The sequence below is a fragment of the Promicromonospora sp. MEB111 genome, from assembly GCF_030209445.1.
In the GTDB taxonomy this organism is placed as follows: Bacteria; Actinomycetota; Actinomycetes; order Actinomycetales; family Cellulomonadaceae; genus Promicromonospora.
Map to the genome: position 1 here is coordinate 1 of NZ_JARVSD010000029.1, position 57382 is coordinate 57382.

A 57382-nucleotide genomic window follows, 5' to 3' on the forward strand; every position below is an offset into this window, starting at 1 on the left:
GCGCCCGCCGGCCGCGCTCGGGTGCGGGGACGACGATGGGCTCGGCGTGCGTCGCGGCGCGCACCACGGCGTCGATCAGCGCGGCGCCGTCGGCGACGGCGTGCGCGCAGGTGAGCGAGACGACCGACCCGACCACGGGCCCGGCGCCGCCGGCGCCCGGGCGGCCCGCGACGTCCGCGGCGGAGATCCGCCAGGAGAGGCCCCGAGCAGGGTCGAGCGGCACGTCGGCCTGGGCCTGCGCCCAGGCGCCGACGCCGCCCTCGGGCACGGGCGCCGTCTGCAGGTCCAGCACGGGCAGGGTGCCGGCGGGCGCCCAGCGGTGCCGCGCGCCGGGTACGCGGGCGCGTACCACGCGCCGGTGCAGCGCCCCGGCGGCGAGGCGTCCGGCCAGGTCACGCAGCCGATCGGCGTCGAAGGGGCCGTCGAGGCGCCACAGCACCTGGTTCACGGCGGGGCTCGTGCCGCCGTCGTGCCGGCGCAGGAACATGTCGTCGGCGAACTGCAGGCGCAGTGCGGGTGGCGGGTCCGTCACGCTCGTCTCCCCGGTCGGTTCCGGTCCCGGAGGGGACCGTGGGCTTCTGAAGCCCGACCATACCGGGCATTACGGGGGGACTAACTTTCACCCGGCGAATCCGGTATAAAGGTCGCCGCAAGGGGACCGCGGAACTCGTCCGACGTCGTGCTGGCCGTGCCCACAGACCGATCGAGGGACCGACCGCATGGAATACACCGAGCTTTCGGCCTACGACCTGCCCGCCGGGGTCGTGACGTCCTGGACGCCGCGGGCCGACGCCGGACGGTGGCAGCAGGACCCGCGCGACCTCTCCCCGGGGCACGAGGCGCACCTGCGCGACTCCGAGCCGGGCTCCTGGATCGGCTCGGTGCTGCGGGTCCCCGGGCCGTACGAGCCGGAGCCGCTGCGCCGCGCCATCCACGCCTGGGTGAGCCGGCACGAGGTGCTGCGCACCACCGTGACCCGCGACGCCGGCTCCGGCTGGCGGCGCGTGACCGCGCCGGCCGAGGCCGTCGCCGTCCGGGACCTCGTGGTGGGCGACCTGACCGCCGCGCAGGTCACGACCCTGCTGCCCAGCCTGCTCGCCGACGTCTCGCCAACCGCCTGGCCGCACTGCGTCCTGGCCAGCGTCGTGCCGGAGCCGGCGGGCGAGGGCTCCGGGAGCCAGCCCGGCGCCGACGGCTTCGTGCTCGCGTTCGGCGCCGACCACTCGGTCATGGACGCCTACTCCCAGCTCCTCTGGTTCGAGGAGATCGTCTCCCTGTACGACGCCGCCCGCCGGGGCGTGCCCGACGCCGAGCTGCGCGCGCTGGAGGTGGGCTCCCACGTGGACTTCTCCGCCGAGGACCGCAAGCTCGCCATGACGCTCGCCGCCGACGGCGAACCCGTGCACCGCTGGCTCGACTTCCTCGGGCCGGACGCCACCTTCCCGCGCTACGGCGCCGAGGGCGTCACGCACCCGGCCGCCGACGCCGCCGAGGCCGCCCGCCCGCAGGCCTCCCGGTCGGCGTGGCTCGCCACCGCCGACCAGACCGACGACCTGAGCGCCCGCAGCCGGGCGCGCGGCGCGTCCGCCCAGTCCGGCGTGCTGGCCACGTTCGCGCACGCCGCGCGGCGGGTGCACGGGATCGACCGGCTCCGGTTCGTGCTGCCGATGCACACCCGGTACGCGCCGCAGCACGCCGCCGCCGTCGGCTGGTACGTGGGCCTGTGCCCCGTGGACCTCGACCTCGCCGGCGTGGACCCGGTGCTGCGCGAGGTCGACGCGGGCGGGGCCGGCGGGGGCCGTGCCGGTGCGGGCGGGGCCGGTGCGGGCGGGGCCGGCGCGGGCCGGGTGGTCGACGGCAACGCGCTGACCGCCGCCGTCGAGCGTGCGCACGCCGCGGTCGCGGCGGGCAAGCCCCTGGTGCGGTATTCGTTCGCGCGCATCGCCGAGCTGGGCGGCATCACCGACGGCCCGCACCTCGCCGTCTCCTACGTGGACACGCGGTTCGTGCCCGGGGCCGAGCGGTGGAGCACCTGGGACGCCCGCACCCTGCGCAGCCCCGCGTACGGCACCGACGAGCTCTACCTCTGGTTCCTGCGCACGCACGACGGCCTCAACGTCTCCACCCGCTATCCCGACACCCCGGAGGCGCACGCCGCGACGGACGCCCTGATCGAGGAGCTGCGCTCCTGCTTCCGGGCCTTCGGCACCGCCGGCCTGAGCGAGGCGGTCGCATGATCCTCGGCGCCCTGGGCACCTGGTCCCCGCGCGCCGGGCAGGTGGTGCACGTGCGGCCCACTGCGGCGGCGCTCGACGCGGCCCGGCAGGCTCCGGTGGACCCCGGGCCGCCGTCGTTCCTCCAGGGCGACCACCTGCGCGCCTTCGCGGCGCGCCGGGCCTCCGGCGGCCGGCACCGCGCGTGGACCGGTACCGCGTCCCGCCTCGACGGGCCGTTCGACGGCGCCGCCCTGGCCCGGGCCCTGACCCGGTTCGTGCGGCGGCACGAGGGCCTGCGCACCTGGTTCGACGTCGATGCCTGCGCCGACGGCGGCGACGCGGTGCGCCACCTGGTCCCGGCGGACGGCGTCGCCTTCGCGCCCGTGGACGTCCCCGCGCTCTCGCCCGTGCCCGGCATCCCGTGGGACGAGTGGGTGACCGGACACGTCAACGCGACCTTCGACGCCGCGTGCCGCCCCGACTCCTGGGCCCCGTTCGCGCTCGGCGCCGTCGTGACCGACGACGGGTTCGGGCTGTTCTGGGGCTGCGACCACGCGTTCACGGACGGCGGGTCGCAGCTCATGGTGCTGAGCGAGATCGAGGAGCTGTACGGGCAGGAGCTGGCGGCAGGGGACGCCGGGTCGGGCGACACCGGGCCGGGCGACGCAGGGTCGGGCGACGGCGGTCCGGCCGCCGACGGCGCGCCCGGACCCGCGCGTCCCGAGCCCACGACCGCAGGGTCCTTCCTGGACCACGCCCGGGCCGAGCACGAGCTCGCCGCGGCGACCCCGGCGGACGCGCCCCAGATCCGCGCCTGGTCCGACGCCGTGACCGCGCAAGGCGGCCGCCTGCCGCAGTTCGCGCTGGACCTCGGCCTGCCGCCGGGAGAGACCGCCCCGGTGAAGATCCGCTCCGCGACCCTGCTCGACGCCGCCGGCCTCGCGCGCATCGACGAGCTGGCCGCCGCGCACGGCGCCCGGTTCACCGGCGCGGTGTTCGCCGGGATCGCGCTCACGGACGCCCGGCTGACCGGCGCGGCCGACTGGTTCGGCGTCACCGTGGTCGGCACGCGCGGTCCCGGCTTCGAGACCACGCAGGGCTGGCTGTGCAACTTCGCGCCGGTCACGTTCCCGGTGCCCGAAGGCGGCCCGGCGTCCTTCGCCGCCGTCCTGCCCGCCGCCGACACGGCGTTCCGCCAGGCCCGGAAGGTGGCCGAGGTGCCGGTGCACGCGGCGCTCGGCGTCATGCTGGCCGGCGGTGTGCTCGACCCCGCGTCCCTCGGCAGCCCGCAGCTCATCAGCTACCTCGACCTGCGGCGGTTCCCCGGCGTCGGGCGCCCGGCCTACGACAACGGCCTGCACTTCACGGGGGAGGGCCGCACCGCGAACGCGTCCCTGTGGGTCAACCGCGACCACGAGCGGCTGTACGTCGTCACGCAGACGCCGGACACCCCGGCGGCGCAGGCCGCCGTGGACCGCTACCTCGCGGAGCTGACGGCGACGTTCGCCGCTGCCGTCGCCGAGGCCGCCGCCGCGGGTGTCGCTGCGGGTCCTGATGCGGGTGCCGATGCGGGTGCCGCCGTGCGGGACGAGCACCTGGAGGCGACCGGTGCGGGTTCTCTCGGCTGACCTCTGGGAGCCGGCGCCCGGCCGGGTCCTCGCCTGGGACGTCACGCCCGGGGCGGGACGTCGTCCGGCCGCGGCGGCCCTGACCTGGAACCAGCGCAACCACCTCCTCGGCGCCGGCTCCGGCGAGCCGAGCGTGTGGATCACCGCCGCGTTCGACGTCGACGGGCCGATCGACCCCGGGGCGCTGGAGGCCGCCTTCCGTGACCTCGTGGCCGACCACCCCGGGCTGCGGGTCGAGGCGGTCCGGCGGCCCGCGCCCGAGCGGGTGGGCCTCGTGCGGCACGAGGTCGACGGCCTCGTCTGGCGGCGGCACGACGGACCCGTCACCCGCACGGTCGCGGAGACGCGCGAGCACCTGGCGGCCGAGCTCACCCGGCGCTGTGCGCCGTTCGGCTACCCGGCGTTCCTGCCCGCCGCGATCAGCCGTCCCGACCGCTCGACGATCGTGCTCGGGATGGACCACCTGCACACCGACGCCTGGTCCACCACCGTCGTGATCGACGAGCTGGCCGCCCGCTACGCCGAGCGCACGGGTGGCAGGTCCCCCGCGGAGGGGACCGGGCGCCTCGCCGGAGCGCCGTCCGGCGACACGGCCGGACCGCCGCCCGTCGGCGCCGACGACCCGCGCCTCGCGACCTGGCACGGGTTCCTGCGCGACCGCGGCTGGGCGCTGCCCACGTTCCCCCTGCCGCTCGGCGTGCCCGACGGCGAGCGGGTGCCGCAGCGCACCGTCGTGCGCCCGCTGGCCGACGCCGCGACCGCGGGCGACGTCGCGGAGCGCGCCCGGGCGGCCGGCGCGTCGACGTCGGCGGCCGTGCTGGTCACGCTGGCCCGAGCCGTCGCGGACCTCGGCGGCCCCGCCGTCCTGGAGACCCTGCTGCCGGTGCACACCCGCGACGACGTGGCGGCCCGCGGCGCCGTCGGCTGGCACACCACCACGGTGCCGCTGCGCATCGACTCCGGCGCCGGGGGCACTCCCGCGGGGGTTCGGCCCTGGGCCGTGCCCGCGGGCCCCGCCGTCCGGCACACCGTGCCCGACACCGCGCTGGCCGCGACCGGCAAGGCCCTGCGGGCCGCGCGCGAGCTGGCCGCGGTGCCGCTGGAGCAGGTGGTGACGTCGCTGCCCCAGCCGCTGCGGTTCCCGCGGACGGACATCTTCCAGGTGTCCTACCTGGACTACCGGCGCCTGCCGGGGCACGCCGCGGCCGCCGGACGGCGGGCCCACCACGTCTCGGCCGCCACCCGCGCCGACGACCTCCAGGTCTGGGTCTCCCGCTCGGACGACGGCATCGCCGTCCGCGCCCGCATGCCCCGCACCCCCACGGCGACGGAGACGATCGACGCCGTGCTGGACCGCTGGTCGGAGCTGCTGACGGAACACGCCCGAACGGAGGAGTAGTCGCTCTCCCAGGGCTGGGGAAGCGATTACTCCTCCGTTCGATGCTCCGGTGCGACCAGACCCGGCGCTCAGGCGCCCGCGGTGACCTTCTCGGCCGAGGTGAGCTGCGCGGCGTCGTAGTCCACGTCGCCGCCGAGGCTCGGCATCATCGAGGTGAGCTGCGGCTTCCACTCGGCGTACTTCGCGGGGAAGCAGCGCTCCAGCAGGCCGGTCATGGCGGCGACGGCGGTCGAGGCGCCCGGGGACGCGCCCAGCAGGCCGGCGATCGTGCCGTCCTGGGCCGCGACGACCTCGGTGCCGAACTCCAGCACGCCGCCCTTGCCCTTGACCCACTTGATGACCTGGACGCGCTGGCCGGCGGTGATCTTCTCCCAGTCGGCGGGCTGCGCCGTGGGCATGAACCGCTGCAGCTCGTGGAACTTGGTCTCCGGCGCGGCCGCGACCTGCCCGACGAGGTAGCCGGTGAGGTCGAGGTTCTTCACGCCGGCACCCAGCATCGAGAAGACGTTGTGCAGGCGCAGCGACGTGATCAGGCCGAGGTACTTGCCCTTCTTGAGGTACTTGGGGCTGAACCCGGCGTACGGGCCGAACATGAGGTAGCTCTGGCCGTCCACGATGCGCGTGTCCAGGTGGGGCACGGACATCGGCGGGGCGCCGACGTCGGCCTTGCCGTAGACCTTCGCGTGGTGCTGGGCCACGAGCTCGGGGTTCGCGGTGCGCAGGAACTCGCCCGAGATCGGGAAGCCGCCGTACCCGCGCGCCTCCTTGATGCCCGACGCCTGCAGCAGGGGCAGCGCGCCGCCGCCGGCGCCGACGAAGACGAACTTCGCGGTGACGGTGCGACGGCGGGTGCCGGCGTTCCAGGAGCGGTCGTTCAGGGTCAGGCGCCAGCGGCCGTCCCGGAGCTTCTTGAGCCCGCGCACCTCGTGGTTCACGTGCAGCTCGGTGTTGTGCGCGGTGGCGAAGCCGATCAGCTTCCTGGTGAGCGACCCGAAGTCGACGTCGGTGCCCGCGGCGGCGCGCGTGGCGGCGATGGGCTCGTCGGTGTCGCGGTCCAGCGTCATCAGCGGGGCCCACGAGCCGATCACGGCCGGGTCGGAGCTGAACTCCATGTCGCCGAACAGCGGGTGCGCGCTCAGCGCGTCGAAGCGGCGGCGCAGGAAGTCGACGTTCTCGGCGCCGCGCACGAACGTCATGTGCGGCGTGACGTTGATGAAGTCGGTGCCCTCCATCAGGCCCGCGGTGAGCAGGTGGTTCCAGAACTCGCGGGAGGTGTGGAACTGCTCGTTGATCTTCACCGCCTTGGAGATGTCGACGGAGCCGTCCTTGCGCTCCGGCGTGTAGTTCAGCTCGCAGAGGGCGGCGTGGCCGGTGCCCGCGTTGTTCCACGGGTTCGACGACTCGAGTGCCACCTCGTCGAGGCGCTCGTAGATCCCGACACGCCAGGTCGGCTCAAGGATCGTGAGCAGCGCGCCGAGGGTGGCGCTCATGATCCCTCCGCCGATCAGCGCGACGTCGACCTCTTCGGAGGGACGCGGGGCTGTCTGGAGGTAAGAAGTCACGCTCAGAAAGATAGCGCGCTTGTGAAAAGCGGAACGAGCGCTGTGGCATGAATCACGTGATGTGTACCGTGACCTCGCTCACGGTATGAGCGCTGACGGTGATGTCCGCTCTGCGCGCGTCAGCGCACCTCCTGCGGCCCGAGCACGGACAGCAGCCGCAGCTTCTCGTAGCTCTCGCTGCCGGGCAGGGCCGTGTACACGAGCAGCCGGTGCGACTGGTCCGGGCCGAGGAGGGACTGGCAGGTCAGCTCCAGCGCCCCGACCTCGGGGTGCACGAAGTGCTTCACCTCGTGCGGGCGGACGCCGATCTCGTGGGCCTCCCACACCTGACGGAACTCCTCGCTGCGCTCCAGGAGGATCTCGGCGTACCGCGCGGCGCGCGAGCCCGGCCCGCGGACGGTCGCGATCTCGCGCAGTCCCGAGGCGAACATGCGCGTCAGGAACGGGTGCTCCTCGGGCGCGTAGAGCGCACGCGTGGCCGGGTCGGTGAACCAGCGGAACCCGATGCTGCGCTCCGGCCCGGTGTAGCCGGTCGTCTCCCCGGTCAGGGCCACGCCCGTCGGCGTCTGCCGCAGGGTCTCGCCGAGCTCGGTGACGATCTCCGCGGGGGTGTCGTCGAGCCGGTCGAGGATGCGCAGCAGCCCGGGGCTGATGTGCTCGCTGGTGGTGCCGCGCACCGGCGGATGGTGCCCGGCCAGCCGGAACAGGTGGTCGCGCTCGTCCAGCGACAGGTGCAGGCCCTGCGCGATCGACGCGATCATCTGCTCGGACGGTTGGGGTCCGCGCTCCCGCTCCAGCCGGGAGTAGTAGTCGGTCGACATGTTGCACAGCACGGCGACCTCCTCCCGTCGCAGCCCGCTCGTGCGGCGGCGCTGCCCCCGCGGCATCCCGACGTCCTCCGGCTGCAGCAGCTCGCGGCGTCGGCGCAGGAACTCCGCCAGCCCGGTGCGATCGATCACGGTTCCCCCTGTCTCGCGTACGGCTTCTTTCTACCCCGCGCCGGACGACGGAGCCACGGCCCGCCGATCCCCCCGTACGGGGCGGACCCGTGACCCGGCGAGCCTGTGATCGCCAGGCCCTGGATAGGTCCCCGGCGTCCGCCCAGGATCGAGGTCGACGACGAACCGATCTCGACGAACTGATCTCGACCACACGAGGGAGAAGTGCCCATGTCACGCACACCGATCGACATCACCGTGCCGAGCCTGGCCGGGAAGCGCGCGCTGGTCACCGGAGCGAGCGACGGGATGGGGCTGGGCATGGCGACCCGGCTGGCCGCGGCCGGCGCCGAGGTGGTCATGCCCGTGCGCAACCCGCGCAAGGGCGAGGCGGCGGTCGCCGCCATCCGGCGCACGGTGCCCGACGCGCGGCTCTCGCTGCGCACGCTCGACCTGTCCTCCCTGGACTCTGTGGCGGCGCTGGGTGACACCCTGCGCGAGGAGGGCCGGCCGATCCACGTGATGATCAACAACGCCGGCGTCATGCGGCCGCCGACCCGCCAGACCACCGCCGACGGGTTCGAGCTGCAGACGGGTACCAACCACCTGGGCCACTTCGCGCTGGTCGGTCATCTGCTCCCGCTGCTGCGCGACGGCGGCGCGCGCGTCACCTCGCAGGTCAGCGTCGCGGCGCGGCGCGGCAGCATCAACTGGGACGACCTGAACTGGGAGCGCTCGTACGACGGCATGGACGCCTACGCGCAGTCCAAGATCGCGTTCGGCCTGTTCGGACTGGAGCTGGAGCGCCGCAGCCGGACCCACGGCTGGGGTCTCACCAGCAACCTCTCCCACCCCGGCGTCGCGCCCACCAGCCTCCTGGCCGCGCGTCCCGAGCTCGGCCGGAGCACCGACACGCCCGCGGTCCGGCTGATCCGTGCGCTCTCGGCCCGCGGCATCCTGGTCGGTACCGTCGAGACCGCGAAGCTGCCCGCCCTCATGGCCGCGACCGACCCCGCGGCCAGGCCCGGCGCCCTCTACGGGCCGAGCGGCCCCGGCAACCTCGGCGGCCGGCCCGCCGAGCAGGCGATGTACGGGCCGCTGCGCAGCGCCGAGGAGGCCGCGCGCGTCTGGGAGGCGTCGGAGCGGCTCACGGGGGTTCGGTTCGCGGCGGCGGTGGGCGACAACTCGTGAGCCCGGCCGTCCTGCCGTCGCCGTGCCCGGACCGGTCGGACGCTCAGCTCTCCCGGGTGGCCTGAGCGTCCGACACGGTGCTCAGCGGGCGGGCGTCGACGACGGCCACGGTCCCAGCTCGGGCAGGTCGCCCGGCAGCGGCGTCGCCGGGACCCGTCCGGCCAGCCAGGCGGTGACGTCGCGCGGGTCGCCGGCGACGTCGTCCACGGACACGCCGTCGGGCAGCCGGACGGCCAGGAACTCGCGGAGGTGGGCGCACAGCGCGTCGTCCCACGTCTCGTACCCGACCTCCTGCGTGGTGCCGGCCAGCGCGTCGACCGAGTGGATGCGCACCTCGCGCCACCAGGCGAGCAGGCAGCCGGACAGCGGCCCGCCGCGATACCCGCTCGGGGCCTCCCACAGCGGCGAGCCGGGCTGCGGCCAGGCCTCGGCCAGGCTGTCGCGGAGGTCGCCGAGGACGGTCAGGTGCTCGGCCACGGTGCGTCCGGCGCCCGCCTCGATCCCCGCGCTGCGGGCCTCCGGGCTGGCGTAGACCGGCACCACCTCGCCGCGCTCGGCGGCCCGCGCCTGCCCGAGCATCGCCGTGGCCAGGCCCGCGACGTGCGCGAGCACGTGCCCTCGGGTCCAGCCGTCCAGGGTCGACGGCCCGGCGAGGTCGTCGGCGTTCAGCCGCCCGACGGCGGACAGGAGCGCGTCCAGCCCCGCCGCCGCGTCGGCACGGGCGTGGGCGATCAGGCCGGTGCTCGGGCCGGTGCTCGCCGGGGTGGTGCGTGGGAGGGTCGTCACGGGGGTATCCCTTCGTCGGGGCCGATCTGTTCGGCGGCCTGTCAGGCGTGCGTGCGTGTGTCAGCCGCACAGGTCGCCCGGGTGACCTGTACGTCTGACACGTCGGCTGAGGCGGGCGAGCGGCCGGTCAGGGCCACAGCAGGCCGGTCGACCAGCCGTCGGCCGTCGCCCGGTACAGCAGCCGCGTGTGCGGGCCGTCGTCCGGCGCCTGCCAGAACTCGACCTCGGTCGGCGCGAGCACGTACGCGGTCCAGTCCGGGGCAGCCAGCCCGGGGTCGGCGGTGACCGTGCGCAGCGCCTCGGCGAACGCGTCCGCGTACTCCTCCTGCGACCCGAGCGGCTCGCTCTGGTGGTTCACCAACCCCGCGGCGCGCGACAGGTCCGGCCGTGCGAGGAAGTCCGCCCGGCTCGCCTCCGCCCCGGCCGACGCCGCCGTGCCCGTCACCTTGACCTGGCGGCCCAGCTCCGGCCAGAAGAACGTCAGCGCGGCGTTCGGGTTCGCCGCCAGGTCGCGCCCCTTGGGCCCCGTGGACTGCGACGCGAACCACCAGCCGTCCGCCGTCACGTCCTTGAGCACCAGCGTGCGGGCGTGGACCCGCCCGGCGGCGTCCGCCGTCGACAGCGTCGCGGCCTGCGGGGCCAGCAGCCCGCCGTCGATCGCCTGCTCGATCCACGTCACGAACAGGTCGTGCGGGGTGGACGGCGCGGCCGCGGTGTCGAGGACCGGCAGCCCCGGCCGGGCAAAGGTGGGCAGCGCGCGCAGGCGCTCGCGGAGTGTCACGAGTTCTCCTTCTGGTTCGGCGGGCTCTGGTTCAGCGTGCCCTGGTGCGGCGGGTCCTGGTTCAGCAGGCCGACGAAGCCGCGCACCGCGGCGTCGAGCGCGCCGGGATCCCGCGTGGCCCGGGCCAGGACGTACCCGCCCTGGATGATGGCGAGGGCGGCGTGCGCACGGTCGCGGGCGACGTCGTCGGGCAGCCCGGTCTCGCGGAAGATCTGCGTGACGGCGCCGAGCAGCCGCACGAAGTAGGCGGTCACCACGTCGTGCAGGCCGTCGTCGTCCATCACTGCCTGGTCGGCGGTGAGGCGGCCGATCTTGCAGCCGGCCAGCGCCTCGCGCGGCCGTTCGAGGTAGGCGACGAGGCGTTCGACGGCGGGGGAGTCGCCGCCGAGCGTGCGCATCGCGCGCGTCAGCGCGTCGTCCACGGTGGCGCCGACGGCGGTCACGGCGAGGTCGTGCTTGGTGGGGAAGTGGTGGTACAGGCTGCCCTGCCCGACGCCGGACGCCGCCAGCACGGCGCGCGGGCTCGTGGGCCCGACCCCCTGGGCGGCGAAGAGATCCTGCGCGGCGCCGACGAGCCGCTCACGTGCGGATGTGCTGCTGCTCATGCCCGCACCATACCTACCTCCAGGTATGGTGCCAACCTCGGACGGCCAGAGCATGCGTCGAGATCTGGTGGCGCACGGTCAGGTCCCGGTGCGGCCACCAGATCTCGACGACGTCAGAGGAGGGTGAGCACGCCCAGCACGCCCAGCACGCCGACCGCGAGGGCCAGGGCGAGCGAGACCCCGATGAGCACGCTGTGCACGGTGAGGAACGTCGTGGCCCGGCCGTCGGCGTCGCGCGAGCGGGGGTCGGCGACGATGCGCTGCCAGAACCGCGGCCAGATGAGCAGGTTCCACAGCGCGGTGACGATGAGTACGACGGACCAGCCGACAGGAATATCCACCCGCCGATTATCCGCCGCGCCAAACACGGCCCCGACGCGCCCCCGAGGGCGCTCGAGCACAGCGGTTGCTGCCAGGCGGACGCCGGTCGTGGCAGGAAGTGCTGTGGTCAACACCGTCCGGCTGGAGGCGGGCGCCGGCCGGCGTGGGTCAGAAGTAGTCGCGGACGTGGACCTGGCGGCCCGCGAACAGCGCGGTCAGGACGGCGTCGTGGTCCGCCGGGCCGGTGAGGTGGCCCGCGATCCGCAGGTTCGCCGCCGACTGCGCGCCCGGGTACAGCAGCGCCAGCCCGTTCGGGCTGAGCACAGGCCGCTCGTGGTGCGCGTCGTCGACGGCGACGTCGTCCCGCTCCAGATGCGTGACGCCGTCCGAGACCGTGAGCGTCCAGGCGCCCGCGAGATCCTCCGCGCCCCGGACGGCGAACGGCACGCGGGCGCCCTCCAGCGGCGTCGCGAGCCCGCCCAGCGCACCGGCCACGTCCAGGACACGCAGCATGTACGGGTGGGCGGAGTGCACGGTCGTGGTCAGGTCGGGCAGCACCAACCACGCGGGATCCAGGCCCGACGTCGCCACGCGCGCCGTGCCGACCACCGTCGAGAAGCTGCCGAGGGTGCGCCACAGGGCCCGGGCGGCGTCGGGCGTCAGCGCGACGAGGTCGTCGATCTCCATGACCGTCGTGGCCGGCGTGTACCCCTCGCCGCGGGTCCAGCTCGCGAAGCCGACCACCTCGCCCGCGGTGTCGAGGGCCAGCGTGACGCCCGTGTAGTCGGCGAAGAACTTCTCCGGCGGGGTCCAGAACGGCTTCTCCGCCCGCGAGACCGGCCCGTTCTGTGCCCCGGCCCAGCGGCGGTGCACGGCGACGACGGCGTCGAAGTCGGCCGTCGCGGCCCGGCGGGTCACCACGCCGTCGGGCGCCGCCACCCGGTTCAGGTTCTGCAGCGGCACGTCGACGTCGTCGAACGAGCCGACCACCTCGTAACCCATTCGGCGGTAGATGCCCGGCGCGGACGGGAAGAGCGTGGAGAGGACGTCGCCCTGCTCGCGGGCCTCGTCGAGCGCGGTGCGGAACAGGCGCGCGAGGTGCCCGGAGCCGCGCCGCTCGGGCTCGACGGCGACCCCCGCCACGCCCGCCGTCGGCACGCGGGCGCCGTGGAACCACGACGTGAACCCGTAGACGCGCAGACGGGCGGCCAGCCCGTCGCCGTCGAACGCACCCCACTCCCGAAAGCCCGAGGCGGCCCACTCCTCTGCCGTCGGGACCGCGCGGCCCCCGGCAGGCACGCCAAACGCCTCGCCGCCCAGCCGGGTGTAGTCGGGCTGGTCGGCGTACTCGATCCGGCGCACGGTGAGGGTCATGCAGGCGACCCTAGGCAACGGGTGAGGGAGCGGGCGAGCCCAAAAGAAGGACAGCTCAGGCTCTGCTTGTCTGGCGACTGAGCCTGCGGCTCCGCTGCGGGCGCGTGCCTCGTCCCTCGGCCCGCACCCTCCGCTGCGCCTCCGGCACAGTCTCTACGGATCGCGACTGAGCCTGCGGCTCCGCTGCGGGCGCGTGCCTCGTCCCTCGGCCCGCACCCTCCGCTGCGCCTCCGGCTCAGTCGCCGAAGTACGCGACCTGGTCCTCCGCCGGGTGCGGGCGCAGCAACGGGGTGCGCGTGACCTCCAGCGGTTCGGGCGTGAGCAGGCCTTGCAGCTCGGCGTCGGCGGTGCGGTTGCCGGGGGCGAGGCCGTCGTCGGCCACGAGGTCGCGCTGGAACAGGACGGCGTCGCGCCAGGCGCCCAGCTTCCAGCCGATCTTCTCGAACGAGCCCGCGCGCTGGAACCCGACCGCCTCGTGCAGCGCGATCGCGGGGTCGTTCGGCAGCACGATGCTCGCGACGACGCGGTGGTAGCCGCGGCGCGCGAGCCGCGCCAGGAGCGCCTCGTACAGGGCGCGGCCTCCGCCGACACGCTGGTGCTCCGTCGCGACGTAGACGTTGGTCTCGAGCGTCCACCGGAACGTCGGACGGTCCGCGAACGGCTTGGCGTAGGCGAAGCCCACGACCGTGCCGTGCGACTCCAGCACCAGCCACGTCTCGCGGCCGAAGAAGCGCTCGATGCGGCGCGTCATCTCGCGGGCGTCCGGCGGGCGGGTCTCGAACGTCGCCGCCGAGTCGGCGACGAAGGGGGCGTAGATGGCGGCGCAGGCTGCGGCGTCGTCGGGAGTCGCGACGCGGACGATGCTGTCCATGCACGGATCCTTTCGTGTTCCGTGCGGCCAGGATGATCGCAACACTGAATTGACGGCGACCGGCCGAGCGGGTAGATCAGCCGGGCTCGCCGGCTGGCGGCGCGTCCCCGAGCCCGGGCGCCAGGTCCTTCTGCAGCCGCATGACGTCGTGCCACCGGCCGTGCTTCCAGCCGATCTGGTGGAACGTGCCGACCACCTCGAACCCGAGGGCGGTGTGCAGGCCCAGGCTGGCCTCGTTCGGCAGGGCCAGGCCTGCCACCAGCCGGCGGAAGCCGCGCGCGGAGAGCCGGTCGAAGAGCTCCTCGTACAGTGCACGGCCCGCGCCCGTCCGGCGTCGGCCCTGCTGGAGGTAGACGCTGGTCTCGGCCGACCAGCGGTAGGCCTCGCGCGGCGAGTAGGGCGCGGCGTACGCGAAGCCGACGACGTCGGTCGTGCCCGCCTCCAGGGCGACGAGCCACGCGTGGCCGGCCGAGTAGCTCGCGATGCGCCGCGCCATCTCCTCGGCGTCCGGCGGCTCGGACTCGAAGCTGATGTGGGTCTCGCGCACGTAGTAGGAGTAGATGTCGGCGCACGCCGCGGCGTCGTCGAGGGTCGCGGGGCGGATCGTCAGGTCCATGGGGCGATCGTGCCGGATGTTCGGGCGTGGTCGGGACACGACGGGGTCGAGGCCGGCTGCCTCGGGCGAAATCCTGGCGGCGGGGCGGTTGTCGGTGGCCGGGCATAGCGTGAGGCCCGTGACCACACTCCAGAGACGAGTCCTCGTCGTCGCCGTCCTCGGCTCCTTCGTATCGTTCCTCGACGGCACGGTGGTGAGCGTCGCCCTGCCCGCGATCGCGGACGAGCTGGCGGGGCCCGGCATGGAGGCGCTGCCCCTGCAGCAGTGGGTCGTGGACGCGTACCTGATCACCCTCGGCGCGCTGATGCTCGTGGCCGGTTCGATCTCCGACGTCTACGGCCGGCGCCGCGTGCTGGCCGCCGGGCTCGTCGGGTTCGCCCTCGCCTCCATCCTGTGCGCCGTCGCGCCCACCGGTCCCTTCCTCGTGCTCGCGCGTGCCCTGCAGGGGGTGGCCGGTGCCCTGCTGGTGCCGAGCTCCCTGGCGCTGATCATCGCGACGTTCAGCGGCGAGGCGCAGTCCCGCGCGATCGGCCGGTGGACCGCGCTGACCACCAGCGCGATGATCGTGGGCCCGTTCGTGGGCGGCATGCTGGTGGACTTCGCATCGTGGCGCTGGGTGTTCTGGATCAACGTGCCCGTCATCGCCGTGACGCTCTGGCTCCTGCGCGGCGTCCCCGCCGCGGAGGGCGAGCCGGGCCGGCACATCGACGTGCCCGGCGCGATGCTGGCCGCGCTCGGCCTCGCGGGCGTGGTGTTCGGGCTGATCGAGGGGGAGCGGCTCGGCTGGACGTCGCCCGTCATCCTCGTCTCGATCATCGCCGGCGCCGTGATGCTGGTGGCGTTCGTGCTCTACCAGCGGCGGGCGGCGGACCCGATGCTGCCGCTGCGCCTGTTCCGGGCGCGCAACTTCGCCTGGGGCAACCTGGCCACCACGGCGATCTACGGCGCGCTGTCGCTGGGCGGCTTCGTGCTCACCCTGTTCCTGCAGCAGGTCGCGGGGTACTCCGCCACCGCGTCCGGGGTGGCGCAGCTGCCGACGACGATCGCGATGATCGCCCTGTCGGCATGGTTCGGCACGCTCGCCGGCCGGTACGGGCCGCGGCTCTTCATGACCGTGGGGCCGATCGTGGCCGGGGTCGGCTACCTGCTCATGCTCGCCATGGACGAGACCGCGTACTACCCCACGCAGGTGCTGCCCGGTCAGCTCGTCTTCGGGCTCGGCCTCGCGATCACCGTGGCGCCCCTGACGGCCGCGATCCTGGGCGCCGTCCCGACGCACGACGCCGGCATCGGCTCCGCCGTGAACAACGCCGTGGCGCGCGTGGCGGGCCTGGTGACCGTGGCGTTCGCGGGGATCATCACGGGCGGCGTGCTCGACGTCGCGTCGTTCCACCGGGCCCTCCTGGTGACGGCGGGCCTCCTGTTCCTCGGCGGGCTGCTGTCGCTGGTGGGGATCCGGAACGTGCGTGGAGTAGATCCCGACGCAAACCTGGTCAAAACCAGTTAGGTATGCCTAACCTCAGTGCATGGCATTCAAGGGGCGCAAGGCCGTCGACCCGCACGTCGTGATGGCCGAGGTCATCAGCACCAAGCAGGTCTCGCCGAACATGATGCGCGTGACCCTCGGCGGCGACGAGCTCGACCGGTTCACGCCCGCCGGCTACGACCAGTGGTTCCGCCTGTTCCTGCCGCGCGCCGAGCAGGACATGCTGCGCCTGCCCACGCGCACCTCCGGGCTCTGGTACGCCGAGTACCTCACCACGCCCAAGGCCCGCCGGCCGTGGGTGCGCAACTACACCGTCCGCGCCGCGCGCCCCGACCTGAACGAGCTCGACGTCGACTTCGTGCTGCACGCGGGGGACGACGAGGAGGCCGGGCACGACGGCGGACATGCCGTCGGACCGGGGGCCGGCTTCGCCCAGGCCGCCGAGCAGGGCCTGCGCGTCGGCCTGCTCGACCAGGGCGTCGCCTACAACCCGCGGCACGACCACGACTGGACGCTCCTGGTCGCCGACGAGTCCGGCCTGCCCGCCGTCGCGGGCATCTGCGAGTCCCTGCCCGACGACGCGCGCGGCCTCGCCGTCGTCGAGGTACCCACGGCCGCGGACAAGCAGGAGTTCCGCGCCCCGACCGGCGTCGAGGTGCGCTGGGTGGTGCGGTCCGACGCCGACCCGCACGCCGTCCCCGGGCAGGCGGCGCTCGCGGAGCTGTGCGCCCTGGACCTGGCGGGGCGCACCGGTGACGTGTACGCCTTCACGATCGGCGAGTCGGCGCTGGCCACGGGCGCGCGCCGGCACCTGGTGGGCGATCGCGGGGTGCCCAAGGCGCACGTCGACTTCGTCGGCTACTGGCGCCACGGCCGCTCGTCCCCGAGCTGAGCTCCGGCGCCGGGCCGGGCTGGTGCTCGCCTGCCGACCACCCAGCCGCGCGGTTAATGCGTTGGCGCGTGGGGGCGGCTGTGCCAGGGTCCCCGCATGACTTCATTCGTCTCGCACGTGACCGTGGACTCCTCCGACGCGTACACGCTGTCCGAGTGGTGGAAACCGGTGCTCGGCTACCAGGACGTGCCCGGCGACCCGAACCTGCCCGGTCATGAGGAGTGCATGATCGTCGACCCCGACGGCGAGGGGGTGGACGTGCTGTTCGTCGAGGTGCCGGAGGCCAAGACGGTCAAGAACCGGGTGCACCTCGACCTGCGTCCGCGCGCGGACCTGCGCGACGTCGAGGTCGAGCGGGTCAAGGCGCTCGGGGCCACCGTCGTCGACGACCACCGCGGGATCTACGGTCCCGGATCGGGCTGGGTGACCTTCGCCGACCCGGAGGGCAACGAGTTCTGCGTCCTGCGCTCGCGGGAAGAGGTCGGCGCCGCCGACCAAGCGGCCGACCAAGTAGCCGAGCAGGCCGCCGAGCAAGCGACCCAGCAGTCCGCCCCGGCCGAACCCGCCGACGCATGAGCGACTGGACGATCCGGCCCGAGGCGCCGGAGGACTTCCCCGCGATCCGCACGGTGCAGGTCGCGGCCTTCGACGAGGACCGGGTCGCCGACGGCGTCGACCGCATCCGCGAGTCCTGGATCTACCGCCCGGCGCTCTCGCTGGTGGCGGTGTCCGACGGCGCGGTGGTGGGCCACGTCATGATCACCGGCTGCACCGTCACGGGCGAGGCCGGAGAGCGCGAGGTCGCGATGCTCACCCCGCTCGGCGTCGTACCGGAGCACCAGCGGCGCGGCATCGGTTCGGCCCTGGTCCGGGCCGTGCTCGCGGGTGCCGAGCAGGCGGGCGAGCCCTTCGTCGTGCTGGAGGGCAGTCCGGCGTACTACGGGGCGCTCGGATTCGTCGCGGCCCGCGACCACGGGATCGAGATGCAGCTGCCGGACTGGGCCCCGCCCGAGGCGGGCCAGGTCCACCTCCTGCCGGCCTACGACCCGGCCGACGCGAGCCTGCGCGGCGCGATCAGCTACCCACCGGTCTACGGCTGATCCCCACGCGGGCCCGGGCCCGGCCTGATCCCAGGCCTGCCTCCCTGCGGTCGGCAGTACTCGGGTGGCCGGCCCCCCGAGCCACCCGGCCAGGGGGGAGGGTCAGACCCGGACCACGACCTTGCCGCGGGTGTGGCCGGACTCGTTGGCCCGGTGGGCGTCGGCCGCGTCGGCGAGGTCGAAGACCTGCGCCACCTCGACGGACAGCTTGCCGGCGTCGAACAGCGCGGTGAGCGCGTCGAGGTCGGCGGTCGACGGACGCACCCACACGTAGTGCCCGCCGTGCTCGGAGCGGGCGGTGGGGTCCGTGATCGAGGCGACCGTGCCGCCGTCGGCCAGGAGCTCGGTGCTGGCGGCGACCGTGCCGCCGCCCACGAAGTCCAGGACCACGTCGACGCCCTCCGGGGCGAGCGCGCGGACGCGGTCGGCCAGGCCGTCGCCGTAGGTGACGGGCTCGGCGCCGAGGCCGCGCAGGAACTCGTGGTTCCGCTCGCTCGCCGTGCCGATGACGCGGGCGCCCAGCGCCCTGGCGATCTGCACCGCGAACGCGCCGACGCCGCCGGCCGCGGCGTGCACCAGCACGGTCTGGCCGTCCCGCACACCGGCCCGCTGGATCGCCTGGTAGGCGGTGAGGCCCGCGAGCGGCACCGCCGCGGCCTCCTCGAAGCTCAGCGACGCCGGCTTGCGCGCCAGGGTGCGCACGGGCGCGGCGACGAGCTCGGCGAACGTGCCGCCGTGCACGGTGTCCTTGCGCACGTAGCCGTACACCTCGTCGCCGACCTGGTACTCGGGGGTGTCCAGGCCCACCTGCTCGATGACGCCCGCGACGTCCCAGCCCGGGATCGCCGGCAGCTCCGCGTCGATGAGGCCCTGCAGGTAGCCCTCGCGGATCTTCCAGTCGACCGGGTTCACCGACGCCGCCCGCACTCGCACCACGACGGTGTCGGGGCCGATGTGCGGGTCGGGCTGCTCGGTGAGCTCCAGGACGTCGGCGCTGCCGAACCGTGCATACGTGATCGCTCGCATGCAGGCGACAACCTGCCTGGCGGACGCCGGTATTCCGCGCACGCCGCACCAGCCGGGCACAGACCGCTGTTGCATCGGTAATAGTGTGCCAAGCGCCCCCGGGTCGCCCGACCTCGGTGCGCTTCTACCCAGCCATTGGGCCCGGAAACGACCTGATCACGGGCCCGATGACTGGGTAGAAACGCACTTCGCGGCACGTCGCCGCGCTCGTCCGGCCCACGGCGTCACCCGTGACCAGGGGTGTCCACGACGACCTCCGCCGGCGTCTTCTCCGGACGCCAGCCCCGCCACACCGAGTGCCGCATGCGCCGCTCGCCCGACGCGCCGTCCGGACCCTCGGCCCAGTCCGCGTACGTCACCTCGCCCACCAGGCTGGGCGTGACCCAGCGGGCGTCCGAGGCGTCCTCCGCGGGCACGCCGGACACGCCCGGCGTCTTGCGCTCCATGCCCCGCAGCCGCGTGGTGATCTCCCGGCGCTCGCGCTCGGAGAAGCCCGTGCCCACCCGGCCGACGTAGCGCAGGCCGGAGTCGTCGCCGCTCGCGTCCGGCACCGCCATGAGCAGCGAGCCCATCACGGAGGCGTCGGCGCGGCCCGGCCGCCAGCCCACGACCACCACCTCCTGCATGGCCTGGTGCTTGATCTTGAGCCACTCGTGCGAGCGCCGTCCGGCGTAGGTGGAGGTGCGGCGCTTGGCGACCACGCCCTCCAGCCGGAGGGTGCGCGACGTGCGGAGGGCGGCCTCCAGGTCACCGTCGAACGCGGGCGGGAGGTGCACGGGCGCGCTCGGCGTGACCAGGGACTCCAGGAGCTCCCGCCGCTCGGTGTAGGGGCGGGCGGTGACGTCGTCGCCGTCGGCGACCAGCACGTCGAACAGCATGAGGTCCACCTGGACCTGGGCCTTGGCGCGCGCGACGTCGCGCTCCTTGCGCAGGTTGGCGCGGTGCTGGAGGCGGCGGAAGTCGGGGCGGCCGGCGCGGTCGAGGGCGACGATCTCGCCGTCGAGCACGACGGGCAGGCGGGCGGCGTCGACCTGGCCCGCGAGCGCGGCGAGCTCGGGGAACGTGACGGTGAGGTCCTGCCCGGAGCGGCTGACCAGGCGCAGGGTCTCGGGGTCCTGGACGTGGGCGAGGGTGCGGAAGCCGTCCCACTTCATCTCGAAGGCCCAGTCGTCGGGCCGGGTGAGGTCCCCGGGTGCGGCGGCGGTGGCGAGCATGGGCCGACGCCGTTCGTCCCGCTGGGTACCGGTCGTCCGGCTGGTCGGTGCTGTCGTGCGCGACGCCGGCGCCGCGCCGTCCGGTCCTGTGCCGTCCGCTCCGGTGCCGTCCGCTCCGGTGTCGTCCGGGGAGGCGGTGCTCGTGTGGCCGGCGGGGCCCGGCGCGCCGGCGCCGTCCGGCTGGGCCTTGGTCAGGTGGATCAGCCAGTTGTTCTCGGCGTCGCCGTCGCGCCCGCCGGTGCGGATCAGGGCGAGCCGCCGGGCCCCGCGCTCGGCGGAGCGCAGCGTGACGATCACCTCGTCGTCGCGCCACTTCTCCAGCTCGTAGGTGCCGGAGTCCCAGATCGTGACGGCGCCCGCGCCGTACTCGCCGCCGGGGATGCTGCCCTCGAACGTGCCGTACTCGAGGGGGTGGTCCTCGGTCTGGACGGCCAGGTGGTTCTTCGCGGGGTCGGTGGGTTCGCCGCGGGGGAGGGCCCAGCTCACCAGGACGCCCTCGTGCTCCAGCCGGAAGTCCCAGTGCAGGCGGCGGGCGTGGTGCTCCTGGATGACGAAGGTGGGGGCGGCCTCTTGGTCCGCGTCGCCCGGGGAGGCCGCGGAGCCCGCGTCGCCCTGGCCGGCCTCGTCGTCCGTGCCGGACGGCGAGGCGCTGGTCGCGGGCCCGAACGGCTCCGGGGTCTTCGCCGGATCACGCTTGGCGCGGTAGGTCTCCAGCTTCTGGAAGGTGGCCAGGCGCTCCGACGTCGGTTCCAGGGCGGCGAGGTGCCCTTCCAGCAGAGGTGCGAGGAGGTCGCCGTCGGCCGCGATGCGCGCGACCACGTCCTCGGGCGTGAGCTGGGCGAGGTCCGGGTCCTCCAGCTCCGCCCAGGTGCGGGGCGCGGCGACCCAGGGCCGGTCGAGCCCGCGCAGGGAGTAGGGCGCGATGGTGGTCTTGCTGCCGTTGTTCTGCGACCAGTCGACCAGCACCTTGCCCGACCGCAGGGCCTTGCTCATGTCGCTGACGACCAGGTCGGGGTGCTCGGCCTCCAGGTACCGGGCGAGCTCGTGCGCCACGGCGGACACGGCGTCGGAGTCGAGCCGGGTGTCGGCCGCCTTGCCGAGGGCCGCGTACAGGTGGATGCCCTTGGACCCGGACGTGACGGGGTACGGCTCCAGGTCCATGCCGCGCAGGATCTCGCGGGCCCAGCGCGCCACCTCGGCGCACTCGGCGAGCCCGGCGCCGGGCCCGGGGTCGAGGTCCAGCACGAGGCGGTCCGGGTCGAGGCGCGCCCCCGTGCGGCCGAACTGCCACTGCGGGGTGTGCAGCTCCAACGTCGCGGTCTGGCCGAGCCAGGTCAGGGTCGCCAGGTCGTTGACCAGCACGTAGTCGTTGGCCGACTTCTTGTGCTGGATCGACCGGCGCTTGACCCAGTCGGGGGTGGAGGCGTCGAGGTTCTTCTGGAAGAACATCTGCCCGCTGGTGCCGTCGGGCCAGCGCTTGCGGGTCGCGGGGCGGTTGGCCGCGTGCGGCAGCAGCACGGGGGCCACCTCCGCCAGGTAGTGCAGCACCTCGCCCTTGGTGGTGCCCGACGCCGGGTACAGCACCTTGTCGAGGTTGCTCAGGCGCAGGCGGTGGCCGTCCACCGTGACCGTCTGCGTCGTCGCCATCCCACCATCGTGCCGCCGGTCGGCCTCGTGCGCTCGGAGTCGTGCCCGGAGTCGGCGAGATCACTCGAACGGTGTAGAGGCCGGGTGAAGAACTCCGCTAGGCTCCCGCGAGTGATTTCTGACATCTCGATCGACGTGTCCGTGGCGCCCCTCTCGGCTGCCGCCGCCGCTCCCTCGATCGGCCGGCCCGAGCGGCTCACCGTCTACGGCGCCGAGTGGTGCCGGGACTGCCGGCGCAGCAAGGCCGTGCTCGACGTCCGGCGCGTGGACTACGTCTACGTGGACCTCGCCGCGCACCCCACCCGGGCCGACGAGGCCGAGGCGCTGACCGGGCGAAAGACCATCCCGGTGCTGGTCTTCCCGGACGGCGAGCAGCTCGTGGAGCCCACCAACGCCGAGCTCTGCGCGAAGCTGGACCGCGCGGGCCTCTGACGCCGGCCCAGGACTAAACCTGGGCATGTCGTGCGCTTGGGGCGCACCATAGAAGGATGAGGGCGATCTGGAAGGGTGCCGTGACCTTCGGTCTCGTCAACGTCCCGGTCAAGCTGTACAGCGCGACCGAGGACCACGACGTGCCGTTGCACCAGGTGCATGACGCCGACGGCGGACGCATCAGGTACAAGCGCGTGTGCGAGATCGACGGCGAGGTGGTGCCGTACGAGCACATCGACCGGGCCTACGACGACGGTGAGCGCACCGTGGTGCTCACCAAGCAGGACCTCGCCGACCTGCCCGCCGAGCGGGACCGGGAGATCTCGGTGGTCGAGTTCGTGCCCAGCGAGCAGATCGACCCGATCATGTTCGACCGGACCTACTACCTGGAGCCGGACTCCAAGTCCACGAAGGCGTACGTGCTGCTGCGCCGCACGCTGGAGGAGACCGACCGCACGGCGGTCGTGAAGTTCGCGCTCCGGCAGCGCACCCGGCTCGCGGCGCTGCGGGTCCGGGAGGAGATCCTGGTGCTGCAGACCCTCCTGTGGGCCGACGAGATCCGCGAGGCCGCGTTCCCGTCCCTCGACGAGCCGGCGAAGGTGAGCGCCAAGGAGCTGACGATGTCGGCCCAGCTCGTCGGCAGCTTCGAGGCGGACTTCACGCCCGAGGACTACGAGGACGACTACCAGGTGCAGCTGCGCAAGCTCGTGGACGCGAAGCTGGAGGCGGGCGAGACCGTCGACACGGCGGCGACGTTCGGCGAGCAGGCCGAGGAGGAGGGCGAGGGCGCCGAGGTCGTGGACCTCATGGAGGCCCTGAAGCGCAGCGTCGCGGACGCCAAGAAGTCCCGCAAGACCGGCTGACCTCTCCCGCACGGCTGGGCTTGGCGCGGGGTCAGGCGGGGCGCGGCCGGGCACGCCGTCGGACGGCGGCGTCGTCCGCCCTCGCGGCGGGTGGGTGCGGCGGACGCATGAAAAGGTAGAGGAGATGAGTCGTCCCAACCCGCCCCGCTGGCTGCGCTGGACCCTTGCGGGAGTGGCAGCCGCCCTGTTCTGCCTGATGTTCGGGATCACGACGGCGAGAGCCGACCTCAGTCTCGGCCCGCACGAGGCCACCTACGCGGTCACCGCGGACGACCAGATCGTCGCCGACCTCGGCCCGCTCGGCACGGTCGTGACCGACTCCCCGCTGCCCCTGACCCTCGGGGTGCGGATCACGGTGCACGAGATCCCCACCGACCTCTCGGCGGTGGACGCGGCCAGCTTCGACGCGCTGGCGGGCGACCTCGACGGGTACCTGCAGTTCTTCGACACCCCGCAGCGCACGGTGCGCACCGTGGCGTGGGCGCTGGCCTGGGACGCGCTGCGCGGGGCGGCCGCCGCGGCGGTGGTGCTGGTCGGGGTCGCGTTCGGTCTGCGGGCCCTGCTCGGCGTCGCCCGACGGCGGGAGCTCGCCCGCACCTTCGCATCCCGCACCTGGGAGATCACCGCCGCCGGCCTCGTCGTCGTGCTGGTGGCCGCGACCGCCACGGCGAGCGCCGGGCCCGAGGAGCGGGCCGCGCTGCCGGCCTCGCCGGTGTTCGCGGGGACGGCTCTGGAGGGCGCCCGGATCACGGGCCGGCTGGCGGGCGTGATCGACACGTACAGCAGCCAGCTCGTGGAGACCTACCAGGCCAACGAGGTGTTCTACGCGGGTGCCCGGGAGAAGCTGCTGGCGGCGTGGGACGCCCGGGTCGCGGAGCAGGAGGCGGCGCAGGGCGAGGAGGGGCCGACGGCGTCGGGCAGCCCCGAGGAACCGGACTACGTGACGTTCCTGCTGGTCTCCGACCTGCACTGCAACACGGGGATGACGCCGCTGATCCGTGACCTCGCGGACCGGCTGGCGCCCGACGTGATGCTCAATGCCGGGGACACCACGATCAACGGGACGAGCGTGGAGTCGGTCTGCGTGGACTCGTTCGCCTCGGCGGTGCCGGACGGCGTCCCGTTCGTCGTGTCGGACGGCAACCACGACTCGCGCCTGACGACGGCCACGGAGCTGGCCAACCGGCAGATCGTGCTCGACGGGGAGATCGTCGAGGTGGAGGGCGTGCGGATCCTGGGGGACCGGGACCCGCTGGAGACGCGGATCGGCGGCGGCACGGTGGTCGCGCGCGAGGAGACGCCCGAGCAGGCCGGCGAGCGCCTGCGGGACGTGGCGTGCGAGGCGGCCGGGGAGGCCGGGCTGGGCGGGTTCACGGAGGAGGACCGGGTGGACCTGCTGATGATCCACCAGCCCGCGGTCGGCGACGCGGCCCTGGAGTCGGGCTGCGTGCCGTTCCAGATCTCGGGGCACATGCACACGCGGATCGGCCCCGACGTGGTGGGTTACGGCGTGCGGTACGTGAACGCGAGCACCGGTGGTGCCACCAAGGGGAACACCTCGGTGGGTCCGCTGCGCGACACCTCCGAGATGACGGTGCTGCGGTTCGACCCGGAGCGGCGGCAGTTCGTGGACTGGCAGCTCGTCGAGGTGACGCCCGAGGGCGAGGCGGCCGTGAGCGAGCGTCAGGTGATCCCGCCGGCCGTCCCGCTGCCGGACGAGGTGCCCGGCGACGTTCCGGGTGACGTACCGGATGCCGGGCCCTCGCCGTCGTCGTCGGCGTCGGGCAACTAGGCTCGGGGCGTGGAGATCACAACCGACCCGGCCGAGCTGACGCCCGTTGCCCAGGACTACCTGAAGGCGGTGTGGTCGGCCCAGGAGTGGTCGGACGAGAAGGTGACCACCAAGCATCTGGCCGACCGGCTGGGCGTGGGCGCCTCCACGGTGTCCGAGACGGTGCGCCGGCTGAGCGGCCAGGGGCTGCTGGAGCACGAGCGGTACGGCGCGATCCGGCTGACGGACGAGGGTCGCAGGCTCGCGCTGGTGATGGTGCGCCGCCACCGGCTCCTGGAGACGTTCCTCGTGGAACAGCTCGGGTACGGGTGGGACGAGGTGCACGACGAGGCCGAGGTGCTGGAGCACGCGGTCTCGGACGTCTTCGTGGAGCGGATGGCGGCGCGGCTGGGCAACCCGTCGCGCGATCCGCACGGCGACCCGATCCCGTCGGCCGACGGCACGGTGGTGCGGCCCGACGCGGTGCCGCTGTCGTCGATGCACGCGGGCGACGCGGGCACGGTGGTGCGGATCTCCGACGCCGACCCGGAGGCGCTGCGGTACCTCGCCGAGCTGGGCCTGGACCTGGACATCCGCGTGGAGGTCACCACGCGGCGCGAGTTCGCCGGGACGGTCGCCGTGGCCTGGACCTGCACGCCGGCCCCCGGGGCCGACGGCGCGGCGGGTGGTGCTGGTGGGTCCGACGCCGACGAGCGGGTGGCCGATCTCGGCCTGCTGGCGGCCTCCCGCGTCTGGGTAGCGCAGGAGTAGGCTGCTCCCCGTTCCCTCTTGCTCGTCGCCGGTGTCGTCGACGGTAGACCGAATCGATACGACACTTCCGGAGACCTCATGGCGAGCAGTGCACCCCAGAACGCCCCGGGCCAGGCTTCGGGCACCGGCTCGATGCGCCGCGCCGCACCCGCGCTCGTCGCGCTGGCGGTGGGCGGGTTCACCATCGGCACCACCGAGTTCGCCGCGATGGGCCTGCTGCCCGACGTCGGCCTCGACCTCGGCGCGACCGACCCGCAGGTGGGGCACACCATCACCGCGTACGCGCTCGGCGTGGTGGTCGGGGCGCCGCTGCTGACCGTGGCCGCGGCGCGGATGTCGCGCAAGCGCCTGCTGCTGGCGCTGATGGGGTTCTACACGGTGGCGAACGTGCTGTCCGCCGCGGCGCCCGACATCGGCTGGCTCGTGGTCGGGCGCTTCTTCGCGGGGCTGCCGCACGGCGCGTTCTTCGGCGTCGGCGCCGCGGTCGGTGCCGCCGTGGCCGGCCCCGCCCAGCGCGGGCGGGCCGTCGCGACGATGATGACCGGCCTGACCATCGCGAACGTCGTCGGCGTGCCCCTGTCCACGTGGGTGGGCCAGGCGTTCGGCTGGCGCGTCTCCTACGTGCTGATCGGCGTGCTGGGCATCGCCACGCTCCTGGGGCTCTGGCGGCTGATCCCGGCCGGCGCGGGCGGTGAGGGCCGCTCGGTGCGCACCGAGCTGGCGACCCTGCGCAACGGGCCGCTGTGGTTCGCGTTCGTGGCCGGCGCGATCGGGTTCGGCGGCATGTTCGCCGTCTACACGTACGTGGCCCCCACCGTGACGGGCGTGACCGGCCTGCCCGGTGGCGCCGTGCCGTGGGTGCTCGCCCTGTTCGGCGTCGGCATGACGGTCGGCACGCAGATCGGCGGGCGGCTGGCCGACCGGGGCGTGCTGCGCGCGGTCCTGATCGGCTTCGTGGCCACCGCGGCCTCCCTCGTGCTGTTCGCGCTGACCGGCGCCTCGGTGGTGCCAGCGCTCGTCTCCCTGTTCCTGCTGGGCGTCACCTCGCAGATGCTGGGGCTCGCGTTCCAGACCCGGCTCATGGACCTGGCGCCCGGCGCGCCGTCGCTGGGCGCCGCGCTGTGCCACGCCGGGCTCAACGTGGCCAACGGCGCCGGAGCGTTCCTGGGCGGCGTGGTCATCGACGCGGGCTGGGGCTACCTGGCGCCCGCGTGGGCCGGCGCCGTCGTCACCGTCCTGGGCCTCGGCCTGATCGTGGCGTTCGGGCGGCAGCGAGTGGTGCACCAGCCGACGGAGACCGCACTGTGACCCGGGTCTCAGCAATGTCCCAGACTGCGCCGGTAGCGTAGGGCGGGTGACTGAGACCGGGGCGACCACGACGTCGTCGGACAGCTCGATGGACAGCTCGCCGGACGGCGAGAACGAGGTCGCCACGTACGGACCCAAGCCGCTCGGCGGCCGGGCCGTGGCGCTGCTCCTGGTGGTGCTGGGCGCGGTCGGTTTCGCCGCGTCGTTCGCCCTGGCCTGGGAGAAGTACCTCAAGCTCCTCGACCCGGACCGGACGGCGTCCTGCAGCATCAACCTGTTCGTCGACTGCGGCGCCGCGATGTCGTCGTGGCAGGGTGCCCTGCTCGGCTTCCCCAACCCCTACCTGGGTGTCGCGGCGTTCCCCGTGGTGATCACCACGGGTGTGGTGCTGCTGGTCGGCGCCCGCCTGCCGCGCTGGTACTGGATGTCGCTCCTGGCCGGTACCGTGCTGGGCCAGGCGCTCGTGTTCTTCCTGATGTGGACCAGCTTCTACGCGATCGTGGCGCTGTGCCCCTACTGCATGGTCGTGTGGACCATCATGTGGCCGCTGCTCTGGTACCAGCTGGTGCGCGGCGTGCAGTCGGGCGACCTGCCCGCGAGCGCCGGCCTGCGGAACGCCATGGTGGGCAACCGGCACATCATCCTGGTCATCGGCTACGTCGCGGCCGTGGCCTGGCTGATGCTGGCGGTGGGCGGGCCCCTGATCGACTCGTTCTGACCGCTCCGCGTCGCGGGCCGCGGTCGACGCGGCTCCTTGTGCCCGCGGGGCACGTCCCTGGAGGTGTGTTGCGCTGCGTGGACAGTGTCTACGCGGCGCAACACACCTCTTTGCCGTCTTCCCGCGCGGCGGGCCCGTGCGGGATCAGCGGCGCGGGTTCAGCGGCGCAGGTTCAGCGGCGCAGCGCCTCGCGCAGCACCCGGCCCTCGCTGGCCGACGGCGGCGCGTAGCCCAGCAGCGCCGAGATCGTCGGCGCGACGTCGACGTGGCGCGGGTCGCGCGGATGCGCCCCCGGGCGGACGCCCGCCCCGGCGAGGACGAGCGGGATGCGCAGCTCGGTGGTCGCGCCGTGGCGGCCGGCCGGGTCCGCGGGCGTGGCCCCGAACGACCAGCCGGGCATCGGCTCCACGAGCAGGTCGCCGTGGTTCGGGCTCATGCGCATCCGGCGCTGGTCGGCCTTGTCGAAGACGTTCCGCACCTGGGGGAGCGCCGTCAGCGCTCGCTCCAGGCGGCGGACGGCGGCGCGGTCGCCGGCCCGCTCGCCGACGAGGCGCACGTCGGCGACCCCGCCCACGACGATCACGACGTCGGTCCCGGGCGCGGGGGACTGTCCGCTGGTCAGGACCTGCGGGGTGAAGCCGGCCGCCTCGATCGCCGCGAGCCCCTCGGTGGCGAACCCCTTGTCGAAGGTGGTCATGCCGTGGTCGCCCGTGATGACGAACGCCGTGCTGTCGTGGACGCCGGCCTCCTTCGTGGCGGCGACGATGCGCCCGATCTGCTGGTCGATGTCCTCCAGGGCGCCCGGGATGCGGGGGTCGGCGTCGCCGCCGTCGTGCCCGATCGCGTCGAGGGTGTCGCAGTAGACGGCCATGAGGTCGGGGATGCCGCTGGTCGTGACGAGCTGGCCGTTCGAGCTGACGGGCTCGCCGCGCAGCACGGACACGACGTCGTCGGTGCGGCGCGCGCAGTCGCCGCCGGGCTGCGTGTACAGGGCGTCGGGGTCGCCGAAGGTGACGCCGTGGTTCTGCAGGATGAACCACTGCGACGAGAAGACGGTGCCGCCCTGCTCCCGGATCGACTCCGCGACGGTCGGCACGGCGAGGTCGCGCTGCTGTCCCCGCGCGGTGTCGGTCGCGGGGTCGAACCAGTAGGCGGTGTTGTGGTGGGTCGCGGGCCAGGAACCGGTGGCGACGGACGACCACGACGGGTTGGTGATCGAGGTCATCACGCCGGTGGAGGTGGTCACGCTGCCGCGGCGCAGGAGGGCGCGCAGGTTCGGCATCTCGACGGTGCCGGGGGAGCCGGCGCCGTCGCGCACCAGGTCGAGGTACTCGACGTCGAACCCGTCCAGGGCGAGGAAGATCACGTGGTCGGCGTGGGCGGCGGTGCTGCTCCGGGCGTCGTCGTCGGGCAGCGGCGCGGCGGCGGCGGTCGAGGCCGTCCACAGGGTCGCGGCGGCGATGCTGGCGGCGAGGATCTTTCGCGACGAGGGCATCATGCGGACAATTCGAGCACCCGGGTGGAGAACTTCGGGGGAGGTGCGGGCGAATGTCGGATGAACGCCGGGGCCTGTGGACGAACGAGGGCCGCGCACCCGCACGGTCGGTAGACTCGGGCGGGTGACCATGCCCGACGCACCCGAGCGCACCACGTCTCCCGACGAGCCCCGTTTCCGCTACACCCCGACCCTCGCGCAGCAGATCGAGCTGCGCTGGCAGGACATCTGGGAGGAGCGCGGCACGTTCCACGCGGCGAACCCGCAGGGGCGACTTACGGGGCCGGGCGGGAGCCCGGCGGCGGGCGACCCGTACTTCATCATGGACATGTTCCCGTACCCCTCGGGTGCGGGCCTGCACGTGGGCCACCCGCTGGGCTACATCGCCACGGACGTGACCGGGCGCTTCCGCCGCATGCGCGGCGACAACGTGCTGCACGCGCTGGGCTACGACGCCTTCGGCCTGCCCGCCGAGCAGTACGCCGTCCAGACGGGCCAGCACCCGCGGACCACCACCGAGGCCAACATCGGCAACATGCGCAGGCAGCTGCGCCGCCTCGGCCTGGGCCACGACTCGCGCCGTACGTTCGCGACCATCGACCCCGAGTACGTCCGCTGGACGCAGTGGATCTTCCTGCAGATCTTCGAGTCCTGGTACGACGCCGACGCCGAGCGCCCCGGCCCCGTGACGGGGGCGGGCGACGGCCGCGGCCGGGCGCGCCCCATCGCCGAGCTGCGCGCCGAGCTGGCCGCGGGCACGCGGCCCGTCCCCGGGCACGACGGCGACAACGCCGGCGGCGCCGTCTGGGCTGCGCTGAGCGAGCCGGAGCAGCGCGACGTCATCGACGGGCAGCGGCTCGCCTACGTCGACTCCTCGCCGGTCAACTGGTGCCCGGGCCTGGGCACCGTGCTCGCGAACGAGGAGGTCACAGCCGACGGCCGGTCCGAGCGCGGCAACTTCCCCGTCTTCCAGCGCAACCTGCGCCAGTGGAAGATGCGCATCACCGCCTACGCGGACCGCCTCACGGACGACCTGGAGCTCATCGACTGGCCCGAGAAGGTCAAGTCGATGCAGCGCAACTGGATCGGCCGGTCCACGGGCGCCAACGTGCGGTTCGACGTCGTCGGCACCGCCGAGGGCGACCCGGCCGGCGCGGCGGGTTCGCTGGAGGTCTTCACCACCCGTCCGGACACGCTGTTCGGCGCCACGTTCATGGTGGTCGCCCCGGAGCACCCGCTGCTCGACGAGGTCCCCGCGGCCTGGCCCGACGGCACGCGCTCCGCGTGGACCGGCGGGTACGACACCCCGGTCGAGGCCGTCGCCGCCTACCGGCGCGAGGCGTCCGCGAAGACCGCCGTCGAGCGGCAGGCCGACGCCGGCAAGAAGACCGGCGTGTTCACCGGCCACCTGGCCGTCAACCCCGTCAGCGGCCTCCAGGTCCCGGTCTTCACCGCGGACTACGTGCTCATGGGCTACGGCACCGGCGCCATCATGGCCGTCCCGGGCGGCGACGAGCGCGACTTCGCGTTCGCCGAGGCCTACGACCTGCCGGTGATCTACACGGTCGAGCCGACCGGTGGCCTGCCGGAGGACCACACCGGTGCGTACGCGGGCGACGGCGTCGCCGTGCGGTCCGCGAACGACGAGATCTCGCTCGACGGCCTCGGCGTCGTCGAGGCCAAGGCGAAGATCATCGCCTGGCTGGAGAGCAAGAACATCGGCGAGGGCACCACCACCTACCGCCTCAACGACTGGCTGTTCAGCCGCCAGCGCTACTGGGGCGAGCCGTTCCCGGTGGTGTGGGACGAGGACGACCGCCCGGTGGCGATCCCCGACGCGATGCTGCCGGTGGACCTGCCGGACGTGCCCGACTACGCGCCGCGCACCTTCGACCCGGAGGACGCCAACTCCGAGCCCGAGGCGCCGCTGGGCCGCAACGACGACTGGGTGCACGTCACCCTCGACCTGGGCGACGGGCCCAAGAAGTACCGCCGCGACACCAACACGATGCCCAACTGGGCCGGGTCGTGCTGGTACTACCTGCGCTACCTCGACCCCGCCGAGACCTCGGCGGCGGCGCTGCCCGAGCTCGAGAAGTACTGGCTGGGGCCGCAGCACAACCCGACGTCCGGCCCGGCCGGCGGCGTCGACCTCTACGTGGGCGGCGTGGAGCACGCGGTGCTGCACCTGCTGTACGCGCGGTTCTGGCACAAGGTCCTCTTCGACCTGGGCCACGTCACGGGCGTCGAGCCGTTCGGCAAGCTCTTCAACCAGGGCTACATCCAGGCCTACGCCTACACCGACTCGCGCGGCCAGTACGTGCCGGCCGAGGAGGTCGAGGGCGACGAGCAGTCCGGGTTCACCTGGCAGGGCCAGCCCGTCAACCGTGAGTACGGGAAGATGGGCAAGTCGCTCAAGAACGTCGTGACGCCCGACGAGATGTACGAGCAGTACGGCGCCGACACGTTCCGCGTCTACGAGATGTCGATGGGCCCGCTGGACCTGTCGCGCCCGTGGGAGACCCGCGCCGTCGTCGGGTCGCAGCGGTTCCTGCAGCGGCTGTGGCGCAACGTCGTCTCGGAGGAGACGGGCGAGCTCACCGTGACGGACGACGAGCCCGACACCGCGACCCTGCGCGCCGTGCACCGCACCATCGCGGACGTCCGCGTCGAGATGGAGAACATGCGGCCCAACACCGCGATCGCCAAGCTCATCACGCTGAACAACCACCTCACGGGCCTGTCGGCCGTGCCGCGCACGGCCGTGGAGCCGCTCGTCCTGATGACGGCGCCCATCGCGCCGCACATCGCGGAGGAGCTGTGGTCCCGGCTCGGCCACGAGGAGTCCCTGGCCCACGCGCCGTTCCCGGCCGCCGACGACCAGTACCTCGTGCAGGACACCGTGACCTGCGTGGTCCAGGTGCAGGGCAAGGTGCGTGCCCGGTTCGAGGTCGCCCCGGACATCTCCGCGGAGGACCTGGAGGCGACGGCCCTGGCCGAGCCGAACGTGGTCAAGTTCCTCGACGGCCGCGGCGTCCGCAAGGTGATCGTCCGCGCCCCGAAGCTGGTCAACATCGTCCCGGCCTGACCCCCGTCCCGGCCCGACCGCCCGCCCGGCCGCCTCGTCTGCCGCTGAGTGCTGGATTTTCGCCCTTTTCTGTGTGCCAGAAGGGCGAAAATCCAGCACTCAACTTTTGCCCCTGTGGATAGGCGGCTGGCGAATGAGACACCGTTCAGCATGAAAAGGTGTCATCCAATATCTTCACGGTCGGCGAGGCGCAAGGCCTCGATCTCACGCCGAAACAGATCCGCGCGGCCCGGTTCTCGACGCCGACCACCGGGGTCCGAGTAGCCGATCCTGATCCGTCCCTCATCGATCGTTGCCGTGCCATCGCGCGCGTCGTCCATCCCAACGCCGCATTCGCCCGGACGACGGCGCTCCAGCTGCTCGGCATCGACCTTCCCTGGCAGCTCGCGGATGATCCGGCGATCCACGTCGTGACGCCACGCAGGGGCGAACGGCCGCAGCGGTACCGGATCGCCGCGCACTTCTGCGGGCAGAAGCAACTCGACACGGTCGACCGGTTCGGCCTGCGCATCACGTCCGCGCCGCAGACCTGGCTTCAGGTGTCGCACCGCCTGGACCGGGACAGCCTGGTGGTGCTGGGGGACGCCATGACCCGCCGCAAGAACCCGGCCACGACGGTGGACGCCATGAGTGTGCTTCTGCGCGGGACCTTCAAGATGAGAGGTCTCACCCTCTGCCGGGAGACGATCGAGCTGATCCGGCCGGGCACCGACTCGTCGATGGAGACCCGGCTGCGGCTGATCATCCTGGACGCCGGTCTTCCGGCGCCGGTGGTGAACCTCCCGGTGAGGGCCGACGACGGTCTGTTCCTCGCGCTGCCCGACCTGTCCTACCCGAGGCTCAAGATCGCCATCGAGTACGACGGCGACCACCACCGAACCGATCCCGCGACGTGGCGCCGCGACGTGGAGCGACGGCAGCTTCTCGAAGGCGCCGGCTGGCTGATCATCACGGCGACTGCGGACGACGTCATCCGCCACCCCGAGAGGCTGCTCCGCCGTATCCGCGCCGCCCTGGAACGCCGTCGCCTTCGTTGAGTGCGGGCTTTTCGCCCTTCTGGCACACAGAAAAGGGCGAGAATCCCGCACTCAACGAAGGGGTTAGCGCTTGCGCGTGCCGAAGAGGGAGCGGGTCAGCTCGCGGACCAGGACCGTCCCTGCCGTCTTGGCCAGCGAGGTCACCACGCGGTTGCGGTCGCGGGCGGCCTGCTCCTTGTGCCGGGCCTCCGTCCGCTCCCGGGTCGCGGCCTCCTTCTCGAGCCGGGCGCGCTCCTTGGCGAGCTCCCGCTCGTCCTCGGCCGCGGTGGCCGAACCCTCGGCGGCTGCCTGCCCCGCGGCCTGCTCCTGCGCCTTCGCCTGGAGCAGCTCGAACGCGGACTCCGCGTCGACCGGCGTGCCGTACCTCGCCTGACCGGGAGAGGCGGCGACGACCTGGTCGATCGCGGCGTCCCCGGCCGGGTCCATCGAGGCCTGCGGCGCCCGCACCCGGGTCCACGCGACGGGCGAGGGCGCACCCTTCTCGGTCAGCACGGTGACCACCGCCTCGCCGGTGCCCAGCTCCTGCAGCAGGCGCTCCAGGTCGTACGGCGACGTCGGGAAGGTACGGGCGGCGGCACGCAGCGCCGTGGCGTCGTCGGGCGTGAAGGCGCGCAGCGCGTGCTGCACCCGGTTGCCGAGCTGGGCCAGGACGTCGGACGGCACGTCCTTGGGCGACTGCGTCACGAAGAAGACGCCCACGCCCTTGGACCGGATCAGCCGCACCGTCTGGACCACCTGCTGGAGGAAGTCCTTCGAGGCACCGGTGAACAGCAGGTGCGCCTCGTCGAAGAAGAACACCAGCTTCGGCTTGTCGGCGTCGCCCACCTCGGGCAGGTCCTGGAAGAGGTCCGCGAGCAGCCACATGAGGAACGTCGAGAAGAGCTGCGGACGGTCCTGCACCGCGGGCAGCTCCAGCACGCTCAGCACGCCGAGGTCGCCCTTGGTCGTGATCAGGTCCGACGTCGCGAACGCGGGCTCGCCGAAGAACGCGTCGGCGCCCTGCCCCTCCAGCCCCACGATCTCGCGCAGGATGACGCCCGCCGTGGCCGCCGAGACACCGCCGATGCCCTTGAGCTCTCCCTTGCCCTCGTCCGAGGTCAGGTAGGCGATCACCGACTGCAGGTCCTTGAGGTCCAGCAGGGCCAGGCCCTTCTTGTCGGCCCAGTGGAAGATCAGCGTGAGGCTCGATTCCTGTGTCTCGTTCAGGCCCAGCACCTTGGACATCAGGAGCGGCCCGAAGTCGGTGACCGTCGTGCGGATCGGCACACCCTTGCCGATCCCGCCGAGCGAGTAGAACTCGACCGGGTACTGGGTCGGCCTCCACTCCTGCCCGATGCTGGCCGCGCGCTCCGCGACCTTCGGGTTGTCCGGACCGGGCAGGGCCAGACCGGACAGGTCGCCCTTGACGTCCGCCAGGAAGACGGGCACGCCGGCCAGCGACAGCCCCTCGGCCATGCCCTGCAGCGTCTTGGTCTTGCCGGTTCCCGTGGCGCCCGCCACGAGGCCGTGCCGGTTCAGCATCGAGAGCGCGAAACCGACCTGGACCTGCGGGTTCGGCGTGGCTTCACCGCCGGCCTCGCCCTCCAGGAGGGCGCCCAGCGGGAGCGTGGCCCCGGACGCGTAGCCCGCGGCGACCTCGGCCGCGTAGCCGTCGAGCGGGGAGTCGGGCGTTGCCGGTGCGGGTGCCGACGGCGGAGCCGCACCCTCGGGCCTGCCCGTCTCCGGGGCTGCGGGCGCGGCTGCCCGTTCTGCCTCCTCGAGGGCCTTCTGGGCCGCCGCGGCGGCCTCGCGCAGAGCGGCGAGATCTGGCGTCGATGCATCGGGCATGTCTCGGATGCTAGGTCGGGCCCTGGTGCCGCGCGCGGGGAGGCTCCAGGCGTTTCGCCGTCGGGTTCCCCGCACGGTTAGAGTGTCGCGGTCATGCGCAACCGTCGTCGTCCTTCCCGCCCGGCACCCCAGGAGGTGCGGGTCGTCACCGACTCCACCGCCTGCCTGCCCGCCGGGCTGCAGGGCGGCCCGGTCGTGGTGCCGCTGCGCGTCCTGGTGGGCGACGAGGCCTATGCGGAGGGCGAGGACATCACGCCCGACCGCCTGGCCCAGCTCGTCTCCGAGGGCGAGCAGGTGACCACGTCGCAGCCGTCGCCCGAGGCGTTCGCGGCCGTCTATCGCAACCTCGGTGAGCAGGGCGGTCGATCGGTCGTCTCGGTGCACCTCTCCGGTGCGCTGTCGGGCACCGTCGGCTCGGCGGGTACCGCCGCGGCACGGTCACCCCTGCAGGTGCGCGCGGTGGACTCGCGGACGGCGGCCGCGGGCCTCGGTTTCGCGGCCCGCGCCGCGGCCGAGTGCGCCGCCGCCGGGGCCGACGCCGCCCATGTCGCCGCGCGGGCCATCGAGGTCGCGGGGACGGCCCATGCCGTGTTCGTGGTCGACACGCTGGAGCACCTGCGACGCGGCGGGCGGCTGTCCGGCCCGGCGGCCGCGCTCGGCACCGTCCTGGGCGTCAAGCCGATCCTGCGGCTGTCCGACGGCGCGATCGAGCTGGCCCAGCGGGTGCGCACCCGCGCGGCCGGCGCCGAACGGCTGCTGGAGCAGGCCGCCGCGTTCGTCGCCGAGGCGGAGCGGCCCGTCGTCGCCGTCCACCACTTCGGCGCGCACGACCGGGCGCTCGCCCTGGCGGGCCGTCTCCACACCCGCACGCGCGCGGACGTCGAGGTCACGCCGCTGAGCGCGGTGCTCGGCGTGCACGTCGGCCCGGGCACGCTCGCCGTCGTCGTCGCGGACCTGGGCGACCACGTGCACTGACGCGCCCGGCGCCTGCCCGGCGCCACGCTGCGGTCGGAAGAACGTCAGGTGGTCGGCAGCTCGGCCTGCCGATCACCTGACGCTGAACCGATCACGACGTCGCTCAGCGCGCCAGGACCTCGCGCAGCTTTGCCGCGAACTCGACCGGCTTGTCGGCGGGCTGGCCGTACTCCCCGCCGCTGAACCCGCCGTGGCCCCCGGGGAAGACGATCGGTGCGGCGTCGAGCAGCGCCTCGGTCGCACGGGCGGAGCGGCCCGTCAGCTCGTCGCCCGTGTCCTCTCCGACGGCGACCATGACCTCGGGCGTGCCGGGCCGGAGGGTCGCCCAGTCCGGCTCGTACTGCGTCAGGAGACGCATGTTGACGCCCAGCAGCAGGTCGTCACGTGTGCCGTCGTCCTCGGTCGGCAGGCCGAACACGGCCGGGTCCGGGTCGGGCTGGGCGACGTAGTCCGCGGTGAGCTCGCCCGTGGCCATGACCAGGGCGATGAACTTCGCCATCCCCGCCCCGAACCCCTTCGCCTGGTAGGTGTCGTGGATGTCGGTCAGGGCCGCGTCCACGGCCTCCCGGTCCGGGAGCACGCTGGGTAGCGGCGGTTCGTGCGCGACGACGGTCCGCACGTCTCCCGGGTGCGTCGCCGCGAGCTCGAACGCCACCAGGGCGCCGCCGCTGGAGGCGAAGAGGTCCACCGGGCCGCCGCCGACGGCCTCGACGACGCGGTGCACGTCGTCGGCGTGGTCCGCGATCCCAGGCGCCCCGGTGCGCGTGCTGCGCTCGACGCCGCGCGGGTCGTAGGTCACCACGGTGCGGTCGGTGAAGTGGCCGGCCAGCGTGGTGAAGCCCTCGGCGCCCATCGGCAGGCCGATCAGCAGCAGCGGCGGCTCGTCGGTGGGGGTCGTGGCCTCGCGCACGTCATAGGTCAGGACGGCGCCCGGCACGTCGAGGGTGTGGGTCTTCTTGTCGGTCATGGTGCTCGCTCCTGGTCTGTTCCGTGCTGCCCGGGTCTGCGGGTGCCGTCCGGGTCCGCATGCGGTCGTCAGGTCCGACGACGGCGCCGGGGCGAACTCATCGGTGCGCCCGGACGAAACTCGTCGGCCGGGCACACAGACCCTCGGTACGGCGTCGTGCGGGTACGAGCTGGACCACAGGGGGCTCTTCTTGCTGTCTGTGCACAGGCAGGCGCCGGTGCCCGTCCGAGGGGTGCGCCGCGCGCCTAGCGTCCGGGACATGCAGCCAGAGACCGCGCAGCAGCGCCGCCCAGAACCCTGGCCGTTCGGCCCGGTGCGCGGGTCCGACGGCCCCAGACCCTTGCCCGTCGTGGAGTCGGCCGTGCCCGTCGTGGAGCTGGCCGTGCCGGCCATGACGTCGCCCGCGCCGCACCCGGACACCCCGTGGGCCACATCCGCGACAGCCCCGAAGGCCGGTGAGGACGATGCCCGTACCGAGACCGACGACCTGGTGGCCCGTCTGCGTGCCCGTCGGTCCACCTCGGGCGTGGCCGCCGCTTACGCGGCGGCGCACGGCCATCCCGCCGACCCGCGGGCCGAGCAGGGCGCCCGCCGGTGGGCTCTGACCGGCACGACGGCGGTCGTGGCAGTTGTGACCGTGCTGCTGCTGGGGCTCGGTGTGGCCGCACTCTCGCTGCGGGGCGGCGACGTCGAGGCCCTGGCCCCGGTTGCCGCCGACAAGGGGCCGGACAGCGGGCCGGCGCGCCCCGGGGCGGGCGGGGACGAGGTCGTGAGCGGGCCCGACCCGTCGTCGGAACCGGTCGGCCCGGGTGGCCCGGGTGGGTCGGGTGGCTCGGGTGGCTCGGGCGAGCCAGGTGGGTCCGGCGCTGCGAGCGGTACCCCGGGAGCGGCGGGCGGCGGCCTGCTCGTGCACGTGGTCGGCGAGGTGGCCCGGCCGGGCCTGGTCACCCTGCCCGACGGCGCCCGGGTGGCCGACGCCGTCGAGGCCGCCGGCGGCGTGACCCGCAAGGCCGACCTGGCCGCCGTGAACCTGGCCCGGGCGGTGGTCGACGGCGAGCAGCTGTACGTGCCGAGGCCGGGGGAGTCGGTGCCGGGAACTGCGGCAGCGGGAGCGGGCGGGCCTGCCGCCCCGGGCGGTGGTGGCGGTGCCGGGAGCGCAGGCGGCGTCGTCGACATCAACAGGGCTGACGCCGCCGGGCTGGAGGCGCTCCCCGGTGTGGGACCGTCGATCGCCCGGGCGATCGTCGAGTGGCGCGAGACGAACGGCGCGTTCGCGAGCGTGGACGAGCTGGACGACGTGCCGGGCATCGGCCCGGCCACCCTGGGCGAGCTCCGCGACAGCGCGCGGGTGGGGCCATGACCGACCTGCGGATGCTGCCCGCCGCCCTCGCGGTCTGGGTCGCGGCCTGGGCGCTGACGGGCCCTGGGGAGCGCTGGAGCGGTCTGGCGGCGGGGCTGGTCGCGGTCGTGCTCGTCGCCGCGGGCCTCGGGATCGTGTTCCTGGGCGGTCCAGGTCGTGATGGCCTCCCGGTATCCCGCTCCCGACGGGCGATGACCGCATGGCCGGCGGGGCACGGCCGGCGAACTTGGCTCGTCCTGCCGGACGGGCATCCGCAGCCGGGCCGAGACGCGCGGACAGCCGGGCCCGCCCGGACAGCCCGGCCCGCCCGACCCGCTGCAGCGACCGTCCTGGTCGCGCACATCGCCCTCGCCGCGGCCTGCGTCCTCGGGGTCACGGCCTCCGCGCACGTCCAGCTCACGGGCCGCGCGCCGCTCGCAGGGCTGGCCGAGCAGCGCGTGACGGCGACCCTCGTCGGCGCCGTGGTCTCCCAGCCCGAGCCGTTCGCCTTCGCTCCCGGTGCCGGGCAGCACCGCTGGGTGCTGGCCGCGCGCACGGTGGACGCCCGCGGCGTCGAGTCGGCGGTGCGGGCCCACGTCCAGGTGCTGTCCGACGCCGTGCCCCGGTACGGGGCGACCGTGACAGTCTCGGGCGGGCTGCGCCCCGCCGACCCCGGCGCTGCGGAGACCGCCCGGCTGAACGCCGACAGCACCGCCGAGATCCGGGCCCCGCCGTCCGTGCTCCGCGTGCTCGACACCCACCGCACGGCGCTCCTCGACGTGACCGACCCGCTGTCCCCGCAGGCCCGAGGGCTGGTGCCCGGTGCCGCGATCGGCGACACCACGCGGCTCCCGGACGACCTGTCCGAGGAGCTGCGCAGAACCGGGTTGTCCCACATCACGGCGGTGTCTGGGGGTCACTTCGCGGTGGTCGTCGCCGTCCTGACCCTGCTCTGCTCGGTGGCCCGGCTGCCGAGGCCGGTCCGGGTGCTCGTCATCGCGCTCGCGTCCTTTGCCTTCGTGCTGCTGGTCCGGCCCGAACCCGCCGTGCTGCGGGCAGCGGTCATGGCGGCGTTCGCCCTGACCGGAGTGGCGCTCGGCCGGCCTTCCCAGGCCGTCCCGGCGCTCGCGGCGTCGGTCGTGGGGCTGCTCGTGATCGACCCGTGGCTGGCCCGCTCCTTCGGGTTCGCGCTGTCGGCCGCGGCCACGGCGGGGCTCGTGCTGCTCGCGGCGCCGCTGGCCGCGCGGTTGGCGCCGTGGACAGGGGAGGCCCTGGCGTTCGCCCTGGCCGTGCCGCTGGCCGCGCAGGCCGCGTGCGGGCCGGTGCTGGTGCTGCTCGACCCGTCGGTGTCCACGGTCTCGGTGCTCGCGAACCTGTTGGCGGGGCCCTCCCTGGTCCCGGCCACCGTGCTCGGGCTGGTCGCCACGGTGCTCGCGCCCTGGCTCCCGGCCGTCGCCGGGCTCGTGGCCTGGGCGGCGAGCGGTGCCACCTGGTGGATCGCCGCGGTCGCGCACCGGTGCGCCGCACTTCCCGGCGCGACCGTTCCCTGGCTCGGTGGCCCGGCGGGTGCGCTGCTGCTGGCCGCACTCACCGGACTGGCGTTGTGGGCCGTGCTGCGGCGTGGCCCGCGCCGCGGTTGGCCCGAGTCGTGGCGCGCGACGGCTCGCTCCGGCCTGCGCCAGGTCGTGCGTGAGACGCTGCGTGGGACCCCGCCTGACGTCCTGCGCGAGCCCCGGTCCGGCGGCTCGCGCTCGGCCCGTGCGCCACGACCGCTCACCCGGGCGCGCTTCCTCCTGCTCCTCGCGGCGGCCTCCGCGGCGGCGCTGGTCGTCGCCCTCGCGGCACCTCGGCTCGCGGCTCGCTCGGGCATGCCCGAGGACTGGCAGGTGGCGGCCTGCGACGTCGGGCAGGGGGACGCGCTCGCCCTGCGGACGGGTCCGGCGTCGGCCGTGGTCGTGGACGTCGGACCGGACGGTCCTGCCGCCGACCGCTGTCTCGACCAGCTCGGGATCGCGCGGGTGGACCTGCTCGTGCTCAGCCACTTCCACGCCGACCACGTGGGCGGTCTTCGTCCGGTGCTCGCGGGGCGCGAGGTAGCCGCGGCGCTCGTGTCCCCGGTACCGGAGCCGGCCGCGAACGCTGCGGCCACCGAGACGGCGCTGACCGCTGCCGGCGTGCCGGTCCGGATCGCGGGGACCGGCGACCGAGGGGCCGCGGGGAGCCTCACCTGGCGGGTGGTGCAGGCGGGCGCCGGCACGGGTGCGAACGACTCGAGCGTGGTGCTCGCCGCCCGCGTAGGCGGCCTGGACGTGCTGCTGCTCGGCGACCTGGAGGACGCGGGCCAGGCGGCACTGGTCCCGCTGACAGGACGCTTCGACGTCGTGAAGGTCGCGCCCCACGGGTCGGCGGTCCAGTCCCGCGCGCTCGCGGAGCGGGTGCGTCCGGCGGTCGCCCTGGTCTCGTCCGGCCGGGACAACGAGTACGGGCATCCGACCGACGAGGCGCTCGACCTGTACACGGGTGTCGGCGCGGCGGTGGTGCGCACCGACGAGTGCGGAACCGTCGCGCTGGTCGTGCGCGGAGAGGAGGTGTCGCTGGCCGGTTGCTGAGCGGTCGGGGCACGGGGCGTTCGCCGAGCGCGCCGCGCCACGACCGCGCGGCGGCACGAGGCCCGCGGGCGAACGGCCGGCGGCCCAGGGCGCGCCAGGTCCCGCCGCAGGCCACACGGGCACTGGTACACCACGGCGCGACACTTCGCGAAACGTTGCGGATCCTGACCACGGCCCTAACGTGGGGGGAGGACGGGTGAAGTTCCGTCAGCACGTACCAGGGGGCAACGTGGTCGAATCAACCCGAACCGCCCGGCGGCACCGCCGGATCATCGCGGTCACAGCGGCAGTGGCTCTCCTCGTTCCGGCGGCGGCGCTCAGCGCCGCAGGAAGGGACCAGGCGAGCGCACAGCTCCAGCTCCGGGAGGAACTGCTGGAACAGTCGGTGGTCACCGACGTCTCCGAGACCGACCAGGTGGTCCGCGTGGACACGACGCGAGACCCGGGGGCTGCCGCGGAGTGGCTGGACGAGTCGGCCGAGGTGCTGGACGGCTGGACCGTCGTCGTGGCCGGGGCGGAGCCCAGGTCCGGCGAGGAGCGAGCGGCGCTGGACCAGGAGCAGTCGGCGGGCGACACGGCGCCGGATGCCTCGTGCCCGGAGGTCCCGGAGGGCCCGCGGTCCGAGGACGGCTCGACGACGCCGGTCCTGGGCTGCGGTACCGGGCAGGACGTCCAGCTCACCGCAGGGGCGGCGCGTGCGACGCAGGGCGGTCCGTCCCGGACGCTGGGGAGCGCCGTCGACGACGTCCTGGCCTCCTACCTGCCGGGCGCGGACCTGCCGGCCACGAAGGTGCGGCTCAGCAAGGGGCACGCCACGGTCGACGTCGGCGCCGGCTTCGAGCAGGCGCTGTCGGACGCCGGGGTCTACCCGGGCGACGTCTGGCAGGCGCTCCTGTTCACGGCGTACAGCAACGGGTCCGTCGACTCGGTGAAGTTCACGCTCGACGGGGACTGTCTCGCCTTCGCGTACGCGACGGGCGGCGACATGTGCGCGTCGACCGACCTGCCGATCGATCTCGGCTGAGGGGGTGACGATGCGAAAGGCTCTTCGACGGCTCGTGTCGGTTCTCACCGTCGTCCTCGTGGGTGCCGGCGGGTTCCTGGCCGTGGCCCCGACGGCGGCGGCCGACGTGACCTACGTGCCGGACAACTGGAACGGCAAGGTGGTCTACCTGTCGCAGGCGTGCCACGACCGCGGGGACACCGTGTGCCACGACAACACGGGCTGCGACGGCTTCAGCGAGAACATCAACTCCTACAAGGTGGCGATGTCGACGATCAACGGCGGCAGCACGGACCACCTCAGCCTCCTCGAACGGGGCTACAAGGTGGTCCGGGGCAACGGGCTCACGCGAAAGAACATCGCCAGCTCGAACCGCGTGGGGGCGGACCTGCACATCCCGTTGCACTCCAACGCCATCAGCGCGTCCTGCGAGTCCGACAAACCGGCTTCGCGGTACGGCACGCACGCGATGTACGTGTCGAGTGCCGGCAAGGAGTGCGCGGCGAAGATCGTGCAGCGCGTCGGCGCGAGCAGCCCCGGCACCAACGACACCCGGCAGTACCGGACGGACCTGGGCGAGCTGAACCAGACCAACGCCGTCGCGTGCTACCTGGAGCAGGACTTCCACGTCTGGCAACGAGGGGTGAACTGGATGCGCGACCGCGACTCCTGGAGCTGGCGCCTGGCCATGGCTGTCGACGTGTACATGGGGTACCCGTGATGCGCGCCCGACCGTTCGCCCCGGTGGCCGTCGTCGCCGCGGCCCTGCTCGTGCTGGCCGGCTGCACGGCGGCCCCGACGGGCTCGGACACGTCGGGGCCGTCGCGCGGGACGGGGGCGACGACCGGGGCGAGCCCGTCGGCGTCGGGCGAGGCGGACGGCTCGGCCGAACCAGAGATCACCGTGCGGGCCGCAGGCGGCGCCTGGCTCGTGCGGGGCACGGGCTTCGCGGGCGGCAACCAGTACCTGGTCCAGTGCGTCGGCGGTACGACGACGGGGGCGAGCGCGCTCGACGAGTGCGACATGTCGACCAGCGAGCAGGTGGTCGCCGACGAGAGCGGCCGGATCTCCGCGACACGTCAGGCACGGGCATTCGTCAACGTCGGCTCGGTCTCCGAGGTGGACTGCACGGGCGATCCCTGCGCGCTGGCCGTCGCCGATCTGTCGGACCGGGTGCTCGCCGCGGCCCCGGCGCCGCTGCCGGGCGGTGCGGAGCCGCCGGACGCGCCCACGCTCGCGCTGTCCGAGCGGGAGCTCGGCGCCGACGACGGCCGCGTCACGGTGACGGGCAAGGGGTACGCCGCGGGTGCGACCGTCCGGATCGTGCAGTGCGCCACCACGTCCGACGGCGATGTGGACGGGGACAACTGCCTGTACGACGACGGGAAGCGCGTGATCGCCGACCGTGCGGGCACGCTGGTGGCGCAGCTCCGCGTGGTGCGGGAGATCGAGCTCGTCGGTGGGGGATCCGCCGACTGCGCCGATGCCGGCGCCTGCGTGATCGCGAACGCCTGGACCGACGGCGGGCGGATCGCCCTGGCCGACCTGGCCTGGGACCAGGACCGGGAGTAGGCCGGGGGCAGCAGACCGGGCACCGGCAGCGGGCAGGCACGGGCGCAGCGGGCCGCACATCTCCGCGTGACCGCCCGCTGTCGGTGGCGCGTGGCAGGCTGTGTCCGTGCCTCCCGCAACCAGACGCAGTACCGCCACCGCTCCCGCCGGCCGGAGCTGGGACGAGCCCACCGTGGCACCCGTCGTGCTGGTCCGTGGTGCCGAGCCGCTCCTGACCGAGCGTGCGGTGGACGGCGTGGTGCGGCTCGTGCGCGAGCGCGACCCCGACGTCGAGAAGGTGGAGCTGGAGGGGGCCACGTACGGCACGGGCCAGCTCATGGTCGCGGCGAGCCCGTCCCTGTTCGGCGAGGCCAAGGTGGTGGTGGTCCGCTCGACGGAGTCGGGCACCGAGGACCTGATGGCCGACCTCATCGCCTACGTCGGCGCGCCCGACGCGGAGACCACGGTCATCGTGGTCCACGGTGGCGGGCAGCGCGGCAAGAAGATGCTCGACACGATCACGGGCTCCGGTGCGCCGGTCATGGTGTGCGAGCCCGTGACGAAGGACGCCGAGAAGGCGTCGTTCGTGGTGGGCGAGTTCAAGGCCGCTCGCCGGCGGGCGGACGCCGAGGGCGTGCGCGCCCTCGTCGACGCGCTGGGCAGCGACCTCCGCGAGCTCGCGGCGGCGTGCGCGCAGCTCGTCGCGGACACCACGGGCACCATCACCGCCGCCACGGTGGACCGGTACTACGGCGGCCGGGTCGAGGCCACGGGCTTCCGCGTGGCCGACGCCGCGGTGGCGGGCGATGCCGGCGGCGCCGTCGCCCTGCTGCGGCACGCGCTGGACACGGGCCTGGACCCCGTGCCGATCGTCGCGGCCCTGGCGCTGCGCCTGCGCAATCTGGCCAAGGTCGCCTCGATGCGTGGCGGTGGGTTGTCAGCGCGGGACCTAGGTATGGCCCCCTGGCAGGTCGACCGCGCCCGCAAGGACCTGCGCGCCTGGACACCGGAGGGGCTCGCGACGGCGATCTCCGCCGTCGCGCAGGCCGATGCCGACGTGAAGGGCGAGGCGCGGGACACGGTGTTCGCCGTCGAACGCGCGGTCATGACCATCGCCCGCTCCCGCCGCACCTGACGGTACAACGGGATTGGTTTGGCTGGCCACGAGCGCCTCAGTATTGAGAGACCTCGAACACCAGGAAATCAGCGGACTCCAGTTCCTCTAGATTCTCCTCCATAGCCAGGACAAAGAGGTCGAACGACTGAGACTGTCCGGGTTTGAGTGTGTTGGTACTCGCCCAGTCCTCTTCGATGCGATCCCCGGACGAGTTGACGGCCTCAACGGACACGTCATAGCTGTGGGCTTGGTCGGCCTTATTCGTGAGCTTTACCGGCAGGCTGGTCTCGACGATGCCAGAATCGTCGGTCTTGGCTTCGAACGATCCGATTGCCACGGTCAGGTCCTCCTTGAGGATCTCCTCTGTTGCTTCGCCAGCCATCCTGTCTAGGTCGTCGTCCATTTCGGTCGCGGCGTCGTCGACACTCTCGGAGACCGCGTCGATGGCGTTGCTGTAGAAGGCCTGCGACGCGAGTACACCACCCATCGCGACGACGGAGACGATGATCGACGAGATCGCCAGACCACGGTAGTGGCTTCGCCCTCGACGGGTTCGGAGCAGGCCGATTATCCCGAATATCAATGCCAGCACTGCAAGGCCGGCGGCGAAGTTGTTGATGATCGGGATCACGCAGAGGAGAGCGGCGGCGACTGCGAGGATAAATCCCGTAATTGCAGACGCATTTCCTTTTGGTTGCATTGGTGGGGGGATGGGCGGCTGGGGCTGTGGCCCTGGGGTGCCGTTCGGCACAGGAGGCTCAGACATTTGAGGGCTCCCTGACGATGGATCATGTGTCCGGGGCAATCTGTTGCGCCGGCGTGCCCGGACTTGAATCCGGAATATGAGGCGTTCGTCAACATTAGCGACCGTCTAGTCCAAGCACATCTGGGTCAATATGAAATTGCACCAACATAGGGGTGGATCTGCCTTGTTAATGTCTACCGGTGCAGGTCCGGCGGGTGCGGACTCGCGCGGCTGAACTTCTCGCGCCTGACCCGGCGGTGCCTGCAATGTGCGCTTCTACCCAGTCATCGGGACCGGAATCACACTCGATTCCGGTCCCGATGACTGGGTAGAACGGCGCACCTCGGTGCAGGACGCGGGCCGGCTGCGGCGCTTGATACCGCCGCAGCCGGAGCTCGCCGCAAGCGCGCCTCCGGGCACACGAAAGACGCCGCCCGCCCGAAGGCGAACGGCGTCCGACGAAGTGGCTCAGAGAGCGGCGACCGACTTCGCGATGGCCGACTTGCGGTTCGCGGCCTGGTTCGCGTGGATGACGCCCTTGGCGACAGCCTTGTCGAGCTTGCGCGACGCGGTGGCAAGGGCGACCGTCGCGGTCTCCTTGTCGCCGGCTGCGACGGCCTCGCGCACCTTGCGCACGTGGGTCTTCAGCTCCGACTTGACGGACTTGTTGCGCAGACGAGCCTTCTCGTTCGTCTTGATGCGCTTCATCTGGGACTTGATGTTTGCCACGAGTGGACTTCCTGGTGTGTTCGCCTTGCGGCGAGCGGATAGGTCGTAGAGGGCGGTCGCAGGTCCGGGACTGGGGTGGGGACCCGTGGAGAGGAACTGCGACTGTGCCCGCCGACCTGGGCGGACACGCGACCTCCAAGGTTACCAGAGGGTCCGGCCCCTCGTGGGGCGGCGCGGTGTGACACCGGCTACGGGCGGCCCGTCCCGCAAAGGGCTTCTGACGAGCCACCATAGAATCCGGCTATGAGTACCAGGACACTTCGGGGCCGTTTCCAATGGACCGTGGTGGTCCCCATCCTTGCCCTGGTGCTCCTCGTCGCGACGTGGAGCAACCACGAGCACCCGGTGACCCTCACGGCGATCGGTGCTGCGCTGGTCGGCGCCGTCCTCGCCGCGGTGCACCACGCGGAGGTCGTGGCCCACCGGGTCGGCGAGCCGTTCGGCTCCCTCATCCTCGCGGTCGCGGTGACCGTGATCGAGGTGGGGCTGATCCTCATGCTGATGAGCGGCGGCAGCGACTCGGCCAGCACGTACGCCCGGGACACCGTCTTCGCCGCCGTGATGATCACGTTCAACGGCATCGTCGGCCTGTCCCTGCTCGTGGGGGCGGGCAAGCACCACCTGGTGAGCTTCAACGCCTCGGGCACCGGGTCCGCGCTGGCCACCGTCGTGGCGCTGGCCACGGTCTCCCTGGTGCTGCCCAGCTTCACCACGTCGGCGGAGGGCGGGGCATACACCCCGTTCCAGCTCGGCTTCGCGGCCGTCGCGTCCCTAACGCTGTACGGGGCGTTCGTGTTCACGCAGACCGTGCGCCACCGCGACTTCTTCCTGCCCGTCGCCAGCGACAAGTACGGCCGGGTGACCGGCCTGCTCGACGAGGACGGCGACGACCACGCCGACCCGCCGCCCGTCAAGGAGGCGTGGTTCAGCGTCGCGCTGCTGATGGTCGCACTGGTCTCGGTGGTGTTCCTGGCCAAGATGCTCTCGCCCACGATCGAGCACGGCGTCGAGGCCGCGGGCCTGCCCTACACCGTCGTCGGCGTGGTGATCGCGCTGCTCGTGCTCGCGCCCGAGTCGATCGCCGCCGTCCGCAACGCCCTGCGCAACCGGGTGCAGATCAGCCTCAACCTCGCCTACGGCTCCGCGATGGCGTCGATCGGCCTGACCATCCCGACCATCGCCGTCGCGATGATCTGGATGGACGGGCCGCTCACGCTCGGCCTGGACCCGACCCAGATGGTGCTGCTCGCGGTCTCGGTGGTGGTGGCGATGCTGAGCATCGCCCCGGGCCGGGCCAAGACGCTCCAGGGTGTGGTGCACCTGGTGCTGCTCGCGGCGTTCCTCGTGGTGTCGGTCCAGCCCTAGGGTCAGAGCGCGGCGGCGACCTCGTCGAAGATCGCCCTGTCCAGGATCGCCCCCTCGCGGCGGACGGCGTCCGGGTGGATGCGGATCACGCGGTTGAGGCGCACCTCGGAGGGGCGGCCGGAGCTGTCCCAGGCGCCGGTGCCGATGTCCATCCAGCGGCGGCCGGCGCGGGCCTCCTGTTCGGCGTCCCGGTCGTGGTCCTGGCTGGTGAGCTGCAGCGCGAGGAGCCAGGGCCCGTCGTTGCCCACGATCAGCACCGGCCGATCCTTGCCCTGGCTGTGATCTTCCTCATACGGAACCCACGACCACACGACCTCGCCCGGGTCGGGCTCGCCGTCCAGCTCCGGGCGATAGACGGGCTTGACCTTGCCCTCGAAGTCGCCGGGGTAGCCGTCGGTCTCGGGGAGGCCGCGCCCCGACGGCCGGGGCGGCCGCGGCGTCGCCGCCGGGCGGTCGCCTGCGGACCGCTCGCCGGCGGGCCGGTCGCCGCCCGAGCGGCGTTCGTTCTGGTCGAGGGCGGTACGGGCCACGGCCTCGACGATGTCGCCGAGCAGCTTGAGCCACGGGTTCTGCTGGTTCACGCAGGGCAGGCTAGCCCGACGCCGGCCCGCGGGCAGGCGGGACGACGCCGGACGGCGCGCCGCACCAGCCGCGATCCGGGCGCCGTGGCGCCCGCGCACCCCGACCCGGGCGACAGATCAGGTCAGGTCGAGCGCCCGGTCCATGTACTTCACGACGTCGTTGAAGACGTCCTCGGCGAGCACGTCTCCCTCCCGGCGCACGTCGTCGGGGTCCACGCGGACGACGCGGTTGATCCGGACCTCCGACTCGCGCCCCGAGGCGTCCCAGCGGCCGGTGCCGACGTCCATCCAGATGCGGCCGGCGCGCGCCTCCTGCAGCGCGTCCCGGTCGTGGTCCTGGCTGGTGAGCTGGAGGCCGAGCAGCCACGGCCCGTCCTTGCCCACGAGCAGCACCGGTCGGTCCTTGCCCTGGCTGTGGTCCTCCTCGTAGGGCACCCAGGTCCAGACCACCTCGCCCGGGTCCGGCTCGCCGTCGAGCTGGGGGTGGTAGATCGGGTGCACCTCGCCCTCGTAGTCGCCGGGGTAGCTGTTCTCTGATGCGAAGGTCACGCCTGGAACCGTACCGGAACGGGTGAAGTGCGCATCCGAGACTTACCCGGCACACGCCCGCGCGAACTCCGCCAGCTCCGCCGCCATGGGTTCCGGCTCCCAGCTGTGCATGGCGCCCGGCATCTCCTTCTCGGTGCCCTTGGGCACCTGCGCCACGATGCTCGCCGCGGCCACGGGCATCTCCGGGAAGGTCTGCGTCCCGTACATCGCCAGCACCGGGACCGTGACGTCGAGCGTGCCGTCCTCCAGCGCGTGCTGCGCCCACGCCAGCGACTGGGCGTCGGCCCGGTAGGCGGCGACGGTGCTTGCCAGCACGGGCCAGTCCGGGGAGACCTCCATCCCCGCGAGCCACTCGGGCGGCATGTCCTTCATGTAGTGCCGCATCGCGTTCTCGGTGTCGCCCGCGTCGAGCAGACGCTCGATCTCGTCGGCCCACGCCTGCGTGGTCGCGGCGGGGTCGCCCAGGGGCGCCTCCCAGAGGGCGAGGCCGGTGACGGGCAGCCCTGCCGCGGCGGCCCGCAGGCTGACCGAGCAGCCGGACGAGTGCCCGACCAGCACCGCGGACCCGCCCGCGACCTCGATCATCGCGGCGACGGCCGACAGCTCGCGGTCCAGGTCGAGGCGGCCCTCGGCGGGGCTCTCCCCGCGGCCGAGGCGGTCGAAGGTGACGGTGGTGAGGCCGGCGTCGGCGGCCCGCCGGGCGGTCTCGGCGGTGATCGGGTCGTCGGCGCGGTCCGGTCCCGCACCCGTCACGAAGACGAGCGCCGGCCCGGTGCCGTGCAGGTCGTAGGCGACGCGGTCGCCCTGGCTGGTGGTCGCGTGGTCGGTCATGTCCGTCCGACGACGGCGGTGCGCGGAACTCATCGGTCGGGAGCCCGCGGCCCCGGCCGGCGCCGGTCCCGGCGTCCCCGGCCTGCGCCAGTCCCGGCGTCCCCGGCCGGCGCCGGCCCCGGACGCAGCCCCCGACGGCGCCCGTCAGTCCGCCAGCACCGCCGCGACCCGGTCCTGGCACGCCCGCGCGAACTCGGGCCAGCGGTCCCAGTAGTACGGCAGCCCGATCACCGCCTGGACCAGCACCCAGCCGCGCCCGCGCGCCCAGGCGTCGGAGGAGTCGGTGAGCCCGTCGGCGGCCACCGCGCGGAAGGCCGCGCGCTCCTCGCCCGCGAACTGGGTCCAGGCGGGGATCAGGTCGGCGGCCGGGTCCCCGACGCCCACGCCGCCCCAGTCGATGACGGCGGTCATGCTCCCGCCGCGGGCCAGCAGGTTGCCGGGGAGCAGGTCGCCGTGGATCCAGTAGTTCTCGGTCGCCGGGCGGGCGGCCAGCGCCTGGTCCCACATCTTCGTCGCGGCGCGGCTGTCGATGCGGGTGCCGGACTCGGTGATGGCGGCGCGCACGCCGTCGTCCAGCCGGGCGAGCGGGACGCCGCGGGACGTGCCGTCCTTGACGGGACCGCCGGCCGTGCTCACCGCCCGCAGGGCCGTGACGAACTCGCCGAGCTGCCGGGCGGCGTCGGCTCCGAGCGCGCCGACGGCGGGGGACGCGCCGTCGAGCCAGGGTGTCACCGACCAGCGGAACGGGAAGCCCCCTCCGGGTTCACCGACCGCTTCCGGCGTGGGCAGCCGGAGCGGCAGGTGCGGCGCGAGGAGCGGGAGCCAGCGGGCGTCGTTGCCCGCCTGGTCCTGGGCCCAGCCGATCTTGGCATGCGGACCAGCAGCTCGTCGCCGAGCCGGAACAGGTGGTGGTCGGTGCCGCCGGGCGGCCCGGGCGTCACGGGGAGGTGTGCCCAGCGGGGAAACTGGCTCGCGACCAGGCGACGGACGAGGTCCGGTGTGGAGACGACCTCGTCGTCGTGCAGGCTCATGGCCACACCGTGGCACCGGCGCGGTCCGGCGGGCCAGCGCATTTCGAGCGCACCGGACAGGGCAGCGCGCCGGACAGGATCGCTACGGCACGATCGGCTGCGCCAGCGCCGCCTCGAGGTCGCCGCGGTCACCGGTGACGGTGAGCCCCGCCTCGTCCGGCGTCAGCCGGCGCCACAGCGTCAGCGCGAGCCCCTCGGCGGGCCCGGCGACGACGACGTCGGGCGCCACCTCGTCCGCGCGCTCGCCCGGGGCGCCGAGTACCCAGGTGGGCGCCCCGGCGAGGTCCGTCGCGACCAGCACCACCGGGAAACGGAGCGGCGCCATGCGGTCCAGGCCCACCTGCCGGGGCTGGAGCACGCTCACCACCTCGTCGACCGTGTCGGCCCACACCTCCGGCGCCGCCCCGACGAGGCCCGCCCTGGCCGTGCCCGCGGAGGCGGCCAGCAGGTCGTGCAGGTGCACGAGCGTCTCGTGGGTCTGCCTGCGGTGCCAGAACCGCACCGGTCCGGGGCCCAGGGGCGCGGGGTGGGCCAGGACCCGGCAGTCGGCCTCGGGGTCGAGCTCGGACAGCGACCGGCGCAGCTCCGCCGCCTGCGCGGCGTAGTGCGGCGCCAGGTCGAACGGCCCGTCGCCCAGCGCCACGCCCTTGACCCCACGGGCGTTGCCCGCGGCCCAGTGGTGCACCTCCGCGATGTGCTCCACGAGCTCGCGCACGGTCCAGTCGCCGCAGGCGGGCACCCGCGCGCCGGCGTCGGCGGCGGGGATCGCGGCCAGGAAGTCGTCCTGGAACCGGGCCAGCAGGGCCAGGTGGTCGAGGGTCATGTGCGGAAAGGTACCGCGCGCCACCGACACGCCGTCCGCCGTCCCGCCGGTACGGACAAGCGCTCCGGATGACGACCTCCGCGCGCCGTGGAACCGTGGAACCAGCTCCGACGTTCTCCACGCGATGCGCGCCGCGCATCCGGCCCGAGACCCTCGGCCCGAGACACAACCGCACGATCACCAGTGAAGGATCATGGACCCCGACAGTCATAGTCCCGGCCCGAACGCACGTCTCCGCACCACCGAGAGGAGGTGGATGCGTTGACCTGGGTGATCTCCCTCCTGCTGGGGGTCGTGGTGATCCTGGTGATCACCGCCGTGACGGGGTACTTCGTCGCGCAGGAGTTCGCGTACATGGCGGTCGACCGCGCGCGGCTCGCCTCCCGCTCCGAGGCCGGCGACGCCGGGGCGCGGCGCGCGCTCGGCGTGACCCGGCGGACCAGCTTCATGCTGTCCGGCGCACAGCTCGGCATCACGGTCACCGGCCTGCTCGTCGGCTACGTCGCCGAACCGCTCGTCGGTGAGGCGCTGGGCGAGGCCCTCGGCGGCGTCGGCGTGCCGGTCGGCACGGGCGTCGCCGTCGGCACCGTCCTCGCGCTCCTGTTCTCGACGCTCGTCCAGATGCTGTTCGGCGAGCTCGTGCCCAAGAACCTGGCGATCGCACGGCCGGAGCCGGTCGCGCTGTGGCTGGCCCGGTCCACGACGATCTACCTCGCCGTCTTCGGCTGGCTCATCAGGGTGTTCGACGCCGCGTCCAACGCGCTCCTGCGCCTGCTGCGCATCGAGCCGGTGCACGACGTCGAGCACTCGGCGACGGCCCGCGACCTGGAGCACATCGTCGCGGACTCGCGCGCCAGCGGTGACCTGCCCGGCGACCTGTCGGTGCTGCTGGACCGCATCCTGGACTTCCCGCGCCAGGACGTGGAGCACGCCATGATCCCGCGCGCCCGCGTGGGCGTGGTGCACAGCAAGGACACGCTCGCGCAGGTGCGCGAGCTGATGGCGGCGGGCCACTCCCGCTACCCGGTGGTCGACGACGACGGCGAGGTCACCGGCGTCGTGCACCTGACGGACCTGCTGTCCGCGCCGCCGGAGGCGACGACCGTCGCCGACCTGCTGCGCCCCGCGCTGGTGCTGCCCACGTCCATGGCGCTGCCCGACGCCCTGCGGGAGCTGTCGGCCACGCGCAACCAGATGGCGTGCGTCGTCGACGAGTACGGCGGGTTCGCCGGCGTGCTCACCGTCGAGGACCTCGCCGAGGAGCTCGTCGGCGAGATCACCGACGAGCACGACGACGAGATCGACCCCGTGACCGCGGCGTCGGACGGCGTCTGGGTCATGGCCGGCGACGTCCACCTCGACGAGGTGGAGCGGGCCGTCGAGCGCGACCTGCCGGAGGGCGACCACGAGACCATCGCGGGGCTGGCCATCGCCGTGCACGGCGCGCTGCCCGCGGCGGGCGACGTCGTCGACGTCGCGCTGCCGGTGGACCCCGCCACCCTGGTGGCCACGGACCCGCCGCCGCCCGAGGTGCTCCGCATCGAGGTGCTGGACGTGGAGCGGCACGTGCCGTCCCACGTCCGGGTCACCGTGGTCGAGGCCGAGACACCCGAGGAGCCTGCGGAGACCTTCGCCGTCGACCAGGCCGGTGCCGAGAAGGAGGAGACCCGATGAGCAACCCCTGGGTCGTCCTGGCCGCGACCGTCGTGATCATCGCGCTGAGCGCGTTCTTCGTGGCCGTGGAGTTCGCGCTCCTGGCCGCCAAGCGGCACCGCCTGGAGGACGCCGCGCCCACCAGCCGCTCGGCGCGGGCGGCGCTGCGCAGCTCCAGCGAGCTCACGGTGCTCCTGGCCGGCTCGCAGCTCGGCATCACCGTCTGCACCCTGGCGCTCGGCGCCATCACCAAGCCGGCCGTGCACCACTGGCTGACGCCGGTGTTCGAGACGTGGGGCGCGCCCTACTGGGCCGCCGACGTCGCGGGCTTCGTGCTGGCCCTGGTCATCGTCACGTTCCTGCACCTGGTGGTGGGGGAGATGGCGCCCAAGTCGTGGGCCATCGCCCACCCCGAGGCCAGCGCGACGATGCTGGCGCTGCCGATGCGGGCGTTCATGGTCGTGACCCGGCCCGTGCTCCTGGCGCTCAACGGCGCCGCGAACTGGTGCCTGCGCCGCGTCGGCGTCGAGCCGGCGGACCAGGTCGCCTCCGGGCAGGGCCCGGACGACCTGCGGCACCTGGTGGAGCACTCCGCCAGCGTGGGCGCCCTCGACATGGCCTACTCGGCGCAGCTCTCGGGCGCGCTCGACCTGCGCCGCCTGACGGTCGAGGACCTGCTGGCCGACCACGCGGCGCCGTCCGCCGTGGGGCACCACGCCACGGCCGCGCAGGTGCAGGAGGCGTCCCGCGTCTCCGGCCACCTGCGGATCCTGGTGCAGGGTGACGGCGGGCGGCCGGAGGGCGTGGTCCATGTCCGGGACACGCTCCTGCTGGCCGACGACGCGCCCGTCACGGACGTCACCCGGCCCGTCTTCGAGCTGGCCGCGGACGTGCCGCTGCACACCGCGCTGACGAGCATGCGCGAGACGGGCAACCACCTCGCCGTCGTGCCCCGGTCGGACGCCGACGGGCCGGACGGACCCGCGGCGGACTTCGGCGTGGTGACCCTCGCCGACGTGCTGCGGCGCCTGCTGCCGCGCACCACGGCGGGCCAGCCCGTCTGACGAGGCGCGGGTGCGGTGCCGGGGGACAGCCCCGGCGCCGCACCCGGCTCGTACGGGACGTGGGAGAATGATGGTCGGCCCCCGCCCATCCCGGCCACGATCCTGACGACACCACCCTGACGACGGAGCGAGAACGCTTTGCCCATCCCCGGTCCTGCGCTCACGGCGCGCATCCAGCCGAATGCCACGGCGCCCGAGCTGATCCGCAACTTCTGCATCATCGCGCACATCGACCACGGCAAGTCGACCCTTGCCGACCGCATGCTCCAGCTGACGGGTGTCGTCGACGCGCGCGCGATGCGCGCCCAGTACCTGGACCGGATGGACATCGAGCGTGAGCGCGGCATCACCATCAAGTCGCAGGCGGTGCGCATGCCGTGGGAGCTCGACGGCACCCCGCACGCCCTGAACATGATCGACACGCCCGGCCACGTGGACTTCACCTACGAGGTCTCCCGGTCGCTGGCCGCGTGCGAGGGCGCCGTGCTGCTGGTCGACGCCGCGCAGGGCATCGAGGCGCAGACCCTGGCCAACCTGTACCTGGCCATGGAGAACGAGCTCGAGATCATCCCGGTCCTCAACAAGATCGACCTGCCGGCGGCGCAGCCCGAGAAGTACGCCGAGGAGCTGGCGAACCTCGTGGGCTCCGACCCGGCGGACGTGCTCAAGGTCAGCGGCAAGACGGGCGTGGGCGTCGAGGCCCTGCTCGACCGCATCGTGCAGCGCGTCCCGGCCCCGGTCGGCGACCCGGACGCCCCGGCGCGCGCCATGATCTTCGACTCGGTATACGACACCTACCGCGGCGTGGTCACCTACGTGCGCGTGGTCGACGGCGACCTGAACCCGCGCGAGAAGATCGCGATGATGTCCACGCGGGCGACGCACGAGCTGCTGGAGATCGGCGTCAGCGCGCCCGAGCCGCACCCGACCAAGGGGCTCGGCGTGGGCGAGGTGGGCTACCTGATCACCGGCGTGAAGGACGTGCGCCAGTCCAAGGTGGGCGACACCGTGACCAACGCGGCCAAGCCGGCCACCGAGGCGCTCGGCGGCTACAGCGACCCCAAGCCGATGGTCTTCTCGGGCCTGTACCCGATCGACGGATCCGACTACCCCGTGCTGCGTGACGCCCTGGACAAGCTCAAGCTCAACGACGCCGCGCTCAACTACGAGCCCGAGACGTCGGTGGCCCTCGGCTTCGGCTTCCGCGTGGGCTTCCTCGGCCTGCTGCACCTGGAGATCGTGCGCGAGCGCCTGGAGCGCGAGTTCAACCTGGACCTCATCTCCACCGCCCCGAACGTCATCTACGACGTGACGATGGAGGACAACACCACCATCGAGGTGACCAACCCGTCGGAGTTCCCCGGGGGCAAGATCAAGGAGGTGCGTGAGCCCGTCGTCAAGGCCACGATCCTCACCCCGAGCGAGTTCGTGGGCGCCGTCATGGAGCTCTCGCAGTCCAAGCGCGGCGACCTGCAGGGCATGGACTACCTGTCCGAGGACCGCGTCGAGATGCGCTACCACCTGCCGCTCGCCGAGATCGTCTTCGACTTCTTCGACCAGCTCAAGTCCAAGACCCGCGGCTACGCGTCGCTCGACTACGACACGTCGGGCGACCAGGCGGCCGACCTGGTGAAGGTCGACATCCTGCTGCAGGGCGAGCAGGTCGACGCGTTCAGCGCCATCGTGCACCGGGACAAGGCCTACTCCTACGGCGTGATGATGACCGCCAAGCTCAAGGAGCTCATCCCGCGCCAGCAGTTCGAGGTGCCCATCCAGGCGGCCATCGGCGCGCGCGTGATCGCCCGCGAGACCATCCGCGCCATGCGCAAGGACGTGCTCGCCAAGTGCTACGGCGGCGACATCAGCCGTAAGCGCAAGCTGCTGGAGAAGCAGAAGGAGGGCAAGAAGCGCATGAAGAACATCGGCTCCGTCGAGGTCCCGAAGGACGCGTTCATCGCAGCGCTCTCCTCCGACGCGGCGGCCCCCAAGGAGAAGAAGAAGTAGGTGCCCGCACTTCCCCCCGGCATCCCCGTGCCCGACGACGGCGGGCTGCCCGCCTGGGCGCGCCCGTCGGAACCGGTCGTCACCGCCCAGCCGTTCGGCGTGTACGTGCACGTCCCGTTCTGCACGGTGCGCTGCGGGTACTGCGACTTCAACACCTATACGGCGTCCGAGCTGGGCGGCGGCGCCAACCAGGCGGCGTACGCGACCACCGCCCTGCGTGAGGTCTCCCTCGCGCGGCAGGTCCTGTCCGACGCCGGACGGTCGCCCGCCGCGGTCTCGACCGTCTTCTTCGGCGGCGGCACCCCGACGATGCTGCCCGCCGAGGACCTGGCCCGGGTGCTGACGGGGATCCGGGGGGCCTGGGGCCTGGCGGACGGTGCCGAGGTCACCACCGAGGCCAACCCGGACTCCGTCACGCCCGAGTCCCTGCGTGTCCTGGCCGACGCCGGGTTCACGCGGGTCTCGTTCGGCATGCAGTCGGCGGTGCCGCACGTGCTGGCGACGCTGGAGCGCACCCACGACCCGCTGCGCATCCCCGACGTCGTGCGCTGGGCCCGGGACGCGGGCCTGGACGTCTCGCTGGACCTCATCTACGGCACGCCGGGCGAGTCCCTGGACGACTGGCGCACCAGCGTCGAGGCGGCGCTGGCCACCGGCGTCGACCACGTGTCCGCCTACGCGCTGGTGGTCGAGCCGGGCACCAAGATGGCGGCGCAGGTGCGCCGCGGCGAGGTGACCCTGCCCGACGAGGACGACCAGGCCGCCAAGTACGAGCTGGCCGACGACCTGCTCACCGCGGCCGGCCTGCGCTGGTACGAGGTGTCCAACTGGTCGCGCCCGGGCCGCGAGTGCCGGCACAACGTGGGCTACTGGCGCGGCGACGACTGGTGGGGCGTGGGTCCGGGCGCGCACAGCTACGTGTCGGCACCGACGGCGGGTGGGGCGCCCGTCCCGGCCCCGGGCCCCGACGAGACGCCCGCCGCCGAGACGCCCGCCGGCGTCCGCTGGTGGAACGTGAAGCACCCCCGCGCCTACGCGACGCGGCTGGAGGCCGGGCACAGCCCGGGCGCCGGGCGGGAGCTGCTCACGCGGGAGGAGGCGCACCTTGAGCGTGTCATGCTCGGTGTACGGCTGCGCGAGGGGCTCGACCTCGGCGTGCTCTCGGCGCAGGGCCGTACCGCGGTGGCGGGCCTCGTGGCCCGCGGCCTGCTGGACGGCCGCGCCGCCCTCGGGGTCGGCACGCCTGGCACCGGGACGCCTGGCACCGGGACGCCTGGTACGGCGACGCCCGGCACCGGCACGCCGGGTGCCGGTACCTCCGGCGCGGGGACCGCGCGCGCCGTCCTGACGCGCCGCGGGCGCCTGCTGGCCGACGCCGTCGTGCGCGACCTGACCGCCTGATTCGCGCCCCCTTTTCGTCACGCAAAAGGTGCTTTTCGTTTGTTTGCGTGGTAGGCGAAATCGTCGATATCTTGTGCTGTTC

50 protein-coding genes are annotated in these 57382 nt (G+C 73.5%); 28 read left to right on the forward strand and 22 right to left on the reverse strand.

All coding sequences use genetic code 11. The annotated features are described in order from the left end of the window. A partial coding sequence (locus tag QRN56_RS26800) for a hypothetical protein (RefSeq protein WP_285108452.1) occupies window positions 1-532 on the reverse strand: 532 nt, incomplete at its 3' end. Window positions 533-719: 187 nt separating this feature from the next. Between QRN56_RS26800 and QRN56_RS26805 the strand changes: the two genes are divergently transcribed. Genes QRN56_RS26805 through QRN56_RS26815 form a run of 3 tightly spaced genes read left to right on the forward strand, consistent with a single transcriptional unit; the run spans window position 720 to window position 5243 of the window. Continuing rightward, on the forward strand, window positions 720-2237 hold the full coding sequence (locus tag QRN56_RS26805; protein ID WP_285108454.1) for a condensation domain-containing protein: 1518 nt from the start codon (window positions 720-722) through the stop codon (window positions 2235-2237). Beyond that, window positions 2234-3844, forward strand: coding sequence for a condensation domain-containing protein (locus QRN56_RS26810; protein WP_285108456.1), 1611 nt, complete (start codon window positions 2234-2236; stop codon window positions 3842-3844). Before QRN56_RS26805 ends, QRN56_RS26810 begins: the two co-directional genes overlap by 4 nt. Beyond that, the gene (locus tag QRN56_RS26815) at window positions 3825-5243 is read left to right on the forward strand and encodes a condensation domain-containing protein (RefSeq protein WP_285108458.1); all 1419 of its coding nucleotides are present in this window, start codon (window positions 3825-3827) and stop codon (window positions 5241-5243) included. Before QRN56_RS26810 ends, QRN56_RS26815 begins: the two co-directional genes overlap by 20 nt. A gap of 68 nt (window positions 5244-5311) precedes the next feature. On the opposite strand, the gene mqo is transcribed toward QRN56_RS26815, so the two are convergent. Beyond that, window positions 5312-6805 carry a malate dehydrogenase (quinone) gene (gene mqo, locus QRN56_RS26820; protein WP_285108460.1) on the reverse strand — a complete coding sequence of 498 codons (1494 nt, stop codon included), beginning with the start codon at window positions 6803-6805 and terminating at the stop codon, window positions 5312-5314. Window positions 6806-6924: 119 nt separating this feature from the next. Beyond that, window positions 6925-7764 carry a helix-turn-helix transcriptional regulator gene (locus QRN56_RS26825; protein WP_285108462.1) on the reverse strand — a complete coding sequence of 280 codons (840 nt, stop codon included), beginning with the start codon at window positions 7762-7764 and terminating at the stop codon, window positions 6925-6927. A 210-nt stretch (window positions 7765-7974) separates the two neighbouring features. On the opposite strand from QRN56_RS26825, the gene QRN56_RS26830 reads away from it, so the two are divergent. Then, window positions 7975-8934 (forward strand): SDR family oxidoreductase, encoded by a 960-nt coding sequence (locus QRN56_RS26830; protein WP_285108464.1) that lies wholly within the window; start codon window positions 7975-7977, stop codon window positions 8932-8934. Window positions 8935-9015: 81 nt separating this feature from the next. Here QRN56_RS26830 and QRN56_RS26835 read toward each other — a convergent pair whose 3' ends face one another. The 7 genes from QRN56_RS26835 to QRN56_RS26865 all read right to left on the reverse strand — a co-directional run bounded on the left by QRN56_RS26835 (window position 9016) and on the right by QRN56_RS26865 (window position 14288). Next, window positions 9016-9720, reverse strand: coding sequence for a maleylpyruvate isomerase family mycothiol-dependent enzyme (locus QRN56_RS26835; RefSeq protein ID WP_285108466.1), 705 nt, complete (start codon window positions 9718-9720; stop codon window positions 9016-9018). A gap of 127 nt (window positions 9721-9847) precedes the next feature. Beyond that, a complete protein-coding gene (locus tag QRN56_RS26840; RefSeq protein WP_285108467.1) occupies window positions 9848-10501 on the reverse strand; it encodes a pyridoxine/pyridoxamine 5'-phosphate oxidase in 654 nt (217 codons plus the stop codon). Continuing rightward, window positions 10498-11106 (reverse strand): TetR/AcrR family transcriptional regulator, encoded by a 609-nt coding sequence (locus QRN56_RS26845; RefSeq protein ID WP_285108468.1) that lies wholly within the window; start codon window positions 11104-11106, stop codon window positions 10498-10500. The genes QRN56_RS26840 and QRN56_RS26845 overlap by 4 nt, the downstream gene beginning before the upstream one ends. A 113-nt stretch (window positions 11107-11219) precedes the next feature. Then, entirely contained in the window at window positions 11220-11447 is a 228-nt protein-coding gene (locus QRN56_RS26850; RefSeq protein WP_285108471.1) for an SCO4848 family membrane protein, read from the reverse strand. Between the two features lie 148 nt (window positions 11448-11595). Further along, entirely contained in the window at window positions 11596-12801 is a 1206-nt protein-coding gene (locus tag QRN56_RS26855; protein WP_285108473.1) for a GNAT family N-acetyltransferase, read from the reverse strand. 235 nt (window positions 12802-13036) lie between these two features. Next, window positions 13037-13672, reverse strand: coding sequence for a GNAT family N-acetyltransferase (locus QRN56_RS26860; RefSeq protein ID WP_285108475.1), 636 nt, complete (start codon window positions 13670-13672; stop codon window positions 13037-13039). A 76-nt stretch (window positions 13673-13748) separates the two neighbouring features. Continuing rightward, complete coding sequence (locus tag QRN56_RS26865; RefSeq protein WP_285108476.1) at window positions 13749-14288, reverse strand: GNAT family N-acetyltransferase; 540 nt, start codon at window positions 14286-14288, stop codon at window positions 13749-13751. 118 nt (window positions 14289-14406) lie between these two features. Here QRN56_RS26865 and QRN56_RS26870 point away from each other — a divergent pair, with 118 nt between their 5' ends. The 4 genes from QRN56_RS26870 to QRN56_RS26885 all read left to right on the forward strand — a co-directional run bounded on the left by QRN56_RS26870 (window position 14407) and on the right by QRN56_RS26885 (window position 17766). Then, the gene (locus tag QRN56_RS26870; protein WP_285108477.1) at window positions 14407-15795 is read left to right on the forward strand and encodes an MFS transporter; all 1389 of its coding nucleotides are present in this window, start codon (window positions 14407-14409) and stop codon (window positions 15793-15795) included. 19 nt (window positions 15796-15814) lie between these two features. Continuing rightward, entirely contained in the window at window positions 15815-16666 is an 852-nt protein-coding gene (locus QRN56_RS26875) for a siderophore-interacting protein (protein WP_285108479.1), read from the forward strand. A gap of 96 nt (window positions 16667-16762) precedes the next feature. Beyond that, entirely contained in the window at window positions 16763-17242 is a 480-nt protein-coding gene (locus QRN56_RS26880) for a VOC family protein (protein WP_285108481.1), read from the forward strand. Beyond that, window positions 17239-17766 carry a GNAT family N-acetyltransferase gene (locus QRN56_RS26885; RefSeq protein ID WP_285108483.1) on the forward strand — a complete coding sequence of 176 codons (528 nt, stop codon included), beginning with the start codon at window positions 17239-17241 and terminating at the stop codon, window positions 17764-17766. Before QRN56_RS26880 ends, QRN56_RS26885 begins: the two co-directional genes overlap by 4 nt. Window positions 17767-17868: 102 nt before the next feature. On the opposite strand, the gene QRN56_RS26890 is transcribed toward QRN56_RS26885, so the two are convergent. Next, window positions 17869-18792, reverse strand: a complete 924-nt coding sequence (locus QRN56_RS26890) for an NADP-dependent oxidoreductase (RefSeq protein ID WP_285108485.1) — start codon at window positions 18790-18792, stop codon at window positions 17869-17871. A gap of 224 nt (window positions 18793-19016) precedes the next feature. After that, window positions 19017-21653, reverse strand: coding sequence for an ATP-dependent DNA ligase (locus QRN56_RS26895; protein ID WP_285108487.1), 2637 nt, complete (start codon window positions 21651-21653; stop codon window positions 19017-19019). Between the two features lie 111 nt (window positions 21654-21764). Between QRN56_RS26895 and QRN56_RS26900 the strand changes: the two genes are divergently transcribed. From QRN56_RS26900 to QRN56_RS26925, 6 genes are all read left to right on the forward strand, one after another. Beyond that, window positions 21765-22085, forward strand: coding sequence for a glutaredoxin family protein (locus QRN56_RS26900; RefSeq protein ID WP_350224617.1), 321 nt, complete (start codon window positions 21765-21767; stop codon window positions 22083-22085). 56 nt (window positions 22086-22141) lie between these two features. After that, the gene (ku, locus tag QRN56_RS26905) at window positions 22142-22948 is read left to right on the forward strand and encodes a non-homologous end joining protein Ku (RefSeq protein WP_285108489.1); all 807 of its coding nucleotides are present in this window, start codon (window positions 22142-22144) and stop codon (window positions 22946-22948) included. Between the two features lie 124 nt (window positions 22949-23072). Further along, the gene (locus QRN56_RS26910) at window positions 23073-24740 is read left to right on the forward strand and encodes a metallophosphoesterase family protein (protein WP_285108491.1); all 1668 of its coding nucleotides are present in this window, start codon (window positions 23073-23075) and stop codon (window positions 24738-24740) included. Between the two features lie 9 nt (window positions 24741-24749). Continuing rightward, on the forward strand, window positions 24750-25490 hold the full coding sequence (locus QRN56_RS26915) for a metal-dependent transcriptional regulator (protein ID WP_285108492.1): 741 nt from the start codon (window positions 24750-24752) through the stop codon (window positions 25488-25490). 78 nt (window positions 25491-25568) lie between these two features. Next, the gene (locus QRN56_RS26920) at window positions 25569-26798 is read left to right on the forward strand and encodes an MFS transporter (RefSeq protein WP_285108493.1); all 1230 of its coding nucleotides are present in this window, start codon (window positions 25569-25571) and stop codon (window positions 26796-26798) included. 46 nt (window positions 26799-26844) lie between these two features. Further along, window positions 26845-27516: a vitamin K epoxide reductase family protein gene (locus QRN56_RS26925; protein WP_285108495.1), complete on the forward strand. Its 672-nt coding sequence runs from the start codon at window positions 26845-26847 to the stop codon at window positions 27514-27516. Between the two features lie 172 nt (window positions 27517-27688). Here QRN56_RS26925 and QRN56_RS26930 read toward each other — a convergent pair whose 3' ends face one another. Next, on the reverse strand, window positions 27689-29011 hold the full coding sequence (locus QRN56_RS26930) for an alkaline phosphatase family protein (RefSeq protein WP_285108497.1): 1323 nt from the start codon (window positions 29009-29011) through the stop codon (window positions 27689-27691). A gap of 130 nt (window positions 29012-29141) precedes the next feature. On the opposite strand from QRN56_RS26930, the gene leuS reads away from it, so the two are divergent. Together leuS and QRN56_RS26940 are read left to right on the forward strand one after the other, a co-directional pair. Further along, complete coding sequence (gene leuS / locus QRN56_RS26935) at window positions 29142-32099, forward strand: leucine--tRNA ligase (protein WP_285108499.1); 2958 nt, start codon at window positions 29142-29144, stop codon at window positions 32097-32099. Window positions 32100-32257: 158 nt separating this feature from the next. Continuing rightward, window positions 32258-33136, forward strand: coding sequence for a PDDEXK-like endonuclease domain-containing protein (locus QRN56_RS26940; protein ID WP_285108500.1), 879 nt, complete (start codon window positions 32258-32260; stop codon window positions 33134-33136). Window positions 33137-33199: 63 nt separating this feature from the next. Here QRN56_RS26940 and QRN56_RS26945 read toward each other — a convergent pair whose 3' ends face one another. Further along, window positions 33200-34963: a helicase HerA-like domain-containing protein gene (locus QRN56_RS26945; RefSeq protein ID WP_285108502.1), complete on the reverse strand. Its 1764-nt coding sequence runs from the start codon at window positions 34961-34963 to the stop codon at window positions 33200-33202. A gap of 93 nt (window positions 34964-35056) precedes the next feature. Here QRN56_RS26945 and QRN56_RS26950 point away from each other — a divergent pair, with 93 nt between their 5' ends. Further along, window positions 35057-35938, forward strand: coding sequence for a DegV family protein (locus QRN56_RS26950; RefSeq protein WP_285108503.1), 882 nt, complete (start codon window positions 35057-35059; stop codon window positions 35936-35938). Window positions 35939-36041: 103 nt separating this feature from the next. On the opposite strand, the gene QRN56_RS26955 is transcribed toward QRN56_RS26950, so the two are convergent. Then, window positions 36042-36905, reverse strand: coding sequence for an alpha/beta fold hydrolase (locus tag QRN56_RS26955; RefSeq protein WP_285108505.1), 864 nt, complete (start codon window positions 36903-36905; stop codon window positions 36042-36044). Window positions 36906-37164: 259 nt separating this feature from the next. Here QRN56_RS26955 and QRN56_RS26960 point away from each other — a divergent pair, with 259 nt between their 5' ends. The 6 genes from QRN56_RS26960 (at window position 37165) to holA (ending at window position 44542) form a co-directional block, all read left to right on the forward strand. Next, complete coding sequence (locus tag QRN56_RS26960) at window positions 37165-38265, forward strand: helix-hairpin-helix domain-containing protein (protein ID WP_285108507.1); 1101 nt, start codon at window positions 37165-37167, stop codon at window positions 38263-38265. After that, window positions 38262-40853 (forward strand): ComEC/Rec2 family competence protein, encoded by a 2592-nt coding sequence (locus tag QRN56_RS26965; protein WP_285108509.1) that lies wholly within the window; start codon window positions 38262-38264, stop codon window positions 40851-40853. Before QRN56_RS26960 ends, QRN56_RS26965 begins: the two co-directional genes overlap by 4 nt. Window positions 40854-41142: 289 nt before the next feature. Beyond that, window positions 41143-41877 carry a hypothetical protein gene (locus QRN56_RS26970; protein WP_285108511.1) on the forward strand — a complete coding sequence of 245 codons (735 nt, stop codon included), beginning with the start codon at window positions 41143-41145 and terminating at the stop codon, window positions 41875-41877. 10 nt (window positions 41878-41887) lie between these two features. After that, the gene (locus QRN56_RS26975; RefSeq protein WP_285108513.1) at window positions 41888-42577 is read left to right on the forward strand and encodes an N-acetylmuramoyl-L-alanine amidase; all 690 of its coding nucleotides are present in this window, start codon (window positions 41888-41890) and stop codon (window positions 42575-42577) included. After that, entirely contained in the window at window positions 42577-43428 is an 852-nt protein-coding gene (locus QRN56_RS26980; protein ID WP_285108602.1) for a neocarzinostatin apoprotein domain-containing protein, read from the forward strand. Before QRN56_RS26975 ends, QRN56_RS26980 begins: the two co-directional genes overlap by 1 nt. 106 nt (window positions 43429-43534) lie before the next feature. Further along, window positions 43535-44542 carry a DNA polymerase III subunit delta gene (gene holA, locus QRN56_RS26985; protein ID WP_285108515.1) on the forward strand — a complete coding sequence of 336 codons (1008 nt, stop codon included), beginning with the start codon at window positions 43535-43537 and terminating at the stop codon, window positions 44540-44542. Window positions 44543-44579: 37 nt separating this feature from the next. Here the strand turns inward: holA and QRN56_RS26990 are convergent, their stop codons facing one another. Together QRN56_RS26990 and rpsT are read right to left on the reverse strand one after the other, a co-directional pair. Then, entirely contained in the window at window positions 44580-45155 is a 576-nt protein-coding gene (locus QRN56_RS26990) for an FxLYD domain-containing protein (RefSeq protein WP_285108517.1), read from the reverse strand. A 582-nt stretch (window positions 45156-45737) separates the two neighbouring features. Then, a complete protein-coding gene (gene rpsT, locus QRN56_RS26995) occupies window positions 45738-45998 on the reverse strand; it encodes a 30S ribosomal protein S20 (protein WP_026365415.1) in 261 nt (86 codons plus the stop codon). A 243-nt stretch (window positions 45999-46241) separates the two neighbouring features. Here rpsT and QRN56_RS27000 point away from each other — a divergent pair, with 243 nt between their 5' ends. Beyond that, entirely contained in the window at window positions 46242-47363 is a 1122-nt protein-coding gene (locus QRN56_RS27000) for a calcium:cation antiporter (RefSeq protein ID WP_285108519.1), read from the forward strand. 2 nt (window positions 47364-47365) lie between these two features. Here the strand turns inward: QRN56_RS27000 and QRN56_RS27005 are convergent, their stop codons facing one another. The 5 genes from QRN56_RS27005 to QRN56_RS27025 form a co-directional block, all read right to left on the reverse strand. Continuing rightward, window positions 47366-47944, reverse strand: coding sequence for a type II toxin-antitoxin system PemK/MazF family toxin (locus QRN56_RS27005; protein WP_285108521.1), 579 nt, complete (start codon window positions 47942-47944; stop codon window positions 47366-47368). A gap of 117 nt (window positions 47945-48061) precedes the next feature. Next, on the reverse strand, window positions 48062-48493 hold the full coding sequence (locus QRN56_RS27010; RefSeq protein ID WP_350224618.1) for a type II toxin-antitoxin system PemK/MazF family toxin: 432 nt from the start codon (window positions 48491-48493) through the stop codon (window positions 48062-48064). Window positions 48494-48535: 42 nt separating this feature from the next. Then, complete coding sequence (locus tag QRN56_RS27015; protein ID WP_285108523.1) at window positions 48536-49324, reverse strand: alpha/beta fold hydrolase; 789 nt, start codon at window positions 49322-49324, stop codon at window positions 48536-48538. A 144-nt stretch (window positions 49325-49468) separates the two neighbouring features. Beyond that, window positions 49469-50371 (reverse strand): phosphotransferase, encoded by a 903-nt coding sequence (locus QRN56_RS27020; RefSeq protein ID WP_285108525.1) that lies wholly within the window; start codon window positions 50369-50371, stop codon window positions 49469-49471. Window positions 50372-50437: 66 nt separating this feature from the next. Next, entirely contained in the window at window positions 50438-51178 is a 741-nt protein-coding gene (locus QRN56_RS27025; RefSeq protein WP_285108527.1) for a maleylpyruvate isomerase N-terminal domain-containing protein, read from the reverse strand. Window positions 51179-51439: 261 nt separating this feature from the next. Between QRN56_RS27025 and QRN56_RS27030 the strand changes: the two genes are divergently transcribed. The 4 genes from QRN56_RS27030 to hemW all read left to right on the forward strand — a co-directional run bounded on the left by QRN56_RS27030 (window position 51440) and on the right by hemW (window position 57300). Then, window positions 51440-52852, forward strand: coding sequence for a hemolysin family protein (locus QRN56_RS27030; RefSeq protein ID WP_285108528.1), 1413 nt, complete (start codon window positions 51440-51442; stop codon window positions 52850-52852). Beyond that, a complete protein-coding gene (locus QRN56_RS27035; protein WP_285108530.1) occupies window positions 52849-53895 on the forward strand; it encodes a hemolysin family protein in 1047 nt (348 codons plus the stop codon). Before QRN56_RS27030 ends, QRN56_RS27035 begins: the two co-directional genes overlap by 4 nt. A 138-nt stretch (window positions 53896-54033) precedes the next feature. Then, on the forward strand, window positions 54034-55899 hold the full coding sequence (gene lepA / locus QRN56_RS27040) for a translation elongation factor 4 (protein WP_285108532.1): 1866 nt from the start codon (window positions 54034-54036) through the stop codon (window positions 55897-55899). Beyond that, a complete protein-coding gene (gene hemW / locus QRN56_RS27045) occupies window positions 55900-57300 on the forward strand; it encodes a radical SAM family heme chaperone HemW (RefSeq protein WP_285108534.1) in 1401 nt (466 codons plus the stop codon). It abuts the gene before it with no gap. Window positions 57301-57382 lie beyond the last annotated feature (82 nt).

Excerpts from the sequence above, each read along its gene's own strand:
- QRN56_RS26805 (WP_285108454.1), top strand. The coding sequence starts at position 720 with ATGGAATACACCGAGCTTTCGGCCTACGACCTGCCCGCCGGGGTCGTG.
- QRN56_RS26810 (WP_285108456.1), top strand. The coding sequence starts at position 2,234 with ATGATCCTCGGCGCCCTGGGCACCTGGTCCCCGCGCGCCGGGCAGGTG.
- QRN56_RS26830 (WP_285108464.1), top strand. The coding sequence starts at position 7,975 with ATGTCACGCACACCGATCGACATCACCGTGCCGAGCCTGGCCGGGAAG.
- QRN56_RS26845 (WP_285108468.1), bottom strand. The coding sequence starts at position 11,106 with ATGAGCAGCAGCACATCCGCACGTGAGCGGCTCGTCGGCGCCGCGCAG.
- QRN56_RS26855 (WP_285108473.1), bottom strand. The coding sequence starts at position 12,801 with ATGACCCTCACCGTGCGCCGGATCGAGTACGCCGACCAGCCCGACTAC.
- QRN56_RS26860 (WP_285108475.1), bottom strand. The coding sequence starts at position 13,672 with ATGGACAGCATCGTCCGCGTCGCGACTCCCGACGACGCCGCAGCCTGC.
- QRN56_RS26865 (WP_285108476.1), bottom strand. The coding sequence starts at position 14,288 with ATGGACCTGACGATCCGCCCCGCGACCCTCGACGACGCCGCGGCGTGC.
- QRN56_RS26875 (WP_285108479.1), top strand. The coding sequence starts at position 15,815 with ATGGCATTCAAGGGGCGCAAGGCCGTCGACCCGCACGTCGTGATGGCC.
- QRN56_RS26880 (WP_285108481.1), top strand. The coding sequence starts at position 16,763 with ATGACTTCATTCGTCTCGCACGTGACCGTGGACTCCTCCGACGCGTAC.
- QRN56_RS26885 (WP_285108483.1), top strand. The coding sequence starts at position 17,239 with ATGAGCGACTGGACGATCCGGCCCGAGGCGCCGGAGGACTTCCCCGCG.
- QRN56_RS26890 (WP_285108485.1), bottom strand. The coding sequence starts at position 18,792 with ATGCGAGCGATCACGTATGCACGGTTCGGCAGCGCCGACGTCCTGGAG.
- QRN56_RS26895 (WP_285108487.1), bottom strand. The coding sequence starts at position 21,653 with ATGGCGACGACGCAGACGGTCACGGTGGACGGCCACCGCCTGCGCCTG.
- ku (WP_285108489.1), top strand. The coding sequence starts at position 22,142 with ATGAGGGCGATCTGGAAGGGTGCCGTGACCTTCGGTCTCGTCAACGTC.
- QRN56_RS26910 (WP_285108491.1), top strand. The coding sequence starts at position 23,073 with ATGAGTCGTCCCAACCCGCCCCGCTGGCTGCGCTGGACCCTTGCGGGA.
- QRN56_RS26920 (WP_285108493.1), top strand. The coding sequence starts at position 25,569 with ATGGCGAGCAGTGCACCCCAGAACGCCCCGGGCCAGGCTTCGGGCACC.
- QRN56_RS26930 (WP_285108497.1), bottom strand. The coding sequence starts at position 29,011 with ATGCCCTCGTCGCGAAAGATCCTCGCCGCCAGCATCGCCGCCGCGACC.
- leuS (WP_285108499.1), top strand. The coding sequence starts at position 29,142 with ATGCCCGACGCACCCGAGCGCACCACGTCTCCCGACGAGCCCCGTTTC.
- QRN56_RS26945 (WP_285108502.1), bottom strand. The coding sequence starts at position 34,963 with ATGCCCGATGCATCGACGCCAGATCTCGCCGCTCTGCGCGAGGCCGCC.
- QRN56_RS26950 (WP_285108503.1), top strand. The coding sequence starts at position 35,057 with ATGCGCAACCGTCGTCGTCCTTCCCGCCCGGCACCCCAGGAGGTGCGG.
- QRN56_RS26955 (WP_285108505.1), bottom strand. The coding sequence starts at position 36,905 with ATGACCGACAAGAAGACCCACACCCTCGACGTGCCGGGCGCCGTCCTG.
- QRN56_RS26960 (WP_285108507.1), top strand. The coding sequence starts at position 37,165 with ATGCAGCCAGAGACCGCGCAGCAGCGCCGCCCAGAACCCTGGCCGTTC.
- QRN56_RS26965 (WP_285108509.1), top strand. The coding sequence starts at position 38,262 with ATGACCGACCTGCGGATGCTGCCCGCCGCCCTCGCGGTCTGGGTCGCG.
- QRN56_RS26975 (WP_285108513.1), top strand. The coding sequence starts at position 41,888 with ATGCGAAAGGCTCTTCGACGGCTCGTGTCGGTTCTCACCGTCGTCCTC.
- QRN56_RS26980 (WP_285108602.1), top strand. The coding sequence starts at position 42,577 with ATGCGCGCCCGACCGTTCGCCCCGGTGGCCGTCGTCGCCGCGGCCCTG.
- QRN56_RS27000 (WP_285108519.1), top strand. The coding sequence starts at position 46,242 with ATGAGTACCAGGACACTTCGGGGCCGTTTCCAATGGACCGTGGTGGTC.
- QRN56_RS27015 (WP_285108523.1), bottom strand. The coding sequence starts at position 49,324 with ATGACCGACCACGCGACCACCAGCCAGGGCGACCGCGTCGCCTACGAC.
- QRN56_RS27025 (WP_285108527.1), bottom strand. The coding sequence starts at position 51,178 with ATGACCCTCGACCACCTGGCCCTGCTGGCCCGGTTCCAGGACGACTTC.
- QRN56_RS27035 (WP_285108530.1), top strand. The coding sequence starts at position 52,849 with ATGAGCAACCCCTGGGTCGTCCTGGCCGCGACCGTCGTGATCATCGCG.